This is a genomic window from Porticoccus sp., from assembly GCF_965660005.1.
GTDB lineage: Bacteria > Pseudomonadota > Gammaproteobacteria > Pseudomonadales > Porticoccaceae > Porticoccus.
The window spans coordinates 1-56,223 of record NZ_CBFHYF010000010.1 but is presented as its reverse complement, the minus strand read 5'-3'; the positions used below and the strand labels follow the sequence as shown (position 1 = coordinate 56,223).

The following is a 56,223-nucleotide window of genomic DNA, read 5'->3' as shown; positions in this document are numbered from 1 at the left end:
TGGGTATTTATTCCACCAGCCAGTTTCTGGGCGCTTTCCTCGGTGGTGTGGTGGGGGGTTATGTGGCCTGGCGGTTTGGTTATGCCGAGGTTTTCTGGATGGTGGCTGTGTCGATTCTGGTCTGGCTGATTGCCGCGGTGACCATGAAGAAGCCTGCGCACCTGAAGAGCCTGGTGGTTGCATTGCTGCCGGGGGAGGTGATTGCTGCGGAGCGTTTTGTGGGAGCGGTACCCGGTGTTCAGGATGTGGTTATTATGCCGGATCATCGGCTGGCATACTTTAAGGTGGACAAGGATTTTTTCTGTCAGGCGGACATGGAGTCAGCGCTGGGACGTCCCTTGGAGGTACCGGTTTAACGGCACTCATTAATGGCATAAAAAAGCCCGTATCAAACGGGCTTTTTTATTGGATACAGTTCTATCACACAATTTTTTTTAAAACGGAATATCATCGTCAAAGCTGTCGAAACCAGGATCTGTGTTGTTGCTGTTGCTACCCGGTTGCGGTTGCTGGGGTTTGCTGTAGCCACCCTGACCTGATGACGGGCCCTGCTGCTGCGCGTTGTCGTCGTAGCCTGAACCTGAACCGCCTCGACCATCCAGCATCTGCATTTCATTCGCCACGATTTCGGTGGTGTATTTGTCCTGTCCGCTCTGATCCTGCCATTTTCGCGTTCTGAGAGAGCCTTCGATATACACCTTGCTGCCTTTTTTCAGGTACTCGGCGGCGATTTCTGCCAGACGATTGAAGAACACGACCCGATGCCATTCGGTGCGCTCCTGCGGCTGGCCGGTCTGTTTGTCTTTCCAGGTTTCGCTGGTGGCCAGTGTCAGGTTAGTCACTGCGCCACCGCTGGGCATGTACCGTGTTTCCGGGTCTTTGCCAAGATTGCCGATCAGAATTACTTTGTTGATGCCCCGGGCCATTTCCTGCTCCACTTGCCAAAATTAAGAACGGAGTTTACCTCGGATGTGCCCCCCTGTCATTGACACCTGACGCGAAGGGCTAACTGTTTGCCACTACACTGGGGCGCTGTGATACCTGCTGGTGCCAGCGGCGGAGGTGCTGGTGCCCATCGGGCATAATTACCCCGGCCCACTGGGCAAAGTCGACGGTGACCAGGGCAGTGATATCGGCCATGGAAAAGGTGTTGCCGGCAAGATACGGCTGGTGGGTCAGGTGTTGATTCAGATCGTCATGGAAATTCATGATGCGTTGTCGCCCCCGCTCCACCAGAGCTGGAATCTTGTCGTAATTGTGCGGTCCGACCAGTGCCCTGCCATCAAACCAGTCCGGCCCATTTCTGAACAGATCCGCCACTGCCTGAAAGCCGTTGGTAAAACAGATCTGGTTCCACATTTCCACCAGCCCGGTTTCTTCAGCTGTGGCACCAAACAGGGGTGGTTCCGGATAGACGGCTTCCAGATAACGGGCAATGGCATTGGTCTGGGAAATACAGGTGCCATCATCGAGCTCCAGTACCGGCACATCGCAGTTGGGGCTTTTTTGCCGAAACGCTGCGGTGAGTTGTTCGCCTTTCAGCAGGTCTACTTGAATTCGTGGGAAATCAATGCCTTTTTCAGCCATAAAGATATTCAGTCGCCGCGGATTGGGCACACCGGGGTAGTCGTAGAGTTTCATGGCGCTTCCTTATTCTGGTTGTTGATGCGGGTTTGCCTGTAAATACTAATGGCTGCCAGAGAGTAAGGGAAATATGTTAGAACGCATTTTTGTTGTGAAACAGGCTGAACACAGTGAGGATGATGATTTTCAGGTCGAGCCACAGCGACCAGTTATTGATGTATTCAAGATCGCACTCGACCCGTCTTTCCATCTTTTCCAGCGTGTCGGTCAGTCCCCGGTAGCCGCGAATCTGGGCGAGTCCGGTGATACCCGGTTTGACTTTGTGACGCCACATATAGGATTCGATCAGATCCATGTAATACTCATTGTGAGCCAGGGCATGGGGCCGGGGGCCGACGATGGACATTCGCCCCTGCACAACATTGAAAAACTGTGGCAATTCATCGAGGCTGCTACGCCGCAAAAAATTTCCAATCCGGCTGACGCGAGGATCATTGGGTGTTGCCTGGGTCACGGTGCCATCGGTTTCCTGATGGACATCCATGGACCTGAATTTGTAAACCTTGAAGCGCTTGCCATCCCGGCCATTGCGATATTGTTTGAATAATACCGGGCCGGGGGAACTGATTTTGATCAGCAGTGCAATCACCAGGCAGGGGGGTGTAATCAGGATACAGATCAGTGTGCTGAGAAGCAGGTCTTCGAAGCGCTTGAGCGACCGGTTAAATCCGCTCATGGGGGTGCAGCTGATATCGATGGCGTAATGACCAAGGATGCTGGAGACCTTGTGGTTGAGCAGTTGAATGCCATCGAAATCGGGAAAGAAACGAATATCTACAGTTGCGTGGCGCAAGCCATAAACCACGTCCTTGATAAAGCCGCCCATGCTCAGAGGCAAGTCGAGCCACACTTCATCGATCGAATATTTGCCAAGTTCCGCTATCATCTGGTCAGAGCGAATCCAGTCCTCGACTTCGCTGGTATGTACATAGTGAACAAGCTGATAACCGGAAAGCTGCATCTCTTGTGTGTCGAAAAGCATTTCAGCGTGATGTTTATCACTGGTGACAATCAACACAGAGCGCAGGTTTTTGCCGGAACTGCGCAGATGCTTCAAGCAAAGGTGATGGCCACAGCGATAGAGGATACTTCCACACCAAGTGATCGTTATCAGGTAGGCGAGCCAGAGCCGGGAGAATTCGATGGCAGTCTTGGTGAAAACCAGAAAAGCCAGGAGTACTGCTGTGGTCAGAAGCAGCGACAAGGTGTAACGCTTGAGCAGGGTCAATAGTCGTCTGCCACGCCAGGAATTGTAGACACCCGTGATGGTCAGGCAAAAAACCAGCAGCAGTGCTGTACCGCCGGTCAGGACTTCAAATTTAGCCGACATATCTGCAGCGCCAAAGCGCATCCAGTGAGCCACCATGCTGGCAAGAATGACAGTGGCGACGTCGATAGTGGCGACGAGTGGTGCAAAGCTGGAGGAAGGGGAGGGCGTTGAGCTGGTTGCCATCAATTTATCGTCTTTGTTAAGCCGGGAGAGCCAGATCAGCTCTCCCGTGAAGCAAACATTTCATTGGCAAACTAGGCGTTGTAGCGCTGAAAAACCAGCGTTGCATTGGTTCCACCAAAACCAAAGCTGTTGGACATGACACGCTGCAGATTGGCCTTGTCCACCCGTTTGGTGACAATGGGTAGATGTGCTGCTTCCGGGTCAAGGTTCTCGATGTTGGCGGAAGCACAGATAAAATTGTGCTCCATCATCAACAGACTGAAAATCGCTTCCTGCACGCCCGCAGCTCCAAGTCCGTGGCCGGACAGTGATTTGGTCGAGCTGATGGGTGGTACGTTTTCACCAAACGTCTCCTTGATGGCTTTGAGCTCCTGCAAATCTCCGACGGGTGTGCTGGTTCCATGGGTGTTGATGTAGTCGATATCTCCCCGGGTGGTTTGCATCGCCATTTTCATGCAGCGTGCGGCACCTTCTCCAGACGGTGCCACCATGTCATAACCGTCGGAAGTGGAGCCATAGCCCACCAGTTCGGCATAAATTGTGGCCCCCCGCGCCAGGGCGTGTTCCAGTTCTTCCACCACCAGGCAACCTGCCCCGACGCCCGGTACGAAACCGTCTCTGTCTGCGTCATAGGCTCTCGAGGCGAGTTCAGGCGTATCGTTATATTTGGTTGATAACGCTCCCATGGCATCGAACATGCCAGCCATTGACCAGTGCATATCCTCGGCACCTCCGGCAAACACAACGTCCTGTTTATCCATCTGAATCAGTTCCATTGCATGGCCAATGCTGTGGGCGCTGGTGGCGCAGGCGGAGGCGATGGAGTAGTTGGTACCCTTGATTTTGAACGGCGTGGCCAGGCAGGCAGAGACCGTGCTGGCCATGATCTGGGTTACCCGGTAAGGCCCCGCTTTTTTGATACCCTTGGCACGCATGACATCAATGGTTTCGGTGAACATTTCACCGGATACGCCGCCGGATCCCATCACCAGACCGGTGCGGATATTGGAAACCTGGTCCTCACTGAGACCGGCATCGGCAATGGCGCGCTCGGTGGCGATATAACCGTAAGCCGCAGAGGGGCCCATAAAGCGGAGGATCTTGCGGTCAATCAGGTCCGCCAGGTCGAGATCCACCTGGGCGGCCACATTACAGCGTAGCCCCATTTCCTTGAAATCTTCCCGGAAAACGATACCGGATTTACCTTCCTTCAGCGATGTGGTGACGGTTTCCCTGTCATTACCCAGGCAGGAAACTATGCCCATTCCGGTAATTACTACACGTTTCATCGGTTATACCTATCCCGGTTATCAGGTCTGGCCATTGTAGTAGAAAAAATCAGAAGTTGTCAGTGGACTCGAACAGTCCAACGCGCAGATCTTTTGCAGTGTAAATCTCGCGCCCATCCACAAAGACACTGCCGTCGGCGATGGCCATTTTCAGTTTTCTTTCAACAATCCTCGAAATATCAATCTGGTAGGTGACGACGCTTGCCACTGGCAGTATCTGGCCGAAAAACTTCACTTCACCCGAGCCCAGTGCGCGCCCTCTGCCGGGATTGCCTTTCCAGGCCAGAAAAAAACCGGTCAACTGCCACATGGCGTCGAGACCCAGACAGCCGGGCATGACCGGGTCGCCGTGAAAATGACAATCGAAAAACCACAGGTCTTTATGGATATCCAGTTCCGCAATTATTAGGCCTTTGCCAAAACGGCCTTCTCCGGCATGTATGCGGGTGATTCGGTCCACCATCAACATGTTGTCAGCGGGGAGTTTGGCGTTACCTTCGCCAAACAGGTCGCCGTGACTGCAGGCGACGATTTCCTCGCGGGTATATGCGTTCTGTGATTGTGGAACGAATGTTGTCATTGAGTGGACTGCCTTGGTTAAACGGTTTTACCCGGTGCTGGTTTATCATCGAAGGGACGAATTTTAGCGGATCTGCTCATTAAGTCCAGAAAATCTGGGAGGTTGCAGGGTGTGCTGTCAGTCTTTTGGCCCTGAGGAATCCGCTCAAAATAGACAGGTTTATGGTTGTTCAGTAGTGCTGTTGGTGGATCATCTTGCTGCGCAGGGCGTCAGGATTTTCGTTGCAGTGCGAACGCTGTGAGTTCTGCCAATGCCTGACGCTCGGATGAATCTGTAAAACCCACCAGACAGGCCTTCGCCTGTTCTGCGTGGTGAGCAGCACGGGCGAGAGTGTAGTCGAGCGCCCCGGTCGAATGGATCGCGTCGCTAATCTCCGTCAACTGGCTCAGGGCGCCATTTTCAATGGCCGAACGGATCATTGTTCTCTGTTCAGCCGTACCCTGCTGCATGGCGCGAATCAGGGGCAGGGTTGGTTTGCCCTCTGCCAGATCATCGCCAATGTTTTTGCCCAGCTCTTCCCGATTGCTACTGTAATCCAGCACGTCATCCACCAACTGAAAGGCCATCCCCAGATGGTAACCGTAATGTTTTGCCGATTCTTCCAGAGCGGGTGATACGCCTGCCAGGATGGCACTGGTCTGCGCTGCCGCCTGGAAAAGTTGGGCCGTTTTCTTGCGAATGACATCAAAGTAGGCTGCTTCGGAGGTGTCGGGGTTGCCGGCATTGATCAGTTGCTGTACTTCGCCTTCAGAAATGATGTTGGTGGTATCCGCAATGATCCGCATGATCGCCATGCTGTCGATCCCCACCAGCATCTGAAAGGCCCGTGAATAAAGGAAGTCCCCGACCAGTACGCTGGGAGCATTGCCGAACCGTGCATTGGCCGTGGCTCTTCCGCGTCGCAAATCCGAGGTATCCACCACATCATCGTGCAGTAGCGTGGCCGTGTGAATAAACTCGATGATGGCGGCCAATGAGATATGTTGTGTCCCCTTGTAGCCAAAGCTGTTCGCGATGAGCAGAACCAGCAGGGGTCGCAGGCGTTTGCCACCGGCATCGACAATGTATTGGCCGATATTTTCCACTAACCCGACATCAGAGTGCAGTTGGCGAATGATCAGCTTGTTAACCTGCTCAAACTCGGATTTAACTACCTGATGGAATGGCAACATGCCGTAACCCTGGCTAGCAACAAATAGGTGGAGACAGCCGATGCACGCGAGACTTGTACGATAGGCGCGTGGCATCGTAGAGATGGGTCCAGCCACTGTCAAGTTTCGGGCACTGATGCGGGATTGTTGTTGAATATTCTCTTGCGGTAGCAGGGGGTTTAACTTAAAATCCTGCCCCTCGCAAAACCGGCCTTGAGGAAATCGTTCCTGCAGGCTTCGAACTGGCATGAGCGAATACGGAGCATATTATGTACGCAGTTATCAAGAGTGGTGGCAAGCAGCACCGGGTCAAGGAAGGCGAATACCTGCGCCTCGAAAAGCTGGAAGTCCCCACCGGTGGCAGTATCGACTTCAATGAAGTGCTGATGGTTGCCGATGGAGAAAATTTCAAAATTGGTGCGCCGCTACTTGAAGGTACCAGGGTAACAGGTGAAGTGCTCAGTCATGGTCGTGCGGATAAGGTGCAAATCATCAAGTTTCGCCGCCGCAAGCATCATCGGAAACAAATGGGCCACCGTCAGTGGTACACCGAGGTGAAAATTACTGGCATCAGTGCCGGTTAAGATCAGATAGGAGAACGTCATGGCTCACAAGAAAGCTGGTGGTAGTACCCGTAACGGGCGCGATTCTGAAAGTAAACGACTGGGCGTCAAGCGTTTTGGCGGCGAACAGGTAGCGGCGGGCAACATCATCGTTCGCCAGCGCGGTACCCGTTTCCATGCCGGCAACAATGTTGGCCTTGGTCGTGACCACACTATTTTTGCTACAGCAGACGGTGAAGTCCAGTTCACTGTGAAAGGCCCCAATAATCGCAAGTATGTGAATATTGTAACCGCCTGAAGCTGGACTTATTGAAAAGCCCCGCTCAGGCGGGGTTTTTTTGTGTTTGAATGTCGGGTGGGTTATGTCCTTTTGCCTCGGTGGCCTGCCATCTAACCCCTATCTCCTGAGCGCGGTATACTCCCTTCATGAAATTTGTCGATGAAACAACGATTCACGTACATGCCGGTCGCGGTGGCAACGGTTGCCTGAGTTTTCGCCGTGAGAAATTCGTGGCCAAAGGTGGACCGGATGGCGGCGACGGTGGTGATGGTGGTTCGGTCTATCTGGAGGGCGATATCAACCTCAATACTCTGGTGGATTATCGTTTTCAGCGGGATTATCGGGCTCAGAGTGGTCAGGCTGGCAGCAGTCGCAACTGTACCGGTCGGGGGGGTGATGATTTGATCCTCAAGGTGCCTGTGGGCACCACCATTATTGATGAGGATACCGAGGAAGTGCTTGGCGATATTACCGATGATGGTCAGCGGCTGATGGTGGCCCACGGTGGTTTTCATGGTCTCGGAAACACCCGTTTCAAGTCGAGTGTCAATCGTGCACCGCGCCAGACCTCACCCGGTAAAGAGGGCGAGGAGCGCAACCTGCGCCTGGAGCTGAAAGTGCTTGCAGACGTCGGGTTGGTCGGCTTGCCCAATGCCGGTAAGTCGACATTTATTCGTGCTGTATCAGCTGCGCGACCCAAGGTTGCCGATTATCCCTTTACCACGCTGGTGCCCAATCTCGGCGTGGTGAACCCTCACAAATATCGCAGTTTTGTGATTGCTGATGTGCCGGGTCTGGTGGAGGGTGCTGCCGAAGGTGCCGGTCTCGGCATTCGTTTTCTGAAACACCTGACACGAACCCGCCTGCTACTGCATCTGGTGGATATGTTGCCGCCCGATGGGAAAAATCCGGCGGACAATATCGCCATTATTGAAGATGAACTGGATCAGTTCAGTCCGACCCTGTGGAGTAGGGACCGTTGGTTGGTCCTGAACAAGGTGGATTTGTTGCCGGAGGCGGAGCGTCAGCAACGTTGCAGCGATGTGGTTGCGCAGTTGGCATGGGAAGGACCGGTGTATCAGGTCTCTGCCTTGTCTGCGGAGGGTGCGGCGGCGCTTTGCGATGATATTCTCGAGTATCTGGAAGCCCGTTGGGAGGAAGAGCGCAGCGATCCGGAAGTAGCCCGCCGGGAGCTGGATCTTCAGCATCAAATGCAGCAGGAGGCTCGTGACCGAATTGAGTCCCTGCGCCGAAATCGCAAATCGGATGACAGCGATGAGGATGATGATGGCTTTGACGAGGATGACTACGATGTGGAAGTCGTCTATAGCCCCTGAGGCGCAAGATTCATCCAACATTGGAATAGAAAGCTTTTAAGTCAATCTCTACGGATCACTCGACAGTAGAACACGTATGAACGATAGAACGATTCTCCGCAATGCCCGGCGCTGGGTTGTAAAAATAGGCAGTGCCCTGTTGACCGCCGACGGTCGAGGTCTCGATCGCGAGTCCATCGGCGCCTGGGTGGCCCAGGTGGCAAAATTGCTGGAGCAGGACATTGAAGTGGTGATGGTTTCGTCCGGGGCTGTTGCCGAGGGCATGTCCCGGTTGGGCTGGTGCAAGCGACCCGCTTCCATTCACGAATTGCAGGCAGCGGCAGCTGTCGGACAGATGGGATTGGTACAGGCCTATGAATTCCAGTTTCAGCAATTCAACCGCCACACCGCGCAAGTGCTGCTCGACCACGATGATCTATCCAACCGGGAACGTTATCTGAACGCCCGCAATACCTTGCAGACATTGATCCAGATGGGTGTCGTGCCGATCATTAATGAAAACGATACGGTGGTCACCGATGAAATTCGTTTTGGTGACAATGACACGCTGGCGGCAATGGTGGCGAACCTCATCGATGCCGATTTGCTCGTAATACTCACCGATCAGGACGGACTCTATGATGCTGATCCGAGAACCTCCCCAAAGGCCAAACTGGTCTCCCTGGGTCGGGCGGGTGATCCGGCATTGGACAAGCTGGCCGGTGAAGGGAGTGCGTTGGGCCGGGGAGGTATGATCACTAAATTGCGTGCTGCCCGACTGGCTGCTCGCTCTGGTGCGAATACCGTGATTGTTGGCGGTCGCAGCGAACAGGTACTCACTAGGCTGGCCGATGCCGAAAACCTGGGAACCCTGTTGTTGGCGGAACAGGCGCCGATAGCTGCCCGAAAGCAATGGTTGGCTGGTAGGTTGCAAGTGCGCGGGTCGTTGACCCTGGACGAAGGAGCCTGCCAAATGTTGCGGGAGCAGGGCAAGAGTTTGTTGCCGGTCGGGGTGCAATCGGTGGTTGGTGATTTTCACCGGGGCGATCTGGTGCGTTGTGTTGATCCGTCTGGCAATGAAGTTGCCCGGGGTCTGGTGAATTACAGTGCTGCCGAGACTCGTCAGATTATCGGCAAGAGCAGCGATCTTATTGTCGGTATCCTCGGTTATTGTGATAATCGGGAAGTGATTCACCGGGATAATCTGGTTCTGGTCTAAACGGTCAGGCCGGTGGATCCAGTTGATCGTTGATGGAGCCGTTGACCCGAAACCAGCCTGCGATGCTGTAACGGTGCCGGTTTGTTGGCAATACTTCGTGGGGAAATGTTTCGCTCAGGAAGATAGCCAGCGTTCCATAGGCTGGGGTGATCCGCAGTATCTCTCCTTCCCCCTTTTCGCTGAATAGGACCAGTTCTCCGTCATCGTCGGGCATCCAGCCGGGATTCAGGTAGGCGACGGTGGAGAGTCGACGATTGGTCTGGCCACGAAAGGCATCCAGATGTTTGCGATAAAAATCACCGGGACGGTAATGCGAAAAATGGCTCTCGTAGGAGAACAGGCCAAGAAACAGGTGACGGTTCAGGTAAGTCTGTAACCGACCGCTCCAGTCCAGCCAGTGTTTTTCGGGCAGTGTGTCCCCCTCGATCCAGCGGATCGCATCCCTTCGCACAAACCGGTTCAGGGTTTGATCGTGACTCCTGCCCACGCCGGCCTCGCTGAAGTCATGGCTGTGCAGTGACTGTATCTGACCAAACAGTTGTTCAGATAACAATCCGGGCAAGGCGTTGGGGATAACCGAGTAACCTTTATCGGTAAGATCACAGGCAATCCGTGAAAACAGGCGATGCTCGACGTCCTGTTCGTGAGCGATGTCGACAGAGCTTGATGGCATGGAGGTGCGAACCGGATTGAGGTGTGCGATTATCAAATCTAACGTGGGTTGCTGTAAATGGAATTGAGGGTTTTCTCGAGCGGATTTTGTAAATCCTGTGTCGTTTGGGATTGGGCAGACTGGATAAATTTCGCTTGTGGTTTTCTCGCAATGATCTTAAATAGCGAAGTAAGTGATGCAGTTGTTGTGGGCAAGAGGCAGGTAGCCCGATGACGCGACCGGGATGTTTTTCCCATTGGATGTTGTTGGTTAACGAATGATCGCTATGAAAAGTGTCGTGTTATTGCCATGAAAAGTGTCGTGCATGAATTGGCGCGTATCGTCCAGACCGTAGCGACGGCTGATACACCTATTGATCAGGTTAACCTGATTGTTGAGTCCATCAGTCAAACCATGGCGGTGGATGTGTGCAGTCTGTATCTGGCGAATGAGCAGCGGGAAATGCTCTTGCTGGCGTCTCATGGCCTGGCCTCAAAAGCCGTGCGCAACGTCAAGTTGCCAACGGGCAAGGGCCTGGTGGGCCTGGTGGCCACCAGTCGCCATCCGGTCAACCTGGCCGATGGTGAATTACACCCCTCTTATTTCTACGTTGCAGAGACACGGGAAGAGCGGTTCCACAGTTTCTGTGGTGTCCCTATCGTGTATGCCGGGAAAGTCATTGGCGTTCTGGTGGTTCAGAGTCGGGAAATTCGTGAGCTGTCGGAGGAGGAGCAGGGCTTCCTGGTGACGTTGGCAGCGCATCTGGCATTGCTGCTGGGCACCAGTCCGCTTGCCCAGGGCGATATGATTGGCCTCAACGAGCGGGTTACGGGTGTCAAGGGCGCGCCGGGTATCGGTATTGGCCATATCAAAATAAGCGACCAGGGTGAACTCTACTCTGTACTTGATGCACCCTGTGAGGATGTCCCCGGTACCGTGGAGGACTGGCAGAAATTGCTCACCGTGGTACGGGCGCAAATCGAGCACGAGCAGGCATCTCTCGGCAAGGAGATTTCCGGCAGTGTTACCGGTATTTTCAGCGCCTATAACATGCTGTTGGAAGATCCTGCGTTCGTTTCCCACGTGGAGAAGGGGATTCGTGCCGGCAACTGGTTACCGGGTTCACTGCGTCAGGCAGTACAGCATTTTGCCGAGTTGTTTCTGAAAATGGATGATCCTTATCTGAAGGCCCGCCACGAAGATATTCATCATCTGGGCAACAAGCTATTCAATGCCTGGCGCGGTATCAAACCGGTGGCCATTCCTCCTGACACCAATATCGTGCTGGTCGGTTTTCAGGTAAGTGTCTCCGATATTGCCCTGATTCCAAGTGACAGATTGGTGGGACTGGTCTGTTTCGACGGTTCAGGCCTGTCCCATACCGCTGTGCTCGCCAATGCGCTGGGTATTCCCGCCGTCATGGGCACCGGACGAGTGCGACGTCTCGTTGATAATGCCAGCATTATTGTTGATGGCAATTATGGTCAGGTGCTGCTCAATCCCGGTGATGGGGTTCTGTCGGAATATCAGCGACTGGTGAATGACCGTCGCGCTCTGATGAAGCAGTTGGAAAAAATGCGGGATTTACCGGCCGTGACACCGGACGGTGTCGCCGTGACCCTCTACACGAATACCGGCCTGCTGGCGGATATTTCGCCCGGGCTCTTGAGCGGCGCCCAAGGTGTCGGACTGTACCGCACAGAAATCCCCTTTATGGTGCACGATAGCTTCCCGTCTGAGGAAGAGCAGATCGGGGTCTATCGACAAGTGCTGGATGCCTACCGAGGCAAGCCGGTTCACATGCGTACCCTGGATATTGGCGGCGACAAGCAACTGCCCTATTTCCCGGTCGACAATGAAAAAAATCCGGCATTGGGCTGGCGGGGGGTGCGGTTTACCCTGGATAACAGCCAGTTGCTGATGACCCAGGTGCGCGCCATGATTCGCGCAGCAGAAGGTATGGACAATCTGCGCATTCTGCTGCCGATGGTCAGTTCCACCAGTGAACTCGACGATTTTGCCGAGATTTTCCTTGATGCAATGGAACAGCTGGCAGCAGAGGGCTATACCGTTACCCGGCCGGCTTTGGGCGTTATGGTGGAGGTGCCGGCGGCTATTTCCCAGATCCCGTTCTGGGCGGGGAAAATCGATTTCATTTCGATTGGTTCGAATGATCTCAGTCAGTATCTGCTGGCACTGGATCGTGACAACCCCCGGGTCTCGGGCCGTTATGACCATGTGCACCCCGCGGTGCTACTGGAAATCCAGCGCATTCTCAAGCTGGCTGGAGATGCCGGAGTCCCGGTCAGTCTCTGTGGCGAGATGGCTTCAGATCCGGTGGCGGTCGTACTACTGCTGGGCCTCGGCATGCGCACGCTCAGTATGAGTGCGGCAAAATTACCCCAGGTAAAATGGTTGATCCGCACACTGCCTATTGCTTTAGCCGAGCGCCTGGCCCGCGATTCACTGATTTGCCATTATCCGGCGGATATTCGGAAACTGGTGCGTGCTGAACTCGAGAATCTCGGTTTGCATGAACTGTTTACATAGTGGGATGCGGTAGCCTGCAAAACCTCATTGCGTCATTTCTGACAACATAAACATACGGTAATTAATCTATGTCCAATCCTTTGCTGGTGGTGGACGATCTCGATGACATCAAAGGCTTTGGCTTCGATGATCGGGTCATCAGTTTTGAAAAATATCTGGAAGATCACCCCAAGAAGGGTGAGAAAAAGCTCAGCCTGATCAATCTCTGTGACAGTGAGAAATACCTGAGCAGGGGCTACTACTGTTCCCTGTTGGCCGAGGCCCGTGGACATCGGGTGATGCCCTCGGTGAATACCATCAACGATCTGCGCAGCAAGTTGTTGTATATGTCGCGGATCACCGGTGAGCTACTGCTATCCGGCTCCAATTCGGGGGTCGATGGGGAGAGAAAAACATTTTATGTCAATTTCGGGATTGCCTCGGACCCCGGCTTTTCCCGGTTTGGTCAGCGGCTGTTTTCTGTGTACCCGGCCCCCATGTTGAAAGTGGTGTTGTTCTGGTCTGGTGGCTGGCAAGTAAAAAGTATTGTGGCCATTTCACTGGACAAACTGCCAAAGATAGAGCGACCAAAATTTGTCGAAGCCATGCTGCAATTCAATGAAAAGCGCTGGCACAGCCCGAAAAAGAAGAAAGCCTATCGTTGGGAGCTGGGCATGTTGGTGGATCCCAAGGAAATGATGCCGCCCAGTAACAAGGAGGCCCTGAGCCGTTTCATCAAGGCCGCCGCCAAGTGCAATATCAATGCGGAATTGATCACCGCCAGGGATTATCCACGCCTCGGCGAATACGACGGCCTGTTTATCCGTGAGACGACCGCCATCGATCACCACACCTTCCGCTTTGCCCGCAAGGCGGAGATTGAGGGAATGGTCGTGATTGACGACCCGACTTCGATCCTGCGCTGCTGCAATAAAGTATTCCTGCAGGACGCCTTCACTTACAACGGCGTACCGGCACTGAAAACCCGGGTGTTTTCCACGCACACCGCCGATGATCTGGATGCCATTGAAAAAGAATTTGGTTACCCGGTGGTATTGAAAATTCCCGAGGGTTCCTTTTCCAAAGGTGTCTTTAAAGCTGCAAACCGCGAAGAGCTATCGATTCATCTCGACGACCTGCTGAAAACCACTGCACTGGTGTTGGTGCAGGAGTATCTCTATACCGATTTTGACTGGCGTATTGGTGTGTTCAATAACCGGCCTCTGTACGCGTGTCGTTACTACATGGCGCGCAATCACTGGCAGATCTACAACCACGGCAGTAAACGCTTCAACTCCGGTGGCTTTGAAACCCTGCCCACCTATGAAGTGCCCAGAGAAGTGCTGGATGCTGCACTGCGTGCGGCCAGGGTGATTGGCAATGGTCTATACGGGGTCGATATCAAACATCAGGGCAAACAGGCATATGTGATTGAAATCAACGATAACCCGAACATCGACTACAAGGTGGAGGACGCCTATCTGAGAGATGAGCTGTATATGCTGGTGATGGCGGAAATGGCCCGGCGTCTGGAATTGAAAGGTCGCTAGAAGGGTCGTCAGGAAACGGCAGTTGGCCGTCTGTAGGGCAACAAAGAAAAAAACCGGCCAATGGCCGGTTTTTTGGTGTTTCTGTACAGAGCGAACGTTATAGAACGAATCTGTGTGTGCAGGTTGAACGCTTAGCTGGCAGCCATTGCCTTCAACTGGGCATTCAATCTGCTCTTGTGACGGGCGGCCTTGTTTTTATGAATAATGCCTTTGTCGGCCATCCGGTCGATTACCGGTACCGCTGAATTGTAGGCGGCGGTTGCCGTGGTCACTTCGCCGGTAGCAATGGCGGCATAGGTTTTCTTGATATAGGTGCGTACCATGGAACGCAGGCCGGCATTGTGCTGGCGACGCTGTTCATTTTGACGTGCGCGTTTGCGTGCTTGGGGTGTGTTGGCCACCTGGGTGCTCCTCTCAATAATGAGTCTTGATTCAAGGCGCGGAAATATACAGGTTTTGGCGCGGCTTATCAACAGGTCCGGAACCACAAAATCTGCCAAATCGGGCTTGCTCGTCCGGGCTCCGCCCAATCAGTAACGCGGCTATCATCCCGCCAGCAAAATCACTATGATTTGCTCCTTGCGTTTAGCCATTGTCGGGACTGTGCCGGTTTGCAGCCAAAGAATTCAGACCAGTCAACTCCTCCGGAGTCCAAAGCCTCAGAACCCCCGGTAGCGCCGGGGCTGCTGCGTTCCAGTGGCGTGGTTGGCAGTATGACCATGCTGTCCCGGGTGCTGGGGTTGCTGCGGGATATGGTGTTTGCCCGGGTGATCGGTGCCGATGCGCTGGCCGATGCCTTCTTTGTTGCCTTCAAGATTCCCAATTTCTTTCGCCGACTGTTTGCCGAGGGTGCGTTTGCCCAGGCCTTTGTGCCGGTGCTCGGGGAGTACCGCGAAAAAGGCACGCCAGCGGCGGTCAAGGCCCTGCTGGATAGTGTGGCCGGCGTGCTGGGTTCGTCGCTGATTGTACTCACTGTAGTGGTGGTGATCGCCTCGCCGTTGGTCACGGCAGTGTTTGCCTTCGGCTTCTGGCTCGATTACCCGGACAAATTTAACGCCGCCAGCGATATGCTGCGGATCACTTTTCCCTATCTGATGTTGATATCCCTGACGGGCCTGGCCGGGGCGATCCTCAATAGTTATGACCGTTTTGCCGTGCCCGCTTTCACGCCAGCACTGCTGAATCTTACCCTGATAGCTGCGGCGCTGGTGGCTGCCCCCTGGTTCGATACGCCCGTATACGCCCTGGCCTGGGGGGTGCTGGTGGCCGGAGTGGTGCAATTGTTGTTTCAGTTGCCGTTTCTGGCGCAGATACACAGACTGCCGAATCCCAAAGTGGATTGGCGGGATGAAGGTGTGCGCAAGATACTGCGCCTGATGGTGCCAGCCATTTTCGGTGTCTCGGTCAGTCAGATCAATCTGCTGCTGGATACGGTGATTGCCTCGTTTCTGCCAACGGGGAGTATTTCGTGGCTGTATTATTCCGATCGGCTGTCTGAACTGCCGTTGGGTGTGTTTGGCATTGCCATCGCCACCGTGATTCTGCCCAGCCTATCCCGGCAACATGCTGCCCGCAGTACGGAAGTGTTCAGCCGTACACTCGACTGGGCCCTGCGCATGGTGCTGCTGGTCGCCATTCCAGCGGCGGTGGCGTTGATGATACTTGCCGAGCCGATTCTCCTGACGCTGTTCTACTACGGTGAGGTCATGACCCAGCGGGATATTGGCATGGCCACCCTCAGCCTGCGGGCCTATGCGGTGGGTCTGATTGCTTTCATGCTGATCAAAGTACTGGCGCCCGGTTATTTTGCCCGCCAGGATATGAAAACCCCGGTGCGTATCGGGATTATTGCGCTGGTCACCAACATGGTACTGAACATGGTGTTTGCGCTGCCCTTGCACCACTATTTCGGTATCGGGCATGTGGGGTTGGCACTGGCGACTTCGTTGGCGGCCATGCTGAATGCCGGGTTGCTATTTCGGGGCCTGTACCGTTTTGGTGTTTATCATCCCGTTTCCGGTTGGCCCCGCTTTTTACTGACCCTGTTGGGCGCAAATCTGGTCATGGTGCTGGTACTGTTGGGATTCACGGTTTACCTGGATCAATGGCTTCTCTGGGGGGGCTGGCAACGTGCCGGCTGGATGCTGTTGATCTGTTTCAGCGGCATGCTGGTGTACATCCTGTTTTTGCTGTTGGCTGGTATCCGCCCCTCTCATCTTCGTCATCGCTAGGGCCGTGCCGCAAAACTCTTGCCCTCGAAGTATCGCACCTGTTTTTCCCCCATTGGGCTGGGGTATACTGCCGCCTTTATTTTGCGATGAAAGCTGCCAGTGACCTCAAATCTGTGACCGGAAACCAGTGACCGGAAAAAAGCATCAGTTTATACGCGGATTGCACAATCTGCGTCCGGAACATCGAGGTTGTGTCGCGACGATCGGTTCATTTGATGGTGTTCATCTCGGCCATCGGGCAATACTGCAACAGTTGCGTGAAAAGGCAGCAATATACAGCCTGCCCTCTGTGGCGATTATTTTTGAGCCACAGCCTCAGGAATTCTTCTCTGGAGAACAGGCTCCGGCTCGCCTGATGCGTTTGCGCGAAAAGGTGGAAGCGCTGGTCAGCGAGGGGGTGGATCGGGTGCTTTGCCTGCAGTTCAACCGTTCGCTGCGCAGTTTGTCTGCCCGACAATTTATAGACAGAGTATTAATTGACGGGCTGGGTGTTCGCTGTCTGGTGGTCGGTGATGACTTCCGCTTTGGTCACGATCGCAGCGGCAATGACCAGCTGCTCAGGCAGGTAGGGGAACAGCAGAGTTTTGACGTGATCGATACGCATACTCTGCAGTATGGCGGTGAGCGAATCAGCAGTACGCGCATTCGTCGGGCGTTGCAAGACGGCGACTTTGCCCTGGCGGAAATGTTGTTGGGTCGCCCCTATCAGGTTACCGGCATAGTGGTTTACGGGCAGCAACTGGGTCAACAGTTGGGTATCCCCACTGCCAATGTGCATCTCTTTCGTTATCGTGCACCATTGAGCGGCGTGTACGTGGTGGAGGTGCTGCTGGGAGGCAACCGGCTGCCCGGTGTCGCGAATGTGGGCGTGCGCCCCACCGTGGGTGACCTGATAAAACCGGTGCTCGAAGTACACCTGCTGGATTTTGCGCAGCAAATCTACGGTGGAAGAATTCATGTGGAATTCAAAAAGAAAATACGGGAAGAGCAGACGTTTGATTCTCTCGATGCCATGGTAACGAAAATTCACAGTGATATTGCGCTGGCCCGGCAGTACTTTGCCGAGGTGTAACCCCGATGTTGGAAAACGATGACTGATTACAAAACTACCCTCAATTTGCCGTTTACCGAGTTTCCGATGAAGGCCAATCTGGCCCAGCGGGAGCCGGCCATGCTGGAATCCTGGCAGAGCGCCGGACTTTACGAAAAAATTCGCGAGCAGCGGCAAGGCAGAAAAAAATTCATTTTGCACGATGGCCCCCCCTACGCGAACGGCGATATTCATATCGGTCATTCGGTGAATAAAATCCTCAAGGATATTGTTGTCAAGTCGCGCACTTTGAGCGGTTATGACGCCCCCTACGTGCCCGGCTGGGATTGTCACGGGCTGCCGATTGAGCACCAGGTTGAAAAGAAAATTGGCAAGGCCGGCGTCAAGGTGGACACCCGGACATTTCGCCAGAAATGCCGGGAATATGCTCGCCGCCAGGTGGACGGGCAGAAAAAGGATTTTATCCGTCTCGGCGTGCTGGGCGACTGGGAAAACCCCTACCTGACCATGGATTATTCCTTTGAGGCGAATATCATCCGGGCGCTGGGCAAAATCATCGAAAATGGCCATCTGGTGCGCGGTTTCAAGCCGGTTTACTGGAGCGTGGTCGGCGCTTCCGCCCTTGCGGAAGCCGAGGTCGAATATCAGGACAAAATGTCTTTTTCCATCGATGTGGCATTCCCGGTGGTGGATAGCGAAGCCTTTGTGGCCGCCATGGACGATGTGTCCGGTGAAGGGCCGATTGCGGTGGCCATCTGGACCACCACGCCCTGGACCCTGCCGTCCAACCAGGCAGTCAGTCTCAGCCCCGAGCTGGATTATGTGCTGGTGCAATGCGATGCGGGCACCGGTGTCGGTCGCTTTCTGATGGCCGAAGAGCTGGTGCCTGCCGTGATGAAGCGCTGGGGTGTGGAGGATTATCGCGTTGTCGGTCATGTCAGGGGACAGCGGCTGGAAAACCAGCTGCTTCAGCACCCCTTTTATGATCGTCAGGTGCCGGTATTACTGGGTGATCACGTCACGACGGAGGCCGGTACCGGCTGTGTTCATACCGCCCCGGACCACGGTATGGAAGATTTTGTTGTGGCCAGTCAATACGGTATTGGCACACTGAATTATATTGATGACCATGGCCTGTTTCGTGACAGCGTGCCCCTGTTTGCCGGCGAGCATGTCTACAAGGTGGATGAAGCGGTTCTGGACTTGCTGAAACAGCGGGGTGCGCTGTTGTCCACGCATAAAATCACCCACAGCTACGCGCACTGTTGGCGAACCAAAACCCCGCTGATCTATCGCGCCACACCGCAGTGGTTTATCGGCATGCAGCAGAACGGCCTGCTGGGTAATGCCCTCAATGCAGTGAAAGATGTCACCTGGTATCCCTCCTGGGGGCAGGCCCGTATTGAGGGGATGCTGGAGAACAGTCCCGACTGGTGTATTTCGCGTCAGCGCACCTGGGGCGTCCCGATTACCCTGTTTATTCACCGCGAAACCGGCGATTGGCACCCGCGCACTACCGAGTTGATCGAGGCGGTTGCCCAGCGGGTTGAGCAGGAAGGCATTGACGCCTGGTTTGATCTGGATGCGGCGGAGTTGCTGGGTGATGACGCGGCAGACTATAGCAAGGTCACGGATACGCTGGATGTCTGGTTTGATTCCGGGGTTACCCATGCGGCTGTGCTGGATGCCCGCGAGCAGCTCGCCTATCCGGCGGATCTCTATCTGGAGGGGTCCGATCAGCACCGTGGCTGGTTCCAGTCCTCATTGAAGACGGCCATTGCCATCAAGGGCAGCGCCCCTTATCGGGCGGTGCTGACTCATGGTTTCACCGTGGATGCCGATGGCCGCAAGATGTCCAAATCCCTGGGTAATGTGATGTCGCCCCAGCAGGTCGTCAACGATCTGGGTGCAGATGTGTTGCGCCTGTGGGTCGCAGCGACGGATTTCAGTGCGGAAATGAGTGTTTCCGAGGAAATTCTCAAGCGCACCGCAGACTCTTACCGGCGTATCCGAAATACCGCCCGATTTCTGCTGTCAAACCTCAATGGTTTCGATCCGGCCCGGGATCTGCTGCCGGTCGAGGATATGCTGGCGCTGGATCGCTGGGCCGTGGGCCGAGCCGCCAGCACCCAGCGGGATATTCTCGCGGCCTACGATGGCTACCATTTCCATTCCATCTACCAGAAGCTGCACAATTTTTGTGTCACCGATATGGGGGGCTTCTACCTCAATATCATCAAGGATCGCCAATACACCTGTCAGGAGAACTCGCTCGCAAGGCGTTCCGCGCAGTCGGCGATTTACCATATTGCCGAGGCTCTGGTTCGCTGGATTGCCCCGGTGCTCAGTTTTACCGCCGATGAAATCTGGTATTTCATGCCAGGTGAGCGGGGCGAGTCGGTATTTATGGCGGAGTGGTGGTCGCTGCCATCCGTTGCCGGGGAAGCCATTCCCGACAGCGACTGGGCATTGATCGCCCGGGCCAGAAATGCGGTCAACAAGGTGTTGGAAGGCAAAAAAGAGACGGGTATACAGAAATCCCTGGAAGCCGAGGTGGTGCTGTATGCGGATGGTGAACTGGCCAGTGCACTGGCCAAACTCAACGATGAATTGCGTTTTGTGTTGATTACCTCCGAGGCCCGGCGGGCACCGCTCAGTGAGGCAAACGGCGCCGAATCCACGGAGCTTGAGGGTTTGCTGTTGCGTGTTGTCCGCACGTCCTATGCCAAATGTGTTCGTTGTTGGCACCACCGCGCCGATGTGGGTACGGCGGTTCAACACCCGGAGCTGTGTGGCCGCTGTCTGGAAAACGTGACAGGTGCCGGTGAACGGCGTCTGTTTGCGTGATCAAATACCAGTGGTAAATATCATGCAATCCCATGCTGGCTGGTATCTCCTGTCCGGACTGGTGATTCTGGTGGATCAGATTACCAAGTACTGGGCATCGGCATCGCTGGTTTATGGCCGGGCAGTGGAGTTGTTGCCCATACTGAACCTGACGCTGCTGCACAATCCGGGCGCTGCCTTCAGTTTCCTCAGTGAAGCGGGGGGGTGGCAGCGCTGGTTCTTTACTGTGGTCGCATTGGCAGTGAGTATTTTTATTGGGCTTTGGATGGCGCGACTCGGCAGGGGAAAAACCCTTTTGGGTATCGCGCTGGCACTGGTGCTCGGTGGTGCGATCGGCAATCTGCTGGATCGGGTGTTTCTCGGTTACGTGGTTGATTTTATCGACATCCATTATTTGAATTATCACTGGCCAGCATTCAATGTGGCGGATTCTGCGATTACAGTGGGCGCCATTTTGCTGGTCATCGAAAGCTTTTACAGTCACGACTCGTCTGCTGGAGGGCAAACAGATGGTTGATACACAGGATACTGGGCCAGAAACCATTGGGTCTGTAACCATTGGGCCGGACACGAGAGTAACACTGCATTTTTCCCTGGCACTGGAAGATGGCTCGGTGGTTGACTCCAATTTTTCCGGCAAGCCGGCAACCTTTTTGGTGGGCGACGGGAATCTGCTGAACGGGTTTGAGTCCGCCCTGTTTGGCCTCAGTGCCGGTGATGAGGTCGTGTTGGAGATTGATCCGGAACAGGGCTTTGGCCAGCACAACCCCAGCAATATCCAGCGCTTTCCCAAACAGGACTTTTTAAAACAGGGTTTTTTAAAGCAGGATTCTTTACCGCAAGGGGCTGCTGACGATATCGAGCTGAAGCCGGGGTTGATGCTGTCATTTGCCGATGCCAGTCAGGCCGAGTTGCCGGGCGTCGTGGTGGAGGTAGATGACGAACATGTCATGGTGGACTTTAATCATCCTCTTGCAGGCCACCGGATTACCTTCGCCGTGAAAATTCTTGATGTCACGCCGGCGGTGACCCATTAATGGAGATCAAGCTCGCCAATCCCCGTGGATTCTGTGCCGGTGTTGACCGGGCCATTGATGTCGTCAATCGGGCGCTGGACATTTTTGGTGCCCCCATTTATGTCCGTCACGAAGTGGTGCACAACAAGTTTGTGGTGGATACCCTCCGCGAACGCGGGGCCATCTTTGTCGAGGAACTCCATGAAGTGCCCGATAACGTGATTGTGGTTTTCAGTGCCCACGGCGTTTCACAGTCCGTGAGGCAGGAAGCCGAGTTGCGTCAATTGCAAGTCTTTGATGCCACCTGCCCACTGGTCACCAAGGTGCATATGGAGGTAGTGCGTTACAGCCACGAGGGGCGCGAATGTATCCTGATTGGTCATCAGGGTCACCCGGAGGTTGAGGGCACCATGGGTCAATATGAGGGCGTCAATGGCGGGCATATCTATCTGGTGGAAAATGCGGCGGATGTTGCTCGGCTTGAGGTCAGCGATCCGGAAAATCTCGCCTACGTTACCCAGACAACGCTGTCGGTTGATGATACCGCCAGGGTTATTGATGCCCTGCGGCAGCGTTTTCCTGCCATATCCGGCCCCAAAAAAGACGACATCTGCTACGCCACCCAGAATCGTCAGGATGCGGTCAAACAGCTGGCGCTGGAGTGCGATCTGGTGCTGGTGGTCGGCTCCCCCAACAGTTCAAACTCCAACCGTTTGCGGGAGCTGGCCGATCGCTGTGGTGCCGAGGCGCATTTGATCGATAGCGCGCAAGATATCATGCCGAACTGGCTGGTAGACAAAAAAGCCATTGGTGTTACGGCCGGCGCTTCGGCACCGGAAGTACTGGTTCGCGACGTCATCAACAAACTTGAAATGCTGGGTGCAAACCCGCCCACAGAAATTGCCGGTGCCACTGAAAATATCAGTTTTTCCATGCCGAGAGCGCTGCGTTTGCCCACTGAGTAGCGTAATTTTTTGCTTTTAGACGACCGTTCATCGTCGGATTTTTCCGAAAGGGGCATGTCAATAGCGTACGGTCAGCTCATTTGACCGGTAGTCGGATGGTCGCGAAAACACTTTTTTGATTTGCTATAGAGGCAGGTATGGAAAGATCCACGAAACAAAGCGGCTTCACCCTGATTGAATTGATGATTTCAATCGTCATACTTGCAGTTTTGCTGGGCTTGGCCGCGCCAGCATTTATCGAACTGGTGAGGGATAACCGCATTCAAACCAGTGCCGACCAGTTCTTCACCTCGTTGATTCTTGCCAGAAGTGAGGCATTGAAAAGAAACCAGCCTGTGGTGATGTGTAAAAGCACTGACGGTGAGAATTGCACCACCGCCGATGATTGGGCCGGGGGATGGCTGACCTATGCGGACGAGAATGCAGATGGTGCTCTCGATTCGGGTGAACCCGTCATAAATGCCCAGCAAGGACTGCCCGGCGGCTACACCCTCACCACCAAAGGCAGCAGTTTCACCAATCAGTTGACTTATCGACAGGATGGCAGCGCATCGGGTTTTGATACCTTTGTACTCTGTGATGCCAAGGGCGATACAGCCAGCGCTAAGGAGATTGTGATCAATATCGTGGGTCGTCCCAGAATGACCAAGACCACCGATAATTGTTCGCCCTGAAGTTATTTGCCCATAGGGTTGTTTGTACTTTTGCACCAGAGGGATCAGTGAGACAGTTAATGAGACGTTTATCCAGGGAAAAAGGCGTTGGGCTGATTGAAGTCCTGATAGCAGTGCTGGTGCTGTCTGTGGGTTTGTTGGGCATGGTAGCCATGCAGATCACGGCAAAAAGAAATTCCTTTGAGGCAGCGCAGCGTTCCATAGCCACCGGCCTGTCCAGAGATATTCTGGAAAGGATCCGCAGCAACCCCGGCGAAGTGGCCACCTATGTCAGTAATTTGGGGGGCGAGTCCATCACCACGGCGCCCGCGAGTTGCAATACCGGCATCTGCACACCCAACGCCCTCGCCCAGAGAGACCTGTACGAATGGGAACAGCTGCTCGACGGTGCGGCCGAGAAAATCACCATTGATGGCACTGAATTCAGCGCGGGGGGCCTGGTGGATCCCCGCGCCTGCATTACCAACAGTTCCGGCGTGGTAACCGTTTCCATCGTCTGGAAAGGGGTTGCTGAAATCAACAATCCCACTGCATCAAGCTGTGGTGAAGCCAGTGGTCTCTACGGAGCTGATAACAAACAGCGGCGTTTAATGGTGATGTCAACCTTTGTCACTGATCTCTGATCAGAACCGGTTAAGCATTGCCGGTTAAAGCGGGCCGGAAAAGCCGAACATATAGAGCAAACGGGATGTTAAAGAGAACAGGAATGAAGTTTTCCAGAATAGATCGCCAGCGCGGATTTTCGTTGATCGAGTTAATGGTCTCCATTCTGCTGGGCCTGTTTCTGACCGCAGGGGTTATCTCTGTGTACATCGACAGCAAAAGCAATTACCAGTCAGAGGATGAACTGGCCCGAATTCAGGAAAATGGCCGCTATGCGCTCGAGCTGCTGAAAAGAGAGTTGGCCCTGGTGGGATTTTTTGGCGGAAACCTCAATACCGGTGGCATCGCGCCCGGCACAGTTACCGCGGATTGCAGTGCCAACTGGACCCTGAACACCGATGAACCACTGGATTTTATCAATGATTTTGCTTCGTCACTGACCACGGTGAATGGCATCACGCTGGGCTGCCTGAGCAGTGCGGATATTGTGCCGGGGACCGATCTTGTCACGATCAAGCGCACCGCCGGGGATTTCACCCTGAAAAACGGCGTGTATAACGATGGGCTGACCAAGGCAGATGACAGCCAGTGGTATCTTCGCATGGCCGGTTTTGGCGATGTGATGGAATGGACCTACATCGACAGCAGTGGAGGCTTCGATTCGGCGGATGTCGGCCTGGGCTCGGAAGTAGCCTATTGGGAATACAATACCAATATCTTTTATATCCGGAACTATTCTGTCGATACCGACGATGGGGTGCCCACCCTTTGTGCAGAGCGGCTGGTGGGCGACAGCATCAGCAACCAGTGTCTGATCGAGGGTATAGAGGACATGCAGATCGAATTCGGCGTTGATACGGATGGCGATGGTGTTCCCAACCAGTTCAAGGCAGCGCCCACCGGTGCAGAGCTGGGTACCGCGGTGGTGGCCCGGATTTATCTGCTGGTCAGAAGCATTGATCCGGTGGCGGGCTACACCAATGAAAAAACCTACTCACTGGGTGAAAAGGCCGTGGCAGCGAAGAATGATCGCTACCTGCGCCGGGTGTTTACCACCACGATCCAGATGAGAAATACTACGCTGCCGGCCACCTGAGGTGAATTTGATGAAGACAATAGCCAAAAGTCCACCGCGCAGGTCTGCCAATGCTGGTGCCGTACTGCTGGTAGCCATGGTATTTATGTTGCTGTTGGCACTGGTGGCCGGCACGGTCATGCAAACCAGCATGCTGGAATTCCGTATGGCCGGTAACGACCAGTTTCGCGAGGAGGCTTTTCAGCAGGCTCAGGCGGTTGCTGCATCCATCACGGAAGATATTAACAATTTCCCGGTGTCCGGCGCGGTGGGCTACACCATATGTCAGGCCGGTAGCGCCAATCCGGATTGCAATATCACCACGTTAAATTACGACACCACGGTGGTGACTGATGCGGATCTGGTCAGCGCTCTGGTCACCAGAGAGGGGCCTCTGATACTGGAGACCTTTCCGGTCAGGTTGTCTGAATCACAGACCAGCAGCTCCCCCAGTTTTGATGCGGCAGTGTTTGAAGTTCAGGTTGAGTATAACGGTAGTGAAGAAGGACTGGGCAATGCGGCGATCGTGCAGGGCACCGCCGTCCGTATTGCCAGTTCGTCACAGTAAGGCCAGGGAGCAATGCGATGAAAAAGTTTGTTTATATGTGTCTGGTGGCGGGCCTGTTCACTCTGCCAAAAGCCTATGCGGATGATATTGATATTTACGTCAATGCCACGGTGGAGGGCAGTGAGCCCTATGTGATGCTGGATCTGGATTGGCGTCCCCCTCTCTTTGGCCCGCTTTGTGACTACGGCCCCAGTGGTGACTGTAAAGATATTATGAGTCCTGAGGCTTATGCTTTTCTGGAGAGTCGCGCAGATGGTGGATTTGTCAATCGGTTCGAAGGGTTTGTTGCGGTATTTCAGGCCATTGTCAGCAACCCCCTGTTTGACCCGATTTATATGGGTTTGATGATATCCAACTTCGATGAGGGAGGCACAATTCTCGAGGGCTACAAACAGCTTGGTACCGATAAAGAGGAACTTATCGCTACGATGAAGGCGATTCCCACTAATCCATCTCAAAGTACTACTCACCAACTTTTTGCCAAAGAGACTTACTTTGAGTGGCACCGCTATATCAATGGCCGGGCGATTTTTCGGGGCACATCAGTGGACGACAATTTTGGAGGTGATGCCAGCGCCCCCTCCTATGATGCGGATATTATCAGCGGAACAAATTATATTTCCCCGTTTGATGATCCCTCGGCCTGTCCCAAACTGTTTTCGATCATGATTGCCCTGAACACGGATCAGGGGTCCAATATAGCCAGCAATGAAATCAGGACTGAAATTCCTGTTCCCAAAAATAATCCCAGCTTTCCCGATATGCTGACAGCCATGCACGATCCGGAAACCGATCTGTTGTCTACTATCACTCAGGTAACGCCTTTGCAAAAAACCTGGGTCATCTCTGACGGAGTCAGTACAGGCACGATTCCTTCCTGGTCGCGGGCCGGTGGCACCGGTGCACCATTAGATTTAACGGATCCCGTTCAGTTGGAAAAGGACCTGACCGATGCCTTTAACGAGGTGATCAGTGTCAGTTCTACCTTTGTGGCGGCCTCGGTCCCCGTCAATGTGTTTAACCGCACCGATACACTGGATAATGTTTATGTGGCCCTGTTTGAGGCGCAGTCAACGTTGCGCTGGCCGGGTAATCTGAAAAAACTCAAGTTGGCGGATTCCGACCTTGACGGGCGTTTTGATGAAGTGCAGGACGCCAATGGTGAGCCGGGTTTTGAAAGTACGGGTAATGATATCGGTCGTATCACTTTCAATGCCCTGACCTTTTGGACGGACAAGGATGAATTGCCAGTCGAGGAAGGACTTCCCAATGAAGCCGACGGCAGAACCGTGAGCCGCGGCGGGGCCGGACAGAAAATCAAGGGTTTTATCGACGGCAATGGTGTTGTCGGTGAAACCAATGCTACCACCGGCGCCCGGCAGATGTTTGTCGAACCAGCCACCATCACTAACGGTGGCAGTAACTCCCTGGATCCTTTCAATGCGGATAACACCACCGCCGAGGCGCTTCATCCGTTTCTGTTGCCGGATCTGGCCGATGGTACGGACGTTCCACAGGCGCTGGAGTTAATCCAATGGGGCCGCGGGTTGGATATAGATGATGAGGATGCCGATGGCGAGACAGGCGATCCACGTCCGTGGTTGCTGGGCGATGCCATTCACTCCCGGCCACTGGCAATCAACTACGGTACCACCGGCAGCTACACCGAGGACAATCCGAATATCCGTATCTTTATGGGCACCAACGATGGTGTGTTCCATATTTTTGAAAACACTGAACCGGGCAGTCTGGGCACTGAATCCGGTGAAGAGGTGTTTGCTTTTTACCCGCGCGAATCTCTGGACAAAATTGCCCTGCGCCGCACCAATACGGAGTCGAGTAACAAAATGCGTTACGGGGTCGACGGCACCCCTGTGGCCCTGGTGATCGACAATAATCAGAATGGCAATGTTGAAACCGCCGATAACGACAAGGTCTACGTGTATGTGGGAATGCGGCGCGGCGGTAACAGTTACTATGCCTTTGATGTGAGTGATCCATCGGCTACACCCATCCTGAAATGGAAAATCAGCCAGACTGATGGCGGCGATTTTGACGAGCTGGGTATGACCTTTGCCACCCCGACAGTGGGCAAAGTGAAATTCGGCAGTACCTCGACCAATGTATTGATTTTTACCGGTGGCTATAACGGCGGCTGGAACGACGCCTACACCAGCCGGGTGGGCAAGGACCTGAACGACGCCGATGACGATGTGGGCAATGCCATCTATATCGTCAATACCGAAACCGGCGAATTGATCTGGAAAGCGGTGGGTGGCACCACCACCGGCGCATCCTCGTCATCTTCAGCCAGCGGCTTTGAATACACCCACGCGGACATGGTGGACAGTTTCCCTTCATCGGTCTCGGTGCTGAGCAATCTGAGCGGTGATATCCACCGCATTTATGTGGGCGACAGTGGTGGGGCCGTCTGGCGGGTGGATATCCCGGAGGTTTCCGACCCGGCGGACGTGGAAGAGAAATGGTTTGTGACCAAATTTGCCGAACTCGGCACCGATGGCGCCACCACGGATCGGCGGTTCTTCCATGAGCCGGACCTGATTGAGTCCTATGATGCCGGTGGCAATTTCGATGGTGTGCTGATTACCTCCGGTAATCGGGCAGGTCCGTTGGAAACCGATGTCAGCAACTATCTCTTTTACCTCAAGGATCGTTATATCGACAGTGGCAATACCATGGTGAAATCCAGAGAGCCCCTGGTCATCGACGATATTTCCGACCAGACAGCCTGTGTTACCGGTACCGAGGGCAGCTGTAATGCCAGTCTTCCACTCGGCTGGAAGCTGCAATTGACCGATGCCGGTGAAAAAGGTTTGGCGACCCCGCTGGTGGATTCCGGTCTGGTGTTTGTCAGTACCTATGCGCCTACCGATGTCAGCGAAGATGTCTGCGGTGTCAGTGAAGGCGGCGGCTCTGTGTATGTGCTGAATCTGGTGGATGGTACAGCGCCGTTCAACGATCAGCGCAAGTACTATGTCGGCCCCGGTATCCCCCCTGGTGCACTGACTCTGGGGGATGAGATCTTCTTCCCCGGTGGCGGTATCAATCTGGGGGATCTGGACGGTGATGGCATTGACGATGGTCGCAAGAAGCTGTTCCAAAGCCTGGGTAAAAACCTCTGGATCATGTACTGGCGCGAGCCGGGTATTGATGATCTGTAAGCAAACCTGACGAGAGCCGATGATGCAAAATTTTCCTGTTCAACAAAAGCGGTCGTTTGGTTTTACGCTGATCGAACTGATGGTGGTGATCGCGATTGTGGCCCTGCTGGTGATGGTGGCGATGCCAGCTTACGACGGCTACGTGCGTAAGACCCAGAGGAGCATTGGCAAGGCTGAATTAATGTCGGTGATGGCGCGTCAGGAGCAGTTCTTTGTCAATAACAAGCAGTATGCGACAACCCTGACCGACCTGGGATATACCGCCAGTCCCTATGCCATCAATCGCGATGGCGATGAAGTGGCGGTAACCGCGGCCAGCCGGATCTACCAGATCGCCATATCGGACGCGACTGTGGCAGCATTTACCCTGCAGGCCATACCGCAGGGTAGTCAGGCGAAAGATACCCAGTGTGGCACGCTGCAAATCACTTCGGTTGGCGTGAAGAGTATCGTCGATGGCTCGGGTTCGGTATCGGACTGCTGGTAATGACGTTACTCGATACCGTATTTCTTCAGTTTGTGGCGAATCTGCCGGAAGCTGATGCCGAGTTTGTCCGCGGCGGCTGTTTTGTTCCAGCGATTTTGCTCCAGGGCTGAAACAATAATCTGTTTTTCCACCTCACCCAGATAATCATCCAGTGAGGCAAAACCCGCCGCGGCAAAGTCTCTGGCTCCCCGGTCGTGGACTTCTGCCTTGCTGAGCAAGCGGGTGTCCGGCAAGCCGAGATGTTCCGTGTCGATCCGTGTGCTGTCGCACAGGGTAAAGGCTCTCTCCAGGATATTTTCCAGCTCCCGGATATTGCCGGGAAAAGGGTGCTGTTGCAGGCTGGTCAGAGCGCTTTCGGAGAGACTGGGCGCTATGATCCCCGCTTCCCTGGCAAATCGTTCGAGGAAATGGTTTGTCAGCAGTGGAATATCCTCTTTTCGATCGCGCAGGCTCGGCACAGCCAGCTCAATGACGTTGATCCGGTAGTAGAGATCCTGGCGAAACAGGTTTTTTGCAATCTCTGCCGACAGGTCCTTGTGGGTGGCACTGAGGATGCGCACATCGACCGGGATTTCCTCTTCTGCCCCCACCGGGCGGATACTTTTTTCCTGAATGGCCCTCAGCAGTTTCACCTGCATTGGCAGGGTCAGATCCGCCACTTCATCCAGCAGCAGGGTGCCGCCATTGGCGGCCTGGAACAGCCCCTGCTTGTCCTGATGGGCGCCGGTAAAGCTGCCTTTTTTATGACCGAAAAATTCACTTTCCATCAATTCAGAGGGAATCGCCCCGCAGTTCACCGGGATAAAAGGACCGTTGGCTCTGGAGCTGAGATAGTGGATGGCTCTGGTCACCAGTTCCTTGCCGCTGCCGGATTCGCCACTGATAAAAATCGGTGCCTGGCTGCGCGCCACCCGTCGAATCTTTTGTTTGAGTAAATCGATAGCGGGCGATTCACCGAGCAGCACGGTTTCCGGTGTGGCCGGGTTGGGCACCTCGCGCTTTAATTGCAGTGCAGATTGGACAATGCTCCGCAACCGTATCAGTTGCAGGGGTTTGGAAATAAAATCGAAGGCACCTTTTTTCAGGGCATCGATAGCGATTTCCATATTGCCATGGGCGGTGATCATGGCCACCGGCAGGTGGGGGGCGATGGTCTGTATATGATCGACCAGTTCCAGCCCGTTGCCGTCGGGCATTTTCATGTCGGTGAGACAGAGGTCGAATTCCTCGCTCTCGAGCAATTTTCTCGCTTTGGCCAGTTTGGCTGCGGTGACCACTTCCAGTCCCATTTGCTCAAGCGTTATTGTGAGTAGCTCCCGGATATCCGGTTCGTCATCTACCACCAGTACGCGTTTTTTCATCATGACTGCGGCCTTGGTAATATCCGTTCAGGGCGAGAGAAACCTATGCGAAAGTAACTGTTTTTCGGCTCGTCGCCAAAGTAATTCAGCGATGCGTAGTTTACCCCGCAAAGTTCTTTGGCCAGATAGAGGCCCAGCCCTGAACCCTCGTGTGAGGTGGTGAAAAAAGGTTCAAAGATAAATTCCTGATCTTCGACGGCAACCCCCGGTCCATCATCAAACACGTCCAGAAACGGCAATTCCGAAGCCGTATCCTTTGATACCACCAGCCTGATCCGGCGCTGCCCGGTGGCCTGCTCGCTGAAACGCAGACCGTTGTCCACCAGGTTGGTCAGTATCTGGGCCAGATGGCCCGGGTCAAAGAAAATCCGGGTGTCCTGGCTGAGGCTCTCGATCTCTATGACGCAGGGGTCGCGCTGGGTATCCATGAATTCATTGCGGAATTTTTTCAGCCATTGCAGTAGCCAGATTTTCTGAAATTCGGGCATCTTCTGCCGCGAGAGTTGTAGGACATTTTCCACGATCTGGTTTACCCGAAGGGAATGGCGCTGAACGATATCCAGCAGTTTGGCCTGGCTGTTGTCGGTGATCTGTTCTGCGAGCAATTGCGACGCGTGGCTGATGGCGCCTAGGGGGTTGCGGATTTCGTGGGCAATGCTGCCGGTCAAGCGACCGAGTGAGGCGAGTTTCAGTTGCTGGGCGTGTTGCGAAAGGGAGCGGGTGTCCTCGAGAAAAATCAGGGTCTGCTTGTTTTCTCCCTGGTGAAGCGAGGTGAAGTTGGCCTGGATTTCGATGGATGAAGCCGAGGTTTTGAAGGTCGGGGTTCGCAGCCAGCGGTAGGTTTTCCAGCGATCGAGCTGTTGGTAAAGTGGCATGATCAGGCTGATTGGTTGGCCGACCCCGAGGGGTTTCTCCGGTTGCTGTCCATCCAACAGTTGAATGGCGGCACTGTTGATCAGTTTGATGTTGTCCTGCCGGTCGACCACCACAATGCCGGTGCGCATCCGTTTGACAATCGATTCATTGAGTTGCTGTAGCTGTTCGCTCTCAATGGCTTTTTCCGCTGCGATAGTTTGGGCGAGGCGGATTCTCTGGGTGAGCACCTGGAAAAGCAGGGCCGTGGCGAACAGCAGTATGCCGAGAATTCCGGCGGGGAAAATGGATTCCCGGCTTTGGCCGAGAATCATGCTCGTCGAGAGCGTTTCCAGCATCACACAGATGCTGGCGGTGGCCGCCAGTAGCAGTGCCAGTTGGCCGGCCACCAGAATGCTGCCTGCGGCGACAGTGGCCAGCATCAGGAACCCCAACCCGCTGTCCAGCCCGCCACTGGCGTGCATCATCAGCGTGATTGCCACCATGTCGGTCAACAGTATAAAGAACAGCATCTGGATGCCGGGCGTTGCCCGATAGACTTTCAGGGAAATCAGTGACAGCAGACACAGCGCGGTGTAGATGCTGACGGTTCCCAGAAAAAGTCGGGGTATTTCGGCGCCGAGAATTCGGGTAGCAAGGCCGGTCAGGTACATTGTCAGCAAAGCGCTGGACAGAATGACCCGGTAATAGCCGTATACCTTGAGCAGGCTGTCCGGTGCCGGCGGGGTGGTCACTTTGCCGATATTGAGTTGCATGGGGGGTGCTGATTACTGGTCGTAAATGGTAGGAATCGGGACACGCTTGTGCTGGGTGTTCTGGTAGATCTCGATAATCCGGTTCACGACCGCCTCACTGACAGGCTTGGCCTCCAGAAAATCATCCAGTTCATCGTAGCTGATGCCGAGGGCCTGTTCGTCGGCTTTCTGTGGAGCAAGGCATTCCAGATCGGCCGTTGGTGTTTTGTTGACCAGGCGTTCAGGTGCGCCGAGGAAAGCGGCCAGCTCCCTGACCTGCCGTTTGTTGAGGCCGAACAGGGGCGCCAGGTCACAGGCACCGTCACCCCATTTGGTATAAAAACCCGTGACGTTCTCTGCCGAATGGTCAGTGCCGAGCACCAGTCCGCCCAGCAAGCCAGCGACCTGGTACTGGATAACCATGCGAGTGCGGGCTTTGGTGTTGCCTTTGGCGAAGTCCATTTGCGCGGTTGAAGCCATCAGCAGCCTGTGACTGTCCAGCGCACCGAGCACTTCTTCGTGAATGGCTTCCACAGCCGGCTTGATATTGACGATTAGACATTCAGTCGGATTGATGAAGTCAACCGCCAGCTGGGCTTCATACTCATCAGCCTGGATGCCAAATGGCAGCCGCACAGCAATAAAGCGATAGAGAGGCTCGCCCTGTTCCTGATTCAGTTGCTCGACGGCCAGTTGCGCCAGACGCCCACAGGTTGTTGAGTCAATTCCGCCACTGATGCCCAGCACCAGATTGCACAGGCCTGAGCCGCTCAGTATCGATTTGATAAAGTCAATGCGTCGGGTGATCTCGTAAGCCGGATCAATATTGGGCAGGACTTTCATCTCCTGCAGAATAATGGTGGCATCTGGCGTTGGCATCGCTGTTTTCTCCGGATAGGGTTGACCGATGCCGAGTGAACTTCCCGTACATCAACGTTCATCAAGAATAACGGATTTTTGCAACAGATTGGACCGCAACCGCTTAATTTACCCGTTTGAAAAACCGGTCCATAAAAGCGGATAAGGGAGCAAATGCTCCTTTATTGGGTTGATATTTTCAATCAGAGGCTGTGAGTACCTCTATCAATCGAGTACACCCAGGGTCAGCCAGCTGAGCCAGGATCGTTTTTCTCCGCTGTCTGACAGATTGCGATAACGCTCGTTGAATACATGGCGGGAATCAAATCTGGGTGGCTCCGGGTGATCGTAGAGACCGAAGGTCATTTTGTTCAGCCAGGTTGGCTCGATAAAGTGGGGATCTTCCTGGTACTGAAATTGACCACTGGCATCCAGCGCCGGGTGCTGGGGGTAGTTGGCGGCAAGCAGCTCTGCCGCATCTGCCGCGAGCTCTTCCATCTGCATGAAGTGATAGGCCTGTGCCATGACGGCCAGTCCGTCGGGCACTGCGGGGGTTTTCTGGAAATTTTCAACCACATAACGACCGCGGTTGGCAGCGGCCAGATAGGCGCCCCTCAGAAAATAGTAGTTGGCGGCATGTATCTCGTGACGGGCCAGGATATTGCGCAGGTAGACCATCCGTTTCCGGGCGTCCGGTGCGTAAGCGCTTTCGGGGAGGCGGTTGATCAGTTCATTGAAGGTGACAAACGAGTTGCGAGCAGAGCCGGGGTCGCGCTTGGTTTCATCCGTGGGAAGAAATTGCTCAAAAAACCCCTTACTCTGAACAAATGAGGCCAGGCCTTTCAGGTAGTAGGCATAATCCACATTGGGGTGTTGGGGATGCAGGCGGATAAAGCGGTCGGCGGAGGCAATGGTGGCTTCATAATCCTGAGATCTGAAGTAGGCGTAAATAAGCTCCAACTGTGCCTGCTCAGCGTAGTCGCCAAACGGGTACTGCGCTTCCAGTGCTTCCAGGTTTTCAATCGCCTGAAACCAGTAACCGGAGCCCAGTTCTTGCTGGATTTTTTCAAAGAAGTCTGCCTCGGTATAACCGGAGGTATCTGTTTTATCTCCATCCTTGTCATCACCACCTCCGAGCCAGGCACAACCACTGGTCAGAAAAACCGAGCAAACAAACAGAAGGGCGGGAATTCGCATGGAATGATTGAATCCTGGTGAGTCAATGGTGAAAGTGTTTTTATCGGCTGAAGTAAAGCCTGTAAGATGGACTATTTAACCACAGCCCAGAGCGGATTCAAAACCTCAATGACTGAACCTGTTGTTCTCAATGCTATTGTTCCAGAGACCTTTGGTGGTGCCCGGGTTGACCAGGTGGCTGCCGAGTTGTTCAAGGGCTTTTCCCGCTCTCGTTTGCAGCGCTGGATCAAGGAGGGCGATCTGCTGATTGATGGCAGATCCTGTCGTCCACGCGATCGGCTATTTGGTGGAGAGAAACTGACGGTGAGGGCGGAGCTGGAGCCGGAGGGCGAGTGGTCAGCCGAGCCGATTGCGCTGGACATCGTTCATGAAGATGAGCACTTGCTGGTGATCAACAAGCCGGCCGGGCTGGTGGTGCATCCGGCCGCCGGCAATTATCAGGGCACTCTGCTGAACGGCCTGATTCACCATCTGCCGGGCAATGAAAACATTCCCAGAGCCGGGATTGTGCATCGGCTGGATAAAGACACCACCGGTCTGATGGTGGTGGCGAAAACGCTGGCTGCCCACCAATCGCTGATCCGGCAGTTGCAGGACAGAACCGTGAGTCGTGAATACGAGGCAGTCGTGCCGGGCGTCATGACGGGCGGCGGAACAGTCAACAAGCCAGTGGGTCGACACCCGCAGGTGAGAACCAAAATGGCGGTGCTCGATCATGGCGGCAAGGAGGCCATTACTCATTATCGGGTGATCGAGCGGTTCGTCGGTCATACCCATATCCGTCTGAAACTGGAAACCGGGCGAACCCATCAGATACGGGTGCATATGGCCTCAATCGGCTACCCGCTGGTGGGCGATACTACCTACGGTGGCCGTTTAAAACTGCCGAAAGGGGCCTCTGCCGATCTTCAGGATACCCTGCGCGCATTCAGGCGACAGGCTCTGCATGCTGCCAGACTGGCGTTGATACATCCGCAGACAGAAACGCTGGTCGAATGGCAGGCAGCGGCCCCGCAGGATTTCAGGCATCTGCTGGATGCGCTGCGGTCCGATCATGCACAAGCTGATTGATCCAATGCCGGTCATCCTCCCGGATTGGCCCGCTCCCTCCTCTATTAAAGCTGCCGTCAGCACGCGTCGAGGAGGGGTATCTGCGGGACCCTGGCGAAGCCTGAACCTGGCATCTCATGTTGGAGACAATGACCTTTCTGTTCAGCAGAACTGGCAATTGCTGGGCGCGTTGCTTGGTCTTCCCGGTGCCCCGCAGTTGCTGGAACAGGTTCACGGTATTGATCTGATTCAGGCACAAAATGACGGCGTTATTCGCCGTGCGGATGCCTGTTACAGTGATCGCCGAGAGGTGGTTTGTACCGTGATGACAGCCGATTGTCTGCCGATCCTGATCTGCGACAGAGCCGGCATGGAGGTGGCGGCTGTTCATGCCGGTTGGCGTGGCTTGGCCGGGGGTATTGTGGCCAGTGTGGTCAGGCAGTTCAGAAGCCGGCCCGACCAGCTGCTGGTGTGGCTTGGGCCAGCCATTAGCCAGCCTCATTTCGAAGTGGGCGAAGACGTGTATCGGGCATTTCTTGCCAACGCACCGACGTGGGGCTCGACGCAACAGGTTGATGCCTGTTTTATCAGAACCGGTTCTGACCGCTGGCATGCAGACATTTATGCGCTTGCCCGACTGGCGCTCTCGGCAGAGGCCGTTACCCAGGTTTATGGGGGCGACTGCTGTACTTTTGCGGACCCCGAATCTTTTTACTCCTATCGCCGCGACGGTCAGACCGGACGAATGGCCAGCTTGATCTGGATCAGTTAAACCCCGCCATACGCTTGAATTCCAATGGCCGGCCCCAATTATATGTTCTAACAAACATTATTGAGGTTGATTATGCGGTTTGACCGTTTTACCAGTCACTTGCAAAGTGCAATTTCCGATGCGCAATCGATGGCGGTGGGCCGTGATCATACGGCGATTGAGCCTGTCCATCTGGTGTTGGCGCTGTTGAGCCAGCAGGGTGGTGCCATCGGGCCCATGCTCCGTCAGGCGGGATTTGATCTTGCCGGACTGAAAGCCGAACTTACCCGGCAACTGGATCGGTTGCCAAAAATCCAGTCTCCCACTGGCGATATCACCGTTTCACTTGAGCTAGGGCGATTGTTGAATCTGGCGGACAAGCAGGCCCAGCAACAGGGCGACCAATATATTTCCAGTGAGGCGGTGCTGTTGGCTGCCTTTGAGGACAAAGGCGATATTGGCAAGTCTCTGGCCAAATTTGGTGACAAGGGCAAACTGAAAGCTGTGGTGGAAAAAATTCGTGGAGGAGAGGCAGTGACAGATCCGGATGCTGAAGGCAGCCGTCAGGCATTGGAAAAATACACCATTGATCTCACCGACCGCGCCGAACAGGGCAAGCTGGATCCGGTGATCGGCCGGGATGATGAAATTCGCCGTACCATCCAGGTATTGCAACGCCGCACCAAGAACAACCCGGTGCTGATCGGTGAGCCCGGTGTGGGTAAAACCGCCATTATCGAGGGATTGGCGCAACGCGTCGTGAATGGTGAAGTTCCGGAAGGGTTGAAGGATAAACGTGTGCTGTCCCTCGATCTGGGGGCGCTGCTGGCAGGGGCCAAGTTTCGCGGTGATTTTGAAGAGCGGCTCAAGGCGGTACTCAATGAGCTCGGCAAGCAGGAGGGCCGGATTATCCTGTTTATCGATGAGTTGCACACCATGGTCGGTGCGGGTAAAGCCGAGGGAGCCATGGATGCAGGGAATATGCTCAAGCCTGCCCTGGCCCGTGGTGAGCTGCACTGCGTCGGCGCCACCACGCTGGATGAATATCGCAAGTACATCGAAAAAGATGCGGCGCTGGAGCGGCGTTTTCAAAAGGTTCAGGTGGATGAGCCCAACGAAGAGGACACCATTGCCATTCTGCGGGGCCTGAAGGAGCGCTATGAAGTCCACCATGGGGTGGATATCACGGACTCTGCGATTGTCGCTGCGGCCAAACTGTCGCAGCGCTACATCACTGACCGCCAGTTGCCGGACAAGGCGATTGATCTGGTGGACGAGGCGGCCAGCCGTATTCGTATGGAAATTGACTCCAAACCGGAAGAAATGGATCGTCTGGAACGGCGTCTGATTCAGCTGAAAATGGAGCGGGAAGCGATCAAGAAGGAAGAGGATGAAGCATCCCGTAAACGGTTGGAGAAAATTGAAAAGGATATTGAGTCAATCGGCAGGGAATATACCGATCTTGACGAAATCTGGAAAGCTGAAAAAGCCGCTGTACAGGGTTCTGCAAAGATCAAGAGCGATCTCGAGCAGGCCCGCATCGATATGGATGCCGCCCGGCGTGCCGGCGACCTGACGAAAATGTCGGAACTGCAATATGGCCGCATTCCAGAACTGGAAAAGCAGTTGGCTGCGGCCAGTGAAGCGGAGACCCGCGAGACGCATTTATTGCGCAACAAGGTGACCGAGGAAGAAATTGCCGAGGTGGTTTCCAAATGGACCGGCATCCCCGTATCCAAGATGCTGGAGGGAGAACGGGAAAAGCTGTTGCGTATGGAAGATGCCCTGCACAAACGGGTGATAGGTCAGCAGGAAGCCGTGGTGGCGGTGTCCAATGCTGTGCGCCGCAGTCGGGCCGGGCTGTCCGACCCCAATCGCCCGAACGGTTCCTTTCTGTTTCTCGGCCCCACCGGAGTGGGTAAAACCGAACTCTGCAAGGCGTTGGCGGAATTCCTGTTTGACAGCCCTGATGCCATGGTGCGGATCGATATGTCGGAGTTCATGGAGAAGCATTCAGTGGCCAGACTGGTGGGTGCACCTCCCGGTTATGTGGGTTACGAAGAGGGCGGTTACCTGACCGAGGCAGTGCGGCGTCGTCCCTATTCAGTGTTGCTGCTGGATGAGGTGGAAAAAGCACATCCCGATGTATTCAATATTCTGTTGCAGGTGCTGGATGACGGCCGGCTGACCGATGGCCAGGGTCGCACGGTGGATTTCCGCAACACCGTGATTGTGATGACCTCCAACCTGGGCTCTGACCGGATTCAGGCGGTGGTGGAAGATCACTCATTCGATACCATCAGTTTTGATGGAGGGGCCGGCGATCAATTGTCGGATGACTCCACCACCAACGAGAATCGCTACGAGGCCATGAAACAGGCGGTGATGGAAGTGGTGGAAGGGCACTTTCGTCCGGAGTTCATCAACCGGATTGACGAAGTGGTGGTATTCCATCCGCTGGGCCGGGATCAGATCAAGGGTATCGCTCAGATTCAGCTCGGCTTGCTGACAAAACGGTTACAGGAACGGGATTTGTCGTTGCGCCTGTCCGATGAGGTGATGAATAAAATCTGTGAAGCAGGCTTTGATCCGGTTTACGGCGCCAGACCGCTGAAAAGAGCGATTCAACAATTGCTGGAAAACCCGCTTGCACAGGCGGTGCTGGGTGGCAGTTTCGCGCCGGGTACTCTGATTGACGCGAGCCTGTCCGGGGATAAGGTGGTGTTTGCAGCGGCCTGACCGGGTTAATCCCCCAGGCTTTGCCGAAGGGGATTAACCGCAGTGTCAGCTTGCGGCAGCCACTTTCTTCATCCTGCCCAATCCGGTTGGCAGGACTCTATTCGCAGAACTCACTGATTTCCTGGCGTGATTTTGCCTGCCATTCCTGGTGCTCCTCGGCTGTCAGATACCGCTCTTCACCGCTTTTATCATCGTTGATCAGTACGCGGGGGTGTGTTTCGAGACCGCCGAGACGTTTTTTGGCGAGGTCGCAATTGGCGCGTTTTTCCTCAGCGGTGTAAGCCGGCTTGGGCTCGGTGTTGGTGCTTACCCGGTCCTTCCTGGGCGAGGTTTCTTCGCCGTTGTTCTCATCTTCAGACTCGTCAGTGTCAGCGCTTTCTTCGGCTGTTTTCTGCTGTTTGAGCTTGATGACTTCTGCCTGTTCGTCTATTGGCGGTTTCTCAGAGAAATGCCATGCGCCACTGGCATCCTGCCATTTGTAGACCTGTGCCGCATGCAAGGGGAGGCACAGGGTTGTTGCCAGCACAGCGAGAGCGAGGTTGTTGATGTGTTTCATGTCTGTGAACCTTCCGTGAGCCTGTTGTGTCGGTTGAAAGCCGTATTAACTGTTGTCCATCATAGCGGATTTAGTGCTGAAGTGTTGAGTACGAGGTAGCAAAACAGGTGATATTTCCGAGTGTTAGCCACAATAATGGCTTGACTGGTTGAAGCGGAGAAAATAAAGTGGATGACTCTGTGGACTTGCCAATTGTCCGCTAATTGGTTCCTTGCCAATTTGCCATGTGAGCGTAAGCAGCGTTCGCCGGGCGTCCAGACAGGTTTGTTTATCCACGGACCTGACGCACCGAGTATCACGACCTTGTCGTCGGTAGCGTAATTGCACTTGCAAATCTGTGATGTCATAGCGTTGTGTTTATTTCGCCCCGGCGGAGGAACCGACTTTATGGCTGTTTGATTTTGAGGATTTGCACAGTGGAATTACTGTCTGGCGGTGAAATAGTCATCCGCGCACTGAAAGATGCCGGCGTTAAATACATCTGGGGCTATCCCGGTGGCGCTGCGCTCCATATTTACGATGCCCTGTTCCAGCAAACGGATGTCCAGCATATCCTGGTTCGCCATGAGCAGGCGGCTGTCCATGCGGCGGACGGTCACTCCCGTTCTACCGGGGAGGTGGGAGCTGTGCTGGTGACATCCGGTCCGGGTGCTACCAATGCCATTACCGGTATTGCCACTGCCTACATGGATTCCATTCCTCTGGTGGTCATTTCCGGTCAGGTGCCGAGAGAGAAAATCGGTGAAGACGCCTTTCAGGAAACCGATATGGTGGGGATTTCACGCCCCATCGTAAAGCACAGTTTTTTGGTCAAGGATGCCAGCGAGATCGCCGGTATCATTGCCAAGGCCTTCTTTATTGCGGGGTCGGGCCGGCCGGGTCCTGTGGTTGTCGATATTCCAAAAGATGTGACTGATCCCAATCACCGGGTGCCCTATGAGTATCCCGAAAAAGTCAAAATCCGTTCTTATCAGCCTACCAGCAAGGGGCATTCCGGCCAGATCAAGCGGGCCATTAAAACATTGCTGGGGGCCAGGCGTCCGGTTATCTACAGCGGTGGCGGCGTGATTCTGGGCGAGGCTTCATCCCAGTTGACGGAGTTGGCCCGTCTGATCAATGCGCCGGTCACCAATACCCTGATGGGCCTGGGCGCTTTCCCGGGCTCGGATCCACAGTTTGTCGGCATGCTCGGTATGCATGGCACGTTTGAAGCCAATACGGCAATGCATCACGCCGATGTGATTCTGGCCGTCGGGGCCCGCTTTGATGACCGGGTAACCAATACAACCGGCAAATTTTGTCCCTCGGCAACCATTATTCATATCGACGTGGATCCCACGTCCATCGCAAAAACCATCAAGGCGGACATTCCGATTGTCGGTGCCTGCGATGTGGTATTGCAGGAGATGCTGGAGCAGTTCCAGGATAGCGGCAAGCGACTTGATGAAAAAGCGATGGCGGACTGGTGGAAGCAGATTGATGAGTGGCGCGACCGTCATGGTATTTATACCCGGTCCCGCTATGAGGCCAGTGGCGGCACTACCATCAAGCCACAGGATGTTATCAAGTCGTTGTATCGGGCAACCGGGGGTGACGCTTTCGTCACGTCGGATGTAGGACAGCACCAGATGTTTGCCGCCCAGTATTACCTGTTCGACCAGCCGCGCCGCTGGATCAACTCCGGTGGTCTCGGCACCATGGGTTTCGGGCTGCCCGCAGCCATGGGCGTGCAGTTGGCTCATCCCGACGCCATGGTGGCCTGTGTCACCGGAGAAGGCAGTATCCAGATGTGTATTCAGGAGCTGTCGACCTGTACCCAGTACGGTCTGCCGATCAAGATTATCAACCTGAACAACCAGGCGCTGGGTATGGTGCGCCAATGGCAGGATATGCAGTACAGCAGTCGTTACTCTTCCAGCCTCTACGAAGATTCTCTGCCGGATTTCATTAAATTGGCGGAGGCCTACGGCCATGTGGGTATCAAGGTGACGAACTTCGATGAACTGGATCAGAAGATGGATGAGTGTTTCAGCCTTAAAGACCGTGTGGTGTTTATGGATATCTACGTCGACCGTTCTGAACATGTGTACCCCATGCTGGTGGCACCGAACGGTTCCATGCGTGATATGTGGCTGAGCAAGACGGAGCGCACCTGATGAGACGCATAATTTCAGTTTTGATGGAAAATGAACCGGGTGCGCTGTCGCGTGTGGTGGGCCTGTTTTCCCAGCGCGGTTATAACATTGATACCCTGACGGTGGCCCCCACCGACGATCAGACATTGTCGCGTCTGACGCTGACCACCCACGGCAACGATCAGGTGATTGAGCAGATTACCAAGCATCTCCACAAGTTGATTGATGTGGTCAAGGTGGTTGATCTCACTGAAGGGCCACACATCGAGCGCGAGTTGATGCTGCTCAAGGTGAAGGCTTCCGGCCCGCATCGCGCCGAGATCAAGCGTTGTGTAGATATTTTCCGCGGCCAGATTATCGACGTCAGCACCAATGCTTATACCGTACAGATTGTTGGCAACAGTGATAAACTCGACGCCTTCATTCAAGCGATTGCCGGTGCCGAGATACTCGAGGTTGTTCGTTCCGGCGTTTCCGGGTTGTCCCGCGGGGAGAAAGCACTGCGACTTTAACCCTTTCCATACAGGATGCAGGGCGGCTAAAAACAACCGCCGTGGATTGTGTACCGTTTCAGATTAATTAATAAGACAGGTGAAAAAATGCAAGTTTATTACGATAAAGACTGTGATCTATCCATCATTCAAGGCATGAAAGTGGCCGTGATCGGTTATGGCTCCCAGGGGCACGCTCATGCGCTGAACCTGAAAGATTCCGGAGTGGATGTGACGGTGGGTCTGCGTCCCGGTTCACCGACCGCAGCGAAGGCGGAAAAAGCCGGTCTGGCTGTCAAAAGTGTTCCCGATGCCGTTGCAGCCGCGGATCTGGTGATGATCCTCACCCCCGACGAGTTCCAGTCCCAGCTTTACAAGAATGAAGTCGAACCCAATTTGAAAAAAGGCAGCACGCTGGCCTTCGCCCACGGATTCGCCATTCACTACAATCAGGTAGTCCCACGCAGTGACCTGGATGTGATTATGATTGCGCCAAAGGCCCCTGGCCACACCGTGCGCAACGAGTTCACCAAGGGTGGTGGCATCCCCGATCTGGTGGCGATTTTCCAGGATGCGTCCGGCAAGGCGAAATCCGTCGCGCTGTCCTATGCCTGTGGTGTCGGTGGTGGACGCACCGGGATTATTGAAACAACCTTCAAGGATGAAACCGAAACGGACCTGTTCGGTGAGCAGGCCGTTCTCTGTGGCGGTTGCGTCGAACTGGTCAAGGCGGGCTTTGAAACACTGGTGGAAGCCGGGTACGAGCCTGAGATGGCGTATTTCGAATGCCTGCATGAGCTGAAGCTGATTGTCGATCTCATGTACGAGGGCGGCATTGCCAACATGAACTACTCCATTTCCAACAACGCCGAATACGGTGAATACGTGACCGGCCCGGAAATTATCAATGAGCAGTCCCGAGCGGCCATGCGCAATGCCCTGAAACGTATTCAGAATGGTGAATACGCCAAGATGTTCGTTGCGGAAGGCGCTACCAATTATCCTTCCATGACGGCTTACCGCCGCAATAATGCCGCCCATCAGATTGAGCAGGTTGGCGCCGGTCTGCGTGCGATGATGCCCTGGATTGCCGCCAACAAGCTGGTGGATAAAGAGAAAAACTAGCGGGCCTGTTTCATCCGTGAAAACCGCGCCCTGGCGCGGTTTTTTTGTTGCAGCCGCCAATTTTTAATAAGATGGTTTTTTCTGCGAAAACAACACACCATATACCACTGACAGACAATGCCGAGGCGATAAGATGACGGACAATGAAAAACAGCAAGCGGTTACCGGGAGTGTTGATGCTAAACAGGATGCGCCGCTCGACAGCCATGAGCCTTATGGTCATCACAGCTCTGAGTCCCTTCGCCATAAAGGGATTTACCTGCTGCCGAACCTGTTTACCACCGGAGCGCTGTTCAGCGGTTTTTACGCAATTTTGGCGGGTATGGATGGCAAGTTCCAGGCGGCCGCCATTGCCATTTTTGTGGCCATGATTTTTGATGGCCTCGATGGACTTATTGCCCGAATGACCAATACCTCCAGCGAATTCGGTGTTCAGTATGACAGTCTGTCCGATATGGTGTCATTTGGTGTAGCCCCTGCGATTGTGGTGTTTAGCTGGATGCTCAATGAGGTGGGCAGGATTGGTTGGGCAGCCGCCTTTATTTATGCCTCCTGTGCCGCTTTTCGACTGGCGCGTTTCAATATTCAGGTCGATCTGGTGGACAAACGTTATTTCATCGGTATTGCCAGTCCGACCGGGGCGGCTCTGGTGGCGGCCATGGTGTGGAGCGGCTTTGATGCTGAACCCTCCACCGAGCTGGCACTTTTGGCGGCGCTGGTGACAGCAGTCGCGGGCTTGTTGATGGTATCCAATCTCCGTTATCGTAGCCTCAAGGGCCTGGATCTGAAGGGCAAGGTACCTTTTATGGTGATTTTTGGCATTGCCATGGCGCTGGTGATAATTCTGATTGATCCACCCCGTATCCTGTTCCTGCTTGCTTTGGCGTATTCCCTGTCTGCGCCTCTCGAATGGTTATGGCACAAAAGAAAGCGGGCATGACACGGTATCTGGTTGAGGCGCTGGGTGGGGCAGTGGTTGGCAAAAAACTGGAAACCTGATTGAATAAAGTCACTGTTTTAGCGTGCCTGCATGTGACCATAAAAACGTATTACACAGGAACAGCACAGCTACAGCGGGGTATCTTGGACCACGGTGATGTTGTGTCTGTGCCAGTCCTGCCCTGAGGGGTGACGATTCTTTTTCCAGTTTTATTTATTCCTGTTTGCAAATACCTCCCTCCGTGGAGAGAATTCGCGTAATTATTTTGTCCTGCCCCGGGGAAAGGGGGCGACCGATCTGGAGCAGCAAGCCATGGACAAACAACCGTTGGTGATTTTCGATACGACCTTGCGCGATGGCGAACAAAGTCCTGGTGCCTCCATGACCAAAGAGGAAAAACTTCGTGTCGCCAAGGCACTGGAGAAACTGCGCGTGGACGTTATTGAAGCGGGTTTTGCGGTATCTAGTCAGGGGGACTTTGAAGCCGTCAAATCCATCGCCGATAGCATCAGGGATTCGACAGTGTGCAGTTTGGCCCGCACCACCCATTTGGACATTGAGCGAGCGGCAGAGGCGTTAAAAAATGCCCGCTCGGCGCGCATTCATACCTTTATTGCCACGTCTCCGATTCATATGAAGTACAAGTTGCAGATGACACCCGATCAGGTGGTTGAGCAGGCAGTGTCGGCTGTCAAGCTCGCCCGCAACAAGGTTGGTGATGTGGAGTTTTCGCTGGAGGATGCCAGCCGTTCCGAGTTTGATTTCATGTGCCGTATCATCGAACAGGTGATCAATGCCGGTGCCCGCACAATCAACCTTCCCGATACGGTGGGTTACGGTTTTCCTGCGGAATATGCCGATACCATTGGCCGCCTGATTGCCGCAGTGCCGAATGCAGACAAGGCCATTTTTTCTGTGCACTGTCACAATGACCTCGGTCTGGCGGTTGCCAACTCACTTGCCGCCGTCATGCAGGGTGCCAGGCAGATCGAATGCACCATTAATGGTCTGGGTGAGCGTGCCGGCAATGCCGCACTGGAAGAAATTGTCATGGCGGTGCGCACCCGCAAGGATATTTTTCCGGTGGAGACCCACATCGATACTACCCAGATTGTTGCCACGTCACGTCTGGTATCCAGTATCACCGGCTTTCCGGTTCAGCCGAATAAGGCCATCGTCGGTGCCAACGCCTTTGCACACGAGTCCGGTATTCATCAGGACGGTGTACTGAAGTACCGTGAGACCTATGAAATCATGAAAGCACAGGATGTGGGCTGGAGTACCAACAAAATTGTGCTGGGCAAGTTGTCCGGGCGAGCGGCGTTTTCCTCCCGACTGGAAACGCTCGGTATTCAGTTCGACAGCAAGGACGTGATGAATGAAGCCTTTCTGCGTTTCAAGGAGCTGGCGGACAAGAAGCGCGAGATCTATGACGAAGATCTTCAGGCACTGGTTTCCGAAATACGGGTCAAGGAAGATGGCATTGAACACATGATTCTGGGCGATCTGGCGGTAACGACCAAAACGGGGCAGTTGCCTCACGCGGCATTGAGCCTGACCTATAAAGGCGAACATTACCGTACGTCTGCCGATGGCGATGGCCCGGTAGACGCGGTGTTCAAGGCGATTGAAAAACTGATCAACAGCGAGGCTGAACTTAAACTGTATCTGGTGAATGCGGTTACAGAAGGAACCGATTCCCAGGGTGAAGTCACGGTAAGGCTGGAAAAAGGAGGGCGTATCGTCAATGGGCAGGGGGCTGATACCGATATTCTGGTGGCTAGCGCGAGGGCGTACCTGAATGCACTGAGTTTGCTGGAAAATCCCGATCGTCTGCACCCACAGCTGGGCGGGGTATAGCGTTCATGGCTGAGCCCCGGGAGTTGCGTGACTGGTATCTGGGTACCCTGGGGGTTGTGCAGTATCGCCCGAGGGATACAGCGCCCATTGCGCTCGATTTTCACCAGGAACCCAAAGAAACCGAAGTGGCAAATACTATTGCCCCGTCAGAGGCGGTTGTTGCTCTGCAGCAGAGCTCCGGGCTTTCCCGGGATGAAGAAGACGGGTTGACTGATTTACAGGAAGAGCAGATTGCCCGTTTCAGACTGGCCTGTTGGCAATCGGGCGATGACCTGCTGGTGCTCAATGGGCTGATACCGGGCAGTTTGCCCGTACAGGAGGAATCCGGCCTGCTCGCCAATATGCTGCGGGCAGTGGGCCGTCTCGGGGATGTATTTCCGCCGCCTCAACTACTTGACTGGCCACCTTCGGTGACGGATCAAACCGGTAAATCTGGTGCCGAGGGGATGCTGTCCGTGTTTGTGGAAACCCGTGTCAAAAAACAGGGGGTACTCTGGATCCTGCTGATGGGTGAATTGCCCGCCGACCTGTTGTTGCCCTCGGGAACTCCCTACCCTGCATCTGTCGGCCGGATGGAGGAACTATCTGGTGGCGCCAGAGTTATTGTTACACCCAGCCTGCAGGAGATGTTGACTGCGCCCGAACTTAAAGGCGACGCCTGGCGAGCCATACGGGTGATGACCCTTCAGTCATGACACCCGTCATTCGCAAAATGCTGACCGTTGATCTGCCGTTGATTTCGGCTATTGAGCAACAGGTAACCCCCCATCCCTGGCGTGAATCCCAGTTCAGAGAGAGCCTCGACAAACACCAGTGCCTGACCATGACCCTGCAAGACCAGCCGGTGGGCTATGCCGTTTATACCATTGTGCTCGGTGAAGCAGAGATTCTGAATATTGCGGTAGGGCGGGGTTTCCAAGGTCGAGGTTACGGTCGACAATTGCTCAACCACATGATTGGTTTAATGGCTGCTCAGGCTGAGCGATTATTTCTCGAAGTTCGCGCCACTAATGCACCGGCACTGGCACTGTATCAGGACGTGGGTTTGGTCGAGATCTGTCTGCGAAGAAATTACTATCAAAACGATTCTGGTCAGGAAGATGCCATTGTCATGGCAATGGATTTCGCCGGTTTCCTGTGAGGGCCTGCGCATTGAAGTGCCAATCTGTTATTTGGTTCCCTGAAAAATGTGAACGGGTTCTCATAATTCGTATTATCAGCCCCGTTTTTTGTCCTCTCGTCGTGAATTTTACTACCTGCGATCCTTCCCTGTTGCAGACTCCCTAAAATCATGTGGATTAATATAAGAATGCGGTACTCTTATGGAAACTATTGCGGATGAGGCCAAGCAAATCGCCAGATTTGAAGTGGCGAAGTTGCTGTTGGAGAGACTGCCGTTTTTTCTTGTCGTCACATCAGGGTTTTGCCTGATGCAGATTTTGACCTGGGGTGGGCTTTCTGTCTATTGGCCAATGGTGCTGTGGGTTCTCTATAGCCTTGGTGTGATTGTGCCCGGCTGGTTGCTCATTCGTAGATTGTCGGTGACCTATACAGTGGTTGGCATTAATCAAAAACTGGTGGAAGACATCAATAACCTGGCCATCGTGCTGGCTGTCATGACAGGCCTGATCTGGGTCTTTGCCAGTTTCGTGCAGTTTTATCTCAGGGAAGCGAACCAATGGCTTTATTTGACCGCGTTGGTGGCTATCGCTGTTATCAATGCAGTGCTGCTCAGCCATAACCTCAAAGCTGCGTTGCTCGGAGTGGTGGTAATAATGCTGCCCTTGCTGATTCAGATCTCTTTTGTTGGCAGTGAAGCCACACTCTATTTTATGTTTTTTACGGCAGGTACTGTTGCTGTGCTGTACGTTGGCTTGCGCTATCAACAGGGGGTTCTTTAGCAGAATATCGCTCTTCGCAGTCAGGCCGAGGCGGCACGAATACAACAGGAAGCATCCAGCTTCCTGCTCGAGCAGCACTGGCAAAATGCACCGCTACCGGCTATTCAGTGGGATCGCCAGCAGTGCATCACCGGCTGGAATCTCAGCGCTGAAAGGCTGTTTGGCTATCCCGCGACAGAGGTATTTGGGCTCAGGGCGATTTCCTGGTGCCACCGGGATCGCTTGAGTCATTTCGTACAATGTGGCAAGCCCTGATGAAAAAGGATGAGCAGGGTTATTACGCTGTTCATGACGTAACCGACAGGAATGGCCAAATAAAAACATGCGAGTGGCACAACACGCCGCTGACAAAAGACGGCAAGCTGATTGGAATTGCCTCTTTCATCAAGGACGTGACTTCCCAGATTGAAGATCAGGAAACCATCGAGCGGCAGGCGACCTAGGATAATCTGACCGCATTGCCAAACCGCAGTCGCATGATGGGTGAGCTGGATGCCGCGATCTCCGGTTCCCAACGCAACAAACAATTTGGCGCTGTTATTTTTCTCGATCTCGACCACTTCAAGGATATCAATGACACCCAGGGCCATCATGTGGGTGACATGGTGCTGCAGTTTTTTGCCGAGCTGTTGCGGCAGGCGGTTCGCAAGGAAGATGTGGTTGCCCGGTTCGGCGGTGATGAGTTCGTGGTGCTGATACAGGATTTGGGTCTAAAAGTAGCTGAAGCAAGAGCCAGAGTGCTCGCCATTGCCGATAAAATCATGGAGATGGGTAAAACGGTCTGTAAACAACGGGGCCTGGAATACGAAATTGAAGTCAGTGGCGGTATCGTCACGTTTCGGGGCAATCGCCACTCGCCAAATGATCTGCTAAAGCAGGCCGATCTGGCGATGTATCGGGTTAAAAACTACGGCCGGAAAGGTTTCAGTTTCTATGACGACTCCCTCGCGATCGAAGCGGAATACCGGGTCAGCCTGATACGCGAGTTGCGTCAGGGTGTCGAAAACAAGGAGTTTGATTTGCACTTTCAGTCCATCGTCAACGCCGATGGCGAGATTTTATTTGCTGAAGCATTGCTCCGCTGGAACCGCCCCTCACAGCGTATTGTGGCGGCCAGTGAGTTTATCGAATTCATGGCGACCCTGCCGAAGATGCATGAAGTAGGGCTGTGGATCCTTGAAAGTGCCTGCATCAATCTCCGGAAATGGATGGATGAGGGACTCTGGTCAGCAGAGTGTGCGCTATTTGTGAATATCAGTCCCAAGCAGTTCGAGAATGAGCACTTTGCCACCGAGGTGAAAAAGCTGATCAGGCAATATGCCATTGACCCCCATCAACTGGTACTGGAAATTACCGAGGAAAGCCTGATTCACAATCTTGATAAGGTCGAGAGTCAGCTTCAGGAGTTGCTGGACTTTGGCTTGCGGATTGCCCTGGATGATTTTGGTACGGGCTATTCCTCACTGGCGATGCTGCAAAAGCTGCTGGTGCAGTTTGTCAAACTGGACCGGAGTTTTATTAATGACCTGGCTTCATCGGAAGATACTTTTTCAATCGTCAAGGCGGTCATCAAACTCTGTCAGATCATGTCCCTTGACGTGATCGCCGAAGGGGTTGAGACCGAGGAGCAGCACCATATTCTCGCCGAACTCGGTTGTGATTACTTCCAGGGTTACTGTTTCAGCAAGCCTGTGTCAGCAGAACAATTCGAGACGCTGATTCAGTCCGCATCAGAGAGTGCACTTTTACAGCTTGTGAAATAGGCTGTTGATCTCCCGATGGTCGGTAAAGCGTGCACTGAATGATAGGGAACAGGTATAGTCATACGGCGTTTTTGACGGGGTGATCAGTGGACAAAATTCCGCTGGGGATCGCCCGCCTGATGAGCGTCACCACAACGGCGGTCATAAGCGGGAGAGCCATCTCACCCGCTGGTACCTGAATCCCCACCCGGTAGCATCGCATCTGATAACTCTGGTACAACATCGGGAAGAATGATCATGAGCAGCAGCAAGCCACTGAAAGTCCCCTATCGCCTGATTCTCCTCGACCTGTTGGGCGCTGTGCTGGCCGCGATGGGTATCCTGCAATTAATCGATGGTGGTGGTGTTTCCGCCTGGATCATGACGATAGCCGGTTTTCTGTTGATGATACCCCTGGTACTGATAATTTTTCGTTTGCTGGCTGCTCCGCAATCCAGAGAACATCATCGGGGAGATGGTTAATGGATATTGTCTACTGGCACTGGCTGGTGCTGGCTGTTCTGCTGGTGATACTGGAGATTGTAGTGCCCAGTTTTGCCATCCTCTGGTTCGGCCTGGGTGCTTTTATTGTGGGAGTCCTGTTGTGGTTGGTGCCACAGTTGTCGGTGACGGGCCAGCTGCTGGTCTGGCTAATTGCTTCCAGCGGTTTCGCGCTGTTCTGGTTTAAATACCTGAAACCGCGAATGTTGGATAAAACCCTGGCTGGACTCTCCAGAGAGGCTGCCATCGGCGAATCGGGTCGGGTCATAAAACTGCCCGTTGAGCACGGTCGGGGAGTGGTGCGTTTTACCACACCGCTAGTCGGTGCCGATGAATGGGAATTTATCTGCGACCAAACGGTATCATTGGGTGACCGGGTATTCATCAAGGAGTTTTCCGGTAATACTCTGGTGGTGGTGAAGCTCGATTGAATAGCTGATCGGCATTGACCGATTTTGGCACGTTAACTGTATCTTGGGTGAGTGGCATGGGTGGCACAGTTGTTGTTTTGGCAGTTCTGGTACTGCTGGTTATTACCGTTGGCCTGGGTGTCCGCATTGTGCCCCAGGGGAGCAAGCACGTGGTTCAGCGGCTGGGAAAGTTTCATAAAATACTGCCACCGGGACTGAATATTATTATTCCCTATATCGATACTGTGGCTTACCGGGTGTCCACCAAAGATATCGTGCTGGACATTCCCTCGCAGGAAGTTATTACCAAGGATAACGTGGTTATCGTTGCCAATGCCGTGGCCTATATCAATATCGTGGCACCGGAAAAAGCGGTCTACGGCGTTGAGGACTATGAACTGGCGATTAGAAACCTAGTCCAGACCTCACTGCGCTCGATTGTTGGCGAGATGGATCTGGATGATGCGCTTTCCTCCAGAGACCAGATCAAGGCCAAATTAAAAACGTCCATATCCGACGATATTTCCGACTGGGGCATTGTCATGAAGACGGTGGAAATTCAGGACATCAATCCCTCGGGAACCATGCAGCAGGCGATGGAAGAGCAGGCAGCAGCCGAGCGCCAGCGCCGTGCCACGGTGACCCGTGCCGATGGCGAGAAAACGGCGGCCATTCTTGAAGCCGAGGGGCGGCTGGAAGCTTCCCAGCGCGATGCCGAAGCCAAGGTGGTACTGGCAACAGCCACCCAGGAGGCTATCGAAAAAGTCACTGCGGGCATCCAGGACAAGGAGCTGCCGGCGGTCTATTTACTGGGTGAAAAATATGTTGAGGCGATGCGTGAACTGGCCGTCTCGGAGAATGCCAAAGTGGTGCTGTTACCGGGGGATATTCCCGCTGCGGTCAGGGGCTTGATGAGTACGGCCAAATAGCCCCACTGAGCGAAGGATGGACAGGTTTCTGTCAACCGGTTCTGCCAGAAAACGTTTTCTTTCCAGAGGGTACAACCCCCTGCCATGTAATGGAAAAATCACACTGGAGCACAGGATGATGATATTGCGTCTATCTCTGATCTTACTGTTGTCCGTGATGGCGACAGGCTGCACCAGTCAGCGTCAATCGGGTTACGGCGAGGCGGGCGGTATTATTATCGATACTCAGGGTGTCGATATGTCCTATTACAGTGCCGATCTTGCCGACTGCCAGCGCTATGCTTCCGAGGTGCGTGTGGCGGAGCGAACAGCGACCTCGGCGGCGGGTGGCGCGGTGGTTGGTGGTGTGGTCGGAGCGATTGTCGGTGATTCCGGCACGGCCAGGAAGGGGGCCGGCGTCGGTGCGGTCACCGGTGCCATCAAGGGGGTGTCATCCGGTAGCGCGGAACGGGACCGTGTGGTCAAGAACTGTCTTCGGGGTCGTGGGTACCGGGTGCTGAATTAGCTGGCAGCGCTTTCTTTTTGCTGGCGTGGGTCCGTCAGGCAATCAGCATCAAAGGATAGGGTAGCCAGTCGGGTAGATCCGCCAGCTCCGTGGCCGACAACGTTTCAAAATGGCTTTTTGACATCATGATCAGCGATCCTGCCGGCAGTCGCAGGTGCCGCAAATCTCGCGGGTGAATGGATTTTACCCGCTGAAAGTGCAGCCTTACGCCATCAACAGGCAGTTGATCGGCAATCTCTGCAGGCAATACTGTTTCACTGAGCAGGGTGACGTCCGATACTATCCCGTTGAGCGACAGCCGTTTCACGATATCCAGTGCCCGGTGAAATTGTGGGGATGCGTCATAAATCAGGATCAGTTGTTGGCTGGGTTGTGAAGATGAGGCCTGACGGTTTGGCCTCGCTGAAGTGCGGATACGCCCCGGGAAAAAAATATCGTAGCCCTCGTGGGATAATGCAGAGGGTGCCAGCATTCCGCTCTCAATACGGAAGGTGCAGGCCACTTCCTGTTGTGAGGACAGTTGCTCCAGTAACTGCCGTGCTCTGGATGAAGCTATTTTGCTGGACTTGATCATGGCTTCTCTGCCAAGTAGACGCTCCTCCCCCGAGAGGCTCGAAATTTCACAGGCAAAGGGCAACCCTGCGGCCGCCATCAATCGACTGTCTTCGATATACAGGCCGGCCAGAGAGGCGTTGAGCCATCTGGCTATGGTCACCAGCGACAACAGATCGGTCTCGGTGCCGCTCAACGCGTCCAGAGCGATTAAAATTCTGCGCTCACTCTGCATGGTCATTGCCCTGTGCATTATCAGCAGAAAATTTTCGGGCGGTTTGTATCCACGCTTCAATTTTTGACATGACTTTTCCGTTCACGGAGTCGGGCGGGTACTCTCCCTGGTCATCGGCATCACCTGCAGACATTCCGGTCAGTAGAGCGACCGCTTCGTCAATTGTGGAAACAGCATAGATATGAAACTTGCCCTGACTGACGGCATCGATTACGCGTTGCTCCAGCATCAGGTGCTGGGTATTGGCGGCGGGCATTACTACCCCCTGATCGCCGGTCAGTCCGCGGGCACAGCAAATATCGTAGAAGCCCTCAATCTTCTGGTTGATGCCACCAATTGCCTGAACCTGCCCATGTTGATTGATGGAGCCGGTCACCGCGAGAGATTGCCTGATCGGGATATCGGCTATTGCCGAGAGAAGCACGGTGATTTCAGCCACGGAGGCGCTGTCGCCCTCAACCCCGCCATAGGATTGCTCAAAGACCAGACTGGCGGAGACCGGTAGCGGTCGGTTCCGGGCGTAACGGTTGGCAATAAAGGCGGACAGGATCAACACGGCTTTTGAGTGAATATTGCCACCCAGTTTTACCTCGCGTTCGATATCCAGCACTTTGCCGCGCCCGAGCCGGGCCTGGGCGGTAATACGCGTGGGCCGGCCGAATACATACTCACCCAGTTGGTAGACGGAAAGCCCGTTGATCTGGGCGATATGTTCGCCCCGGGTATCCACCAGCTGTATTTCCCTGAGAATGCTTTCCTGAACCCGCTCCCTGAACTGATCCATCCGCTTGGATGCTGCATCTATCGCGGCCTGGACATGTACCGCCGCGATCTGTTCCATATTGGCCTGTTCGGCAAAATAGTCGCTTTCACAGAGCAGGTCGGTGAGGAGATTAAGGTGCAGGGGCAATTTCTCGGCATCTTCAAGCATTCGGGAGCCCTGTTCAATAACCCGTGCCACGGCACTCTGATTGAGCGGCCGAATGCCCTTGCGGTGTTGCAGTGAGGCAATCAACCGGGCATAACCCAGGGTATTCGCGTCGGTGCGGGGCAATTCTTCGGACAGATCGGCGGGCACTTTGAACAGCAGATTGAAATCCGGGTCATAGGCTTGCAGCAAGTAGTAGACCGTTCTGTCGCCCAGTAGAATAACCTTGATGTCCAGTGGCACCGGCTCGGGTTCAAGGGACTTGGTGCTCACCAGACTGAGCAATTGGTCAATCGACTCAATCCGTGCTTCCCGGGATTGCAGTGCCCGCTTGAGGGCGTCCCAGGCAAAGGGATTGGTGAGAACTTTAATGGCATCCAGCAGCAGGTAGCCGCCGTTGGCACGATGCAGTGCACCACCCTTTATCAAGGTAAAGTCGGTAGTCAGGGTGCCGTACTGCGCTTCATGTTCGACTCTGCCCAGCAGGTTGATCAGGGACGGATTGTTTTCATAGACAATGGGTGCCGTGCAGGCTCCGCTGTTATCCACCAACACATTGACCTTGTACATTGGAAATTCATGTACGCGGGTTTTCAGATTTTCCGGGACACTGGAATGCTCTTCCTCTTCACGGAATGCATCGACGTTTTCTATTACATCCCGCTTGGCCAGGGCCAGAAACTCAATCACATCGGCGTACTCGGCATAGCGGTTCTGAAGTTCCTTGAATATCTGGCCCACTGCATTCTGGACAATAGCCTGATTCAGTTTTTTGAATTGCTCCCGGCTCGATTTCACCCACATGGGCATTTTTTGAACCACTTCTTTCAGCTCTTCCTTGAGTTCGTTGATGTTCTGTTCGATGACCGTTTTTTCATCGTCGTTCAAGGCTTCAAATTCGTCAGAGGTAATGATTTTGTCATTCAGCAGCGGCGCGAGAGTGTAGCCCGTTGGTGTCTGCAGCAATGCGATGTTGCGTGCTTTCGCTTTCTCTTTTAACTGTGAGAAAGCCTGCTGTTCCTGGTCATTGAAAGCATCGGTGATGTCATTCAGTCTGGCTTTGTATTCTGCACTTTGAAACACGCCGGGAATGGTCACCAGCAAATCTTCAACGCATTGCTCCATGTCTTTCCGCAACTGTTGTGCCAGGCCACAGGGCAGCTTTAATACTTTCGGTTGATGCGGTGCGCCGAAGTTATTGACGTAGCACCAATCGCTGGGTTTTGGCCGGTCAAATGTCTGTTGATGCAGGAAATCCTGCAACATCTCGTGTTTGCCCATGCCGGAAGATCCCAGCACATAGATGTTGTAACCCTCGTGGCGGATCCCCAATCCAAAGCGCAGGGCGTCCAGGGCGCGGTCCTGGCCATAGTAATTGTCGAGGTGCTCAAGCTCGGTAGTATCCCCGAAAGGCAGGGTAGCCGGATCACAGTGCCGATAGAGGCGCTCAGCAGGTAAAGGCAAGGATTGTTTGTTCTTCACAAGGTACTCTCTGGTCTGACAAATTGGGCGGGAAACACCGTCGTCGAATACTCGATAAACGGGTTTCATTATCAGTTTAGTGTTCCGTTGCGCTGTTGACCATATAGCAAAAAGTTTCATCCATTAATGCCCTGCCCCCGGTCTGTTGGTGACCAGGCTTTACTGTTTGTGATCAGGTAGTCAGAAGCAGGCGACAGGGAATTGCTATTGCTTGACCGGACGTTTTTGCAGTTTTCTCTGCAGGGTACGGCGGTGCATACCGAGACTGCGGGCGGTGGCAGAGATATTGCCGGCATTTTCTGCCAGAACCCGCTGGATATGCTCCCACTCAAGGCGTTCCACCGAGGGCGGGCTTTCACTAATGCCGATCGCCCCGGGGGTGGCATCGGTATCGAATGCCGCGAGAATATCCTCCACCGAGGCGGGCTTGCAGAGGTAGTTCAAGGCTCCCAGCTTGATGGCTTCCACCGCTGTAGAGATACTGGAATAGCCGGTGAGGATCAGCACCTCGAGTTGGGCGTTGAGCTGAATCAGCTTTGGCAGCAGATGCAGCCCAGACTCGCATTCCAGCTTCAGATCCACCACAGCCCGGCGGGGATTGTACTGTCGACACAAATCCAGGGCTTCACTGGCATTGCAGGCAGTGAGAACCAGATAGCCGCGACGGCCCATGGCGCGTCCAAGAATACGGGTGAACGTGGCATCGTCGTCCACGATAAGCAGGTATCGATTATCCTGCATGGTTGCCCTGTAACGGTAGAACAACCCGGGTCATATTCCCAGAGTCCGCCCCGGGCTTCATGGTGACGGTACCGCCGTAGCGTTGCAGCGTGGCCTGGGTGAGAAACAGCCCGAGTCCCATCCCTTCAGGTTTGTTGGAGGTAAAAGCGCTACCAAGCCTGCTTTGCAACTGTGGTGCAACTCCGTCACCATAATCCTTGATGCAGAGTTCGACTTGCTGCGAATCCCAACTCACTTCTACATCGATCTGATCGGGACTGGCGTCGGCCGCGTTGTTGAGCAGACTGGTGAGGGATTGGGCAATAGTCGGGTGCAGGCGGGTGTGGATATCCGGCAGGTTATCCGGATAACGGATGTTGGCCTGCACCCGGGGACGCATCAGCTGCCAGCGTTCGAACAACTTGTCAAAGTAATGTCGCAGGTCGATCTTCTCCCCACCATCGAGGGTGCCCTCGGCAGTGGCCACCAGCTGCTTGAGGGTAAGCCGACACTGCTCAATCTGTTGTTGCAGAATCTTCAGGTCGTCGTCCGGGTTGGATGGGTCTGCCACCATTTCGTCCACCACAATCTTCATGGTATTGAGTGGCGTACCCAGTTCATGTGCAGTGCCAGCGGCCAGAGAGCCGATGGCCAGCAGTTGTTCGTCGCGCAGTTGGTTTTCCCGCTGCGTGGTCAGCTGGTCCTCCTGTTGCTTCAGGGTGC

Annotated in this window: 53 protein-coding genes and 1 pseudogene; 37 read left to right on the top strand and 17 right to left on the bottom strand. The window is 54.3% G+C overall.

Annotated elements, in window-relative coordinates:
• A pseudogene (locus ACTF5G_RS04220) lies at positions 1–356 on the top strand (hypothetical protein); the annotation flags it as partial.
• Positions 357–434: 78 nt separating this feature from the next.
• On the opposite strand, the gene ssb reads toward ACTF5G_RS04220, so the two are convergent.
• The 6 genes from ssb to ACTF5G_RS04190 all read right to left on the bottom strand — a co-directional run bounded on the left by ssb (position 435) and on the right by ACTF5G_RS04190 (position 6,138).
• Complete coding sequence (gene ssb / locus ACTF5G_RS04215; protein WP_438951570.1) at positions 435–926, bottom strand: single-stranded DNA-binding protein; 492 nt, start codon at positions 924–926, stop codon at positions 435–437.
• 79 nt (positions 927–1,005) lie between these two features.
• A complete protein-coding gene (locus ACTF5G_RS04210) occupies positions 1,006–1,641 on the bottom strand; it encodes a glutathione S-transferase family protein (RefSeq protein ID WP_438951569.1) in 636 nt (211 codons plus the stop codon).
• A 76-nt stretch (positions 1,642–1,717) separates the two neighbouring features.
• On the bottom strand, positions 1,718–3,097 hold the full coding sequence (locus tag ACTF5G_RS04205; protein WP_438951568.1) for an undecaprenyl-phosphate glucose phosphotransferase: 1,380 nt from the start codon (positions 3,095–3,097) through the stop codon (positions 1,718–1,720).
• A gap of 71 nt (positions 3,098–3,168) precedes the next feature.
• Positions 3,169–4,386 (bottom strand): beta-ketoacyl-ACP synthase I, encoded by a 1,218-nt coding sequence (fabB, locus tag ACTF5G_RS04200; protein ID WP_438951567.1) that lies wholly within the window; start codon positions 4,384–4,386, stop codon positions 3,169–3,171.
• A gap of 49 nt (positions 4,387–4,435) precedes the next feature.
• Complete coding sequence (fabA, locus tag ACTF5G_RS04195) at positions 4,436–4,966, bottom strand: 3-hydroxyacyl-[acyl-carrier-protein] dehydratase FabA (protein ID WP_438951566.1); 531 nt, start codon at positions 4,964–4,966, stop codon at positions 4,436–4,438.
• A 209-nt stretch (positions 4,967–5,175) separates the two neighbouring features.
• Complete coding sequence (locus ACTF5G_RS04190; protein WP_438951565.1) at positions 5,176–6,138, bottom strand: polyprenyl synthetase family protein; 963 nt, start codon at positions 6,136–6,138, stop codon at positions 5,176–5,178.
• A gap of 248 nt (positions 6,139–6,386) precedes the next feature.
• Between ACTF5G_RS04190 and rplU the strand changes: the two genes are divergently transcribed.
• From rplU to proB, 4 genes are all read left to right on the top strand, one after another.
• Positions 6,387–6,701: a 50S ribosomal protein L21 gene (gene rplU / locus ACTF5G_RS04185; RefSeq protein ID WP_438951564.1), complete on the top strand. Its 315-nt coding sequence runs from the start codon at positions 6,387–6,389 to the stop codon at positions 6,699–6,701.
• A gap of 19 nt (positions 6,702–6,720) precedes the next feature.
• Positions 6,721–6,978, top strand: coding sequence for a 50S ribosomal protein L27 (rpmA, locus tag ACTF5G_RS04180; RefSeq protein ID WP_438951563.1), 258 nt, complete (start codon positions 6,721–6,723; stop codon positions 6,976–6,978).
• 128 nt (positions 6,979–7,106) lie between these two features.
• Complete coding sequence (cgtA, locus tag ACTF5G_RS04175; RefSeq protein ID WP_438951562.1) at positions 7,107–8,297, top strand: Obg family GTPase CgtA; 1,191 nt, start codon at positions 7,107–7,109, stop codon at positions 8,295–8,297.
• Positions 8,298–8,373: 76 nt separating this feature from the next.
• Positions 8,374–9,495 carry a glutamate 5-kinase gene (gene proB, locus ACTF5G_RS04170; protein WP_438951561.1) on the top strand — a complete coding sequence of 374 codons (1,122 nt, stop codon included), beginning with the start codon at positions 8,374–8,376 and terminating at the stop codon, positions 9,493–9,495.
• A 4-nt stretch (positions 9,496–9,499) separates the two neighbouring features.
• Here proB and ACTF5G_RS04165 read toward each other — a convergent pair whose 3' ends face one another.
• Positions 9,500–10,168 (bottom strand): 2OG-Fe(II) oxygenase, encoded by a 669-nt coding sequence (locus ACTF5G_RS04165; protein ID WP_438951560.1) that lies wholly within the window; start codon positions 10,166–10,168, stop codon positions 9,500–9,502.
• 288 nt (positions 10,169–10,456) lie between these two features.
• Between ACTF5G_RS04165 and ptsP the strand changes: the two genes are divergently transcribed.
• Together ptsP and ACTF5G_RS04155 are read left to right on the top strand one after the other, a co-directional pair.
• Positions 10,457–12,697, top strand: a complete 2,241-nt coding sequence (gene ptsP / locus ACTF5G_RS04160; RefSeq protein WP_438951559.1) for a phosphoenolpyruvate--protein phosphotransferase — start codon at positions 10,457–10,459, stop codon at positions 12,695–12,697.
• Between the two features lie 68 nt (positions 12,698–12,765).
• Complete coding sequence (locus ACTF5G_RS04155; protein WP_438951558.1) at positions 12,766–14,226, top strand: RimK family protein; 1,461 nt, start codon at positions 12,766–12,768, stop codon at positions 14,224–14,226.
• A 131-nt stretch (positions 14,227–14,357) separates the two neighbouring features.
• Here ACTF5G_RS04155 and rpsT read toward each other — a convergent pair whose 3' ends face one another.
• Entirely contained in the window at positions 14,358–14,627 is a 270-nt protein-coding gene (gene rpsT / locus ACTF5G_RS04150) for a 30S ribosomal protein S20 (RefSeq protein ID WP_036861474.1), read from the bottom strand.
• Positions 14,628–14,837: 210 nt separating this feature from the next.
• Here rpsT and murJ point away from each other — a divergent pair, with 210 nt between their 5' ends.
• The 12 genes from murJ to ACTF5G_RS04090 all read left to right on the top strand — a co-directional run bounded on the left by murJ (position 14,838) and on the right by ACTF5G_RS04090 (position 28,925).
• The gene (gene murJ / locus ACTF5G_RS04145) at positions 14,838–16,457 is read left to right on the top strand and encodes a murein biosynthesis integral membrane protein MurJ (RefSeq protein ID WP_438951557.1); all 1,620 of its coding nucleotides are present in this window, start codon (positions 14,838–14,840) and stop codon (positions 16,455–16,457) included.
• Positions 16,458–16,584: 127 nt separating this feature from the next.
• On the top strand, positions 16,585–17,529 hold the full coding sequence (ribF, locus tag ACTF5G_RS04140; RefSeq protein ID WP_438951556.1) for a bifunctional riboflavin kinase/FAD synthetase: 945 nt from the start codon (positions 16,585–16,587) through the stop codon (positions 17,527–17,529).
• Between the two features lie 18 nt (positions 17,530–17,547).
• Positions 17,548–20,355, top strand: a complete 2,808-nt coding sequence (ileS, locus tag ACTF5G_RS04135; RefSeq protein WP_438951555.1) for an isoleucine--tRNA ligase — start codon at positions 17,548–17,550, stop codon at positions 20,353–20,355.
• A 22-nt stretch (positions 20,356–20,377) separates the two neighbouring features.
• On the top strand, positions 20,378–20,872 hold the full coding sequence (lspA, locus tag ACTF5G_RS04130; RefSeq protein WP_438951554.1) for a signal peptidase II: 495 nt from the start codon (positions 20,378–20,380) through the stop codon (positions 20,870–20,872).
• Positions 20,865–21,392 (top strand): FKBP-type peptidyl-prolyl cis-trans isomerase, encoded by a 528-nt coding sequence (locus ACTF5G_RS04125; protein WP_438951553.1) that lies wholly within the window; start codon positions 20,865–20,867, stop codon positions 21,390–21,392. Before lspA ends, ACTF5G_RS04125 begins: the two co-directional genes overlap by 8 nt.
• Positions 21,392–22,336 carry a 4-hydroxy-3-methylbut-2-enyl diphosphate reductase gene (gene ispH / locus ACTF5G_RS04120; RefSeq protein WP_438951552.1) on the top strand — a complete coding sequence of 315 codons (945 nt, stop codon included), beginning with the start codon at positions 21,392–21,394 and terminating at the stop codon, positions 22,334–22,336. The genes ACTF5G_RS04125 and ispH overlap by 1 nt, the downstream gene beginning before the upstream one ends.
• A 137-nt stretch (positions 22,337–22,473) precedes the next feature.
• Positions 22,474–23,010: a GspH/FimT family pseudopilin gene (locus tag ACTF5G_RS04115; protein WP_438951551.1), complete on the top strand. Its 537-nt coding sequence runs from the start codon at positions 22,474–22,476 to the stop codon at positions 23,008–23,010.
• Between the two features lie 59 nt (positions 23,011–23,069).
• Positions 23,070–23,633 carry a type IV pilus modification protein PilV gene (pilV, locus tag ACTF5G_RS04110; protein ID WP_438951550.1) on the top strand — a complete coding sequence of 188 codons (564 nt, stop codon included), beginning with the start codon at positions 23,070–23,072 and terminating at the stop codon, positions 23,631–23,633.
• Between the two features lie 83 nt (positions 23,634–23,716).
• Positions 23,717–24,709 (top strand): PilW family protein, encoded by a 993-nt coding sequence (locus ACTF5G_RS04105; protein WP_438951549.1) that lies wholly within the window; start codon positions 23,717–23,719, stop codon positions 24,707–24,709.
• A gap of 10 nt (positions 24,710–24,719) precedes the next feature.
• A complete protein-coding gene (locus ACTF5G_RS04100; RefSeq protein ID WP_438951548.1) occupies positions 24,720–25,256 on the top strand; it encodes a pilus assembly PilX family protein in 537 nt (178 codons plus the stop codon).
• Positions 25,257–25,273: 17 nt separating this feature from the next.
• Complete coding sequence (locus ACTF5G_RS04095) at positions 25,274–28,438, top strand: pilus assembly protein (protein ID WP_438951547.1); 3,165 nt, start codon at positions 25,274–25,276, stop codon at positions 28,436–28,438.
• Between the two features lie 19 nt (positions 28,439–28,457).
• Entirely contained in the window at positions 28,458–28,925 is a 468-nt protein-coding gene (locus tag ACTF5G_RS04090) for a type IV pilin protein (protein ID WP_438951546.1), read from the top strand.
• Between the two features lie 5 nt (positions 28,926–28,930).
• Here ACTF5G_RS04090 and ACTF5G_RS04085 read toward each other — a convergent pair whose 3' ends face one another.
• The 4 genes from ACTF5G_RS04085 to ACTF5G_RS04070 all read right to left on the bottom strand — a co-directional run bounded on the left by ACTF5G_RS04085 (position 28,931) and on the right by ACTF5G_RS04070 (position 33,948).
• Positions 28,931–30,289 (bottom strand): sigma-54-dependent transcriptional regulator, encoded by a 1,359-nt coding sequence (locus ACTF5G_RS04085; RefSeq protein WP_438951545.1) that lies wholly within the window; start codon positions 30,287–30,289, stop codon positions 28,931–28,933.
• A complete protein-coding gene (locus ACTF5G_RS04080) occupies positions 30,286–31,914 on the bottom strand; it encodes a sensor histidine kinase (protein WP_438951544.1) in 1,629 nt (542 codons plus the stop codon). The genes ACTF5G_RS04085 and ACTF5G_RS04080 overlap by 4 nt, the downstream gene beginning before the upstream one ends.
• A 12-nt stretch (positions 31,915–31,926) precedes the next feature.
• Positions 31,927–32,772 (bottom strand): ammonia-dependent NAD(+) synthetase, encoded by an 846-nt coding sequence (nadE, locus tag ACTF5G_RS04075; protein WP_438951543.1) that lies wholly within the window; start codon positions 32,770–32,772, stop codon positions 31,927–31,929.
• Between the two features lie 204 nt (positions 32,773–32,976).
• Positions 32,977–33,948, bottom strand: a complete 972-nt coding sequence (locus ACTF5G_RS04070) for an outer membrane protein assembly factor BamD (RefSeq protein WP_438951542.1) — start codon at positions 33,946–33,948, stop codon at positions 32,977–32,979.
• 108 nt (positions 33,949–34,056) lie between these two features.
• Between ACTF5G_RS04070 and rluD the strand changes: the two genes are divergently transcribed.
• The 3 genes from rluD to clpB all read left to right on the top strand — a co-directional run bounded on the left by rluD (position 34,057) and on the right by clpB (position 38,488).
• On the top strand, positions 34,057–35,019 hold the full coding sequence (rluD, locus tag ACTF5G_RS04065) for a 23S rRNA pseudouridine(1911/1915/1917) synthase RluD (protein WP_438951541.1): 963 nt from the start codon (positions 34,057–34,059) through the stop codon (positions 35,017–35,019).
• On the top strand, positions 35,003–35,770 hold the full coding sequence (gene pgeF / locus ACTF5G_RS04060; protein WP_438951540.1) for a peptidoglycan editing factor PgeF: 768 nt from the start codon (positions 35,003–35,005) through the stop codon (positions 35,768–35,770). Before rluD ends, pgeF begins: the two co-directional genes overlap by 17 nt.
• 72 nt (positions 35,771–35,842) lie before the next feature.
• Positions 35,843–38,488 (top strand): ATP-dependent chaperone ClpB, encoded by a 2,646-nt coding sequence (gene clpB / locus ACTF5G_RS04055; protein WP_438951539.1) that lies wholly within the window; start codon positions 35,843–35,845, stop codon positions 38,486–38,488.
• A 97-nt stretch (positions 38,489–38,585) separates the two neighbouring features.
• Here clpB and ACTF5G_RS04050 read toward each other — a convergent pair whose 3' ends face one another.
• Positions 38,586–39,044: a DUF4124 domain-containing protein gene (locus ACTF5G_RS04050; RefSeq protein ID WP_438951538.1), complete on the bottom strand. Its 459-nt coding sequence runs from the start codon at positions 39,042–39,044 to the stop codon at positions 38,586–38,588.
• Positions 39,045–39,460: 416 nt separating this feature from the next.
• Here ACTF5G_RS04050 and ACTF5G_RS04045 point away from each other — a divergent pair, with 416 nt between their 5' ends.
• The 15 genes from ACTF5G_RS04045 to ACTF5G_RS03975 all read left to right on the top strand — a co-directional run bounded on the left by ACTF5G_RS04045 (position 39,461) and on the right by ACTF5G_RS03975 (position 51,583).
• Entirely contained in the window at positions 39,461–41,200 is a 1,740-nt protein-coding gene (locus tag ACTF5G_RS04045; protein ID WP_438951537.1) for an acetolactate synthase 3 large subunit, read from the top strand.
• Positions 41,200–41,691, top strand: coding sequence for an acetolactate synthase small subunit (gene ilvN, locus ACTF5G_RS04040; protein WP_438951536.1), 492 nt, complete (start codon positions 41,200–41,202; stop codon positions 41,689–41,691). Before ACTF5G_RS04045 ends, ilvN begins: the two co-directional genes overlap by 1 nt.
• A gap of 87 nt (positions 41,692–41,778) precedes the next feature.
• Entirely contained in the window at positions 41,779–42,795 is a 1,017-nt protein-coding gene (gene ilvC, locus ACTF5G_RS04035) for a ketol-acid reductoisomerase (protein ID WP_438951535.1), read from the top strand.
• Between the two features lie 133 nt (positions 42,796–42,928).
• Positions 42,929–43,735, top strand: coding sequence for a CDP-diacylglycerol--serine O-phosphatidyltransferase (pssA, locus tag ACTF5G_RS04030; RefSeq protein WP_438951534.1), 807 nt, complete (start codon positions 42,929–42,931; stop codon positions 43,733–43,735).
• A 312-nt stretch (positions 43,736–44,047) separates the two neighbouring features.
• Entirely contained in the window at positions 44,048–45,595 is a 1,548-nt protein-coding gene (locus tag ACTF5G_RS04025; RefSeq protein ID WP_438951533.1) for a 2-isopropylmalate synthase, read from the top strand.
• 5 nt (positions 45,596–45,600) lie between these two features.
• The gene (locus tag ACTF5G_RS04020; RefSeq protein ID WP_438951532.1) at positions 45,601–46,290 is read left to right on the top strand and encodes a hypothetical protein; all 690 of its coding nucleotides are present in this window, start codon (positions 45,601–45,603) and stop codon (positions 46,288–46,290) included.
• Positions 46,287–46,736, top strand: a complete 450-nt coding sequence (rimI, locus tag ACTF5G_RS04015) for a ribosomal protein S18-alanine N-acetyltransferase (protein ID WP_438951531.1) — start codon at positions 46,287–46,289, stop codon at positions 46,734–46,736. Before ACTF5G_RS04020 ends, rimI begins: the two co-directional genes overlap by 4 nt.
• A gap of 181 nt (positions 46,737–46,917) precedes the next feature.
• Positions 46,918–47,496: a hypothetical protein gene (locus ACTF5G_RS04010; protein ID WP_438951530.1), complete on the top strand. Its 579-nt coding sequence runs from the start codon at positions 46,918–46,920 to the stop codon at positions 47,494–47,496.
• 6 nt (positions 47,497–47,502) lie between these two features.
• Positions 47,503–47,751, top strand: coding sequence for a PAS domain-containing protein (locus ACTF5G_RS04005; RefSeq protein WP_438951572.1), 249 nt, complete (start codon positions 47,503–47,505; stop codon positions 47,749–47,751).
• Entirely contained in the window at positions 47,703–47,939 is a 237-nt protein-coding gene (locus ACTF5G_RS04000; RefSeq protein WP_438951529.1) for a PAS domain S-box protein, read from the top strand. Before ACTF5G_RS04005 ends, ACTF5G_RS04000 begins: the two co-directional genes overlap by 49 nt.
• A 6-nt stretch (positions 47,940–47,945) precedes the next feature.
• Positions 47,946–49,259, top strand: a complete 1,314-nt coding sequence (locus ACTF5G_RS03995) for a putative bifunctional diguanylate cyclase/phosphodiesterase (protein WP_438951571.1) — start codon at positions 47,946–47,948, stop codon at positions 49,257–49,259.
• 237 nt (positions 49,260–49,496) lie between these two features.
• Positions 49,497–49,721 carry a hypothetical protein gene (locus tag ACTF5G_RS03990; RefSeq protein WP_438951528.1) on the top strand — a complete coding sequence of 75 codons (225 nt, stop codon included), beginning with the start codon at positions 49,497–49,499 and terminating at the stop codon, positions 49,719–49,721.
• On the top strand, positions 49,721–50,170 hold the full coding sequence (locus tag ACTF5G_RS03985; protein WP_438951527.1) for an NfeD family protein: 450 nt from the start codon (positions 49,721–49,723) through the stop codon (positions 50,168–50,170). Before ACTF5G_RS03990 ends, ACTF5G_RS03985 begins: the two co-directional genes overlap by 1 nt.
• Before the next feature lie 56 nt (positions 50,171–50,226).
• On the top strand, positions 50,227–51,078 hold the full coding sequence (locus tag ACTF5G_RS03980; protein WP_438951526.1) for an SPFH domain-containing protein: 852 nt from the start codon (positions 50,227–50,229) through the stop codon (positions 51,076–51,078).
• 115 nt (positions 51,079–51,193) lie between these two features.
• Positions 51,194–51,583, top strand: a complete 390-nt coding sequence (locus ACTF5G_RS03975; RefSeq protein ID WP_438951525.1) for a glycine zipper family protein — start codon at positions 51,194–51,196, stop codon at positions 51,581–51,583.
• A 34-nt stretch (positions 51,584–51,617) separates the two neighbouring features.
• Here the strand turns inward: ACTF5G_RS03975 and ACTF5G_RS03970 are convergent, their stop codons facing one another.
• The 4 genes from ACTF5G_RS03970 to ACTF5G_RS03955 form a co-directional block, all read right to left on the bottom strand.
• Positions 51,618–52,370, bottom strand: a complete 753-nt coding sequence (locus ACTF5G_RS03970; protein WP_438951524.1) for a hypothetical protein — start codon at positions 52,368–52,370, stop codon at positions 51,618–51,620.
• Positions 52,360–54,780, bottom strand: coding sequence for a Lon protease family protein (locus ACTF5G_RS03965; RefSeq protein WP_438951523.1), 2,421 nt, complete (start codon positions 54,778–54,780; stop codon positions 52,360–52,362). The genes ACTF5G_RS03970 and ACTF5G_RS03965 overlap by 11 nt, the downstream gene beginning before the upstream one ends.
• Before the next feature lie 204 nt (positions 54,781–54,984).
• A complete protein-coding gene (locus tag ACTF5G_RS03960) occupies positions 54,985–55,521 on the bottom strand; it encodes a response regulator transcription factor (protein WP_438951522.1) in 537 nt (178 codons plus the stop codon).
• Positions 55,511–56,223, bottom strand: a 713-nt coding sequence (locus ACTF5G_RS03955; protein WP_438951521.1) for a sensor histidine kinase, incomplete at its 5' end; no start/stop codon positions are given. The genes ACTF5G_RS03960 and ACTF5G_RS03955, both read right to left, overlap by 11 nt.

What these genes read in the sequence shown, in the direction of transcription:
- pssA (WP_438951534.1), top strand. Translation starts at nt 42,929, where the DNA reads ATGACGGACAATGAAAAACAGCAAGCGGTTACCGGGAGTGTTGATGCT.
- ACTF5G_RS04100 (WP_438951548.1), top strand. Translation starts at nt 24,720, where the DNA reads ATGAAGACAATAGCCAAAAGTCCACCGCGCAGGTCTGCCAATGCTGGT.
- ileS (WP_438951555.1), top strand. Translation starts at nt 17,548, where the DNA reads ATGACTGATTACAAAACTACCCTCAATTTGCCGTTTACCGAGTTTCCG.
- rluD (WP_438951541.1), top strand. Translation starts at nt 34,057, where the DNA reads ATGACTGAACCTGTTGTTCTCAATGCTATTGTTCCAGAGACCTTTGGT.
- ACTF5G_RS04165 (WP_438951560.1), bottom strand. Translation starts at nt 10,168, where the DNA reads ATGCCATCAAGCTCTGTCGACATCGCTCACGAACAGGACGTCGAGCAT.
- rimI (WP_438951531.1), top strand. Translation starts at nt 46,287, where the DNA reads ATGACACCCGTCATTCGCAAAATGCTGACCGTTGATCTGCCGTTGATT.
- ACTF5G_RS04115 (WP_438951551.1), top strand. Translation starts at nt 22,474, where the DNA reads ATGGAAAGATCCACGAAACAAAGCGGCTTCACCCTGATTGAATTGATG.
- ACTF5G_RS03970 (WP_438951524.1), bottom strand. Translation starts at nt 52,370, where the DNA reads ATGCAGAGTGAGCGCAGAATTTTAATCGCTCTGGACGCGTTGAGCGGC.
- ACTF5G_RS04010 (WP_438951530.1), top strand. Translation starts at nt 46,918, where the DNA reads ATGGAAACTATTGCGGATGAGGCCAAGCAAATCGCCAGATTTGAAGTG.
- clpB (WP_438951539.1), top strand. Translation starts at nt 35,843, where the DNA reads ATGCGGTTTGACCGTTTTACCAGTCACTTGCAAAGTGCAATTTCCGAT.
- ACTF5G_RS04095 (WP_438951547.1), top strand. Translation starts at nt 25,274, where the DNA reads ATGAAAAAGTTTGTTTATATGTGTCTGGTGGCGGGCCTGTTCACTCTG.
- ACTF5G_RS04125 (WP_438951553.1), top strand. Translation starts at nt 20,865, where the DNA reads ATGGTTGATACACAGGATACTGGGCCAGAAACCATTGGGTCTGTAACC.
- fabA (WP_438951566.1), bottom strand. Translation starts at nt 4,966, where the DNA reads ATGACAACATTCGTTCCACAATCACAGAACGCATATACCCGCGAGGAA.
- pilV (WP_438951550.1), top strand. Translation starts at nt 23,070, where the DNA reads ATGAGACGTTTATCCAGGGAAAAAGGCGTTGGGCTGATTGAAGTCCTG.
- cgtA (WP_438951562.1), top strand. Translation starts at nt 7,107, where the DNA reads ATGAAATTTGTCGATGAAACAACGATTCACGTACATGCCGGTCGCGGT.
- ACTF5G_RS03980 (WP_438951526.1), top strand. Translation starts at nt 50,227, where the DNA reads ATGGGTGGCACAGTTGTTGTTTTGGCAGTTCTGGTACTGCTGGTTATT.
- ACTF5G_RS04085 (WP_438951545.1), bottom strand. Translation starts at nt 30,289, where the DNA reads ATGATGAAAAAACGCGTACTGGTGGTAGATGACGAACCGGATATCCGG.
- ptsP (WP_438951559.1), top strand. Translation starts at nt 10,457, where the DNA reads ATGAAAAGTGTCGTGCATGAATTGGCGCGTATCGTCCAGACCGTAGCG.
- rpmA (WP_438951563.1), top strand. Translation starts at nt 6,721, where the DNA reads ATGGCTCACAAGAAAGCTGGTGGTAGTACCCGTAACGGGCGCGATTCT.
- ACTF5G_RS04080 (WP_438951544.1), bottom strand. Translation starts at nt 31,914, where the DNA reads ATGCAACTCAATATCGGCAAAGTGACCACCCCGCCGGCACCGGACAGC.
- ACTF5G_RS03985 (WP_438951527.1), top strand. Translation starts at nt 49,721, where the DNA reads ATGGATATTGTCTACTGGCACTGGCTGGTGCTGGCTGTTCTGCTGGTG.
- ACTF5G_RS04210 (WP_438951569.1), bottom strand. Translation starts at nt 1,641, where the DNA reads ATGAAACTCTACGACTACCCCGGTGTGCCCAATCCGCGGCGACTGAAT.
- ACTF5G_RS03990 (WP_438951528.1), top strand. Translation starts at nt 49,497, where the DNA reads ATGAGCAGCAGCAAGCCACTGAAAGTCCCCTATCGCCTGATTCTCCTC.
- ACTF5G_RS03975 (WP_438951525.1), top strand. Translation starts at nt 51,194, where the DNA reads ATGATGATATTGCGTCTATCTCTGATCTTACTGTTGTCCGTGATGGCG.
- ACTF5G_RS04105 (WP_438951549.1), top strand. Translation starts at nt 23,717, where the DNA reads ATGAAGTTTTCCAGAATAGATCGCCAGCGCGGATTTTCGTTGATCGAG.
- ilvN (WP_438951536.1), top strand. Translation starts at nt 41,200, where the DNA reads ATGAGACGCATAATTTCAGTTTTGATGGAAAATGAACCGGGTGCGCTG.
- ssb (WP_438951570.1), bottom strand. Translation starts at nt 926, where the DNA reads ATGGCCCGGGGCATCAACAAAGTAATTCTGATCGGCAATCTTGGCAAA.
- ACTF5G_RS04155 (WP_438951558.1), top strand. Translation starts at nt 12,766, where the DNA reads ATGTCCAATCCTTTGCTGGTGGTGGACGATCTCGATGACATCAAAGGC.
- ACTF5G_RS04050 (WP_438951538.1), bottom strand. Translation starts at nt 39,044, where the DNA reads ATGAAACACATCAACAACCTCGCTCTCGCTGTGCTGGCAACAACCCTG.
- proB (WP_438951561.1), top strand. Translation starts at nt 8,374, where the DNA reads ATGAACGATAGAACGATTCTCCGCAATGCCCGGCGCTGGGTTGTAAAA.
- pgeF (WP_438951540.1), top strand. Translation starts at nt 35,003, where the DNA reads ATGCACAAGCTGATTGATCCAATGCCGGTCATCCTCCCGGATTGGCCC.
- ACTF5G_RS04070 (WP_438951542.1), bottom strand. Translation starts at nt 33,948, where the DNA reads ATGCGAATTCCCGCCCTTCTGTTTGTTTGCTCGGTTTTTCTGACCAGT.
- ACTF5G_RS04020 (WP_438951532.1), top strand. Translation starts at nt 45,601, where the DNA reads ATGGCTGAGCCCCGGGAGTTGCGTGACTGGTATCTGGGTACCCTGGGG.
- ACTF5G_RS04205 (WP_438951568.1), bottom strand. Translation starts at nt 3,097, where the DNA reads ATGGCAACCAGCTCAACGCCCTCCCCTTCCTCCAGCTTTGCACCACTC.
- lspA (WP_438951554.1), top strand. Translation starts at nt 20,378, where the DNA reads ATGCAATCCCATGCTGGCTGGTATCTCCTGTCCGGACTGGTGATTCTG.
- ilvC (WP_438951535.1), top strand. Translation starts at nt 41,779, where the DNA reads ATGCAAGTTTATTACGATAAAGACTGTGATCTATCCATCATTCAAGGC.
- rplU (WP_438951564.1), top strand. Translation starts at nt 6,387, where the DNA reads ATGTACGCAGTTATCAAGAGTGGTGGCAAGCAGCACCGGGTCAAGGAA.
- nadE (WP_438951543.1), bottom strand. Translation starts at nt 32,772, where the DNA reads ATGCCAACGCCAGATGCCACCATTATTCTGCAGGAGATGAAAGTCCTG.
- fabB (WP_438951567.1), bottom strand. Translation starts at nt 4,386, where the DNA reads ATGAAACGTGTAGTAATTACCGGAATGGGCATAGTTTCCTGCCTGGGT.
- ispH (WP_438951552.1), top strand. Translation starts at nt 21,392, where the DNA reads ATGGAGATCAAGCTCGCCAATCCCCGTGGATTCTGTGCCGGTGTTGAC.
- ACTF5G_RS04090 (WP_438951546.1), top strand. Translation starts at nt 28,458, where the DNA reads ATGATGCAAAATTTTCCTGTTCAACAAAAGCGGTCGTTTGGTTTTACG.
- ACTF5G_RS04025 (WP_438951533.1), top strand. Translation starts at nt 44,048, where the DNA reads ATGGACAAACAACCGTTGGTGATTTTCGATACGACCTTGCGCGATGGC.
- ACTF5G_RS03960 (WP_438951522.1), bottom strand. Translation starts at nt 55,521, where the DNA reads ATGCAGGATAATCGATACCTGCTTATCGTGGACGACGATGCCACGTTC.
- ACTF5G_RS04190 (WP_438951565.1), bottom strand. Translation starts at nt 6,138, where the DNA reads ATGTTGCCATTCCATCAGGTAGTTAAATCCGAGTTTGAGCAGGTTAAC.